Genomic DNA, 57,671 nt, shown 5'->3' on the forward strand with positions numbered 1-57,671 from the left:
AGTCGTCCGATGCGGTACCCTGCCTTCGCTGCATGGCCCGGTCAAGCAGGCGCCGGTTTCCCGAACACACAAGGCGGTTCAGTTCCTCAAGCGCCGCGAAACAAACGCATTGTTCCTCAATTCCAGGCACCTGGTCTGTTTCCGCCGCCGTGCCCCCCCAGGTCTGCAGCAGCAGTTCCAGTTGAATCTGTAAGGCACACCCCTTCAGCAGCGGGACGTTGTCCAGGTACCCGGATTCCACGGACACAGACTGGCCGGCAACCAGGAACTGACTCAGCATGCGATCGAACGTGCCGATAAACGCGGCCCGGCAAGCTGTCAGAAACAGATCGCTGGACGTCAGGAATTGGCGAATATCGGTGTCCATCGATATGGAGCGTCGTTCGGAGAGTTCTGGCGGGGGAAACGCAGGCAGTGAATAGCAAGTCCGGCACCTGACGGCGAGCAGCGTATCTGCTTCCATCTTTTCAGCGGATCGCATGGTGACACAACCTTTTCCACCCCATAAACCCCGATTTTCGGTGTTGCCATTCGTCCACAGTTGCCACGTGATTGATTTCCGCATCTTGTATCTGAGAGAATCGCAACGATTCGTTAACAGCCCGTCAGCGGAGTGTTGAAAATGAGAGTCGGGAGCTGTCGGCATCATCAGCGACGCTGAAGAAACCGGCGGACATGGAATGCCCGGCAACCATTTCAGCCAACCATTCGACGATTGCTTTCCGATGAAAACTCTTCGACAGGAAACATGGTGCAGGCATGAAATCCAGCAAACGTCCAATCGCGATCGGTGTCGTTCTTGCCAGTTTTGCCGCGTCAACAGTGGTCAGCGCTGACAACGTCCGGATTACTCCTGACGTCGTTTACGGACACAAGGTCGGCCTCGCCCTGACCTTTGACACGTATACTCCCGAGAAAGCCAACGGAGCGGCCGTCATCTTCGTCGTCAGCGGAGGCTGGTATTCCAGTTGGAGGCCGCCGGAACAGTTCCAGCCGTTGTTTCAGCCTCTGCTGGACAAGGGATTCACCGTTTTCGCGGTTCGCCACGGGAGCAGCCCGAAGTTTTCGATCCCGGAAGCCGTCGAAGATGTTCGGCGCAGTGTCCGCTACATCCGGCTCAACGCGGAGCAGCTCAGCATCGACCCGCAGCGCATCGGCGTGTTTGGGATGAGTGCCGGAGGTCACCTGTCGCTCATGCTGGGAACGGCGTCCGATGAAGGCGATGCCAACTCCGATGATCCCGTATTGAAGGTCAGCGACCGAGTTCAGGCCGTCGTGGCGTTCGTCGCGCCAACCGACCTGACGATCATGACTCACGATGCTCCGAATCACCTGCCGGCATACGAGCGCTTTCCTGCGCTGGATCTGGACGCCGAGGGAGCCAAAGCGGCATCGCCGCTACTGCATGTCACTCCGGACGACGCGCCCACGCTGCTGCTTGCCGGCGACGCGGACGATCTGGTGCCGGTTGAACACAGCCGCAGGATTCACAAGGCCTTCAAAGAACAGAAAGTCGCCGACAAGCTTGTCGAAATCCCCGGAGCCGGCCACGGTTTCAAGCCGGAAGAAATGGCGACCGCCACGTCAGAAATGGTGAGTTGGTTCGAAACACACCTGGCGGCGAAGCCACAGTAACTCACTGCAATCGGACGCCGATGGCGGGCTTCGGCTGGCGGATCGCAAGCGGAATTCTCGCTTAGTAGGCATCCCGTCGACATTGCGCGTTCGGTTAAACAGTGTTGATGCCGTCCATTTCGAAAGACTGTCATACGCTGCACGCCTGAGGCGATTCCCGCCACAGATCACGATGCCGCTGAGTTCCGAGGTTCAATGGCGAGCATTCCCGAAGGCTGGCGGTGGAACGAACGCCTGAGTCCGTTCGGTTCGTTCGAGAGGACGTCCATCGCACGAAAATCCGGAGTCGCCAGATGAAGTTTCGCTGTCCGAACTGCAGCCATCCGATTCGCGTCGGCGAAGAAGATGACTTCGCGCTGCGCGAACCACTCGATGCCATCGAATGCCCATCATGCCACAGCCGCTTCAGTCTGTCGGAAGACATGGACTCGACGGTCGCTATGCCGGAAGGCCAGATGGTCGCGCATTTCCGGATCTTGTCGCTGCTGGGCGAAGGAGCATTCGGAACCGTCTACAAGGCCTTTGACGAAGAACTGAAACGTATCGTCGCAATCAAGGTGCCTCGCCAGGGACGTGTAACGAAGGACACATCCCGGACGTTTCTGCGGGAAGCTCAGGCCGCTGCTGCCGTTCACCATCCGAATGCCGTTTCCGTCTATGAAGTCGGAGTCCACGAAGATCAGTACTACATTGCCACTCAATACATCGATGGCATTTCGCTGTCTGATTACCTGAAGTCGCACTCGCTCTCGACAGAAGACTGCGTTCGGCTGATGATCAAGCTGTTGCGAGGACTGCAGGTCTTTCACGAAAAGCACCTGGTACACCGCGATCTGAAGCCCGGCAACATCCTGCTGGATTCGCAGAACGAACCGCACATCGCTGACTTCGGCCTTGCGCGCAGCTTCGAACCGACCGAACTCACTGTCACGCACAGCGGCCAGATCGTCGGCACGCTGCATTACATGTCCCCCGAACAGGCTCGCGGCGAACAGCGGTCGATCGACAACCACAGCGATCTTTATTCGATGGGAGTCATCCTGTACCAGTTGCTGACCGGCACGCGACCGTTCCAGGCTACCAGCCAGCAGACTCTGCTGTTCGCAATCCTTCACGATGACCCGCCGTCTCCGCGCAAAGTGAACCCGAAGATCCCGCGAGATCTGGAAACCATTTGCCTGAAAGCGATGGAAAAGGACGTTCATCGCCGCTATTCGTCCGCCAGCGATATGGCCCACAGCCTGGAGTTGTTCCTCCAGGGCAAACCCATCCCCGACAAACCCGTCAGCCGCACGGAGAAGGTCGTCAAATGGATCAAACGCAACCGAGCGCTGTCCGCAGCGACGGGTGTGGCGCTGACCGCTGTCATTGCCGCCCTGATCGCAATTCTCATTCCGGCAGAGCAGCCCCCAACCGATTCGGTACCTGTCATTCTTGCCACGGATCCGCCGGCGACTGAGATCCTCTTTGAACGTTATGACGACGCACTTCGGGTACCACACAGTTCTGAGTTTCGTCAGACGACTGCAGACAGCCAGCCTGTTTTCCTGCTTCCGGGTCTGTATAAGGTGAGGGCGTCTGCAAATGATGGTCGCTTCCACGAAGTCTGGAGAACCGTGCCGCAACCAACCGACGAACGACCGGCGGACTCCCGATTTCCACATCTCTATTATTCCTGGAATGACAGGAAACAGGCGGTTCTGCCGCCATTTCACCTATTTCGAGACGATGAGATTCCAACAGCGATGGTTCGGATCCCTGGCGGCGAATTTGTCATGGGTTACCAGGTAACTGGTGATATTGCCGGAAGGCACAAACACCCAGTCAGCGGCTTTCTTGTAGCCCGTGACGAGGTTACGTATGGCGACTTTCGGAAAGTGATGAGTCAGCCGATTCCGTGGGCCGACGACAGCCGAACATGGCTGCAGTCGTTCGAATCGCAATATGGCGACCGGTCACCGATCGCCGACGGACGGCCAGTCACCGGTTACCCGATAGATGTCGCCATTCTGTTTTGCGAATTGACCGGCTGCCGCCTGCCGACACACGTCGAATACGAATTTCTGGCCACGCAACGTGGTCAGGCGGATTTCCCGACCGGGGAATCCGCGGCTGTATCTTCGATCGAAGTTTGGGAGATCCTGGACGTCGCAGACCCGACGCAGGATGTCTCACCGGAAGGAGTTCGAAATCTCTATTTCAGCGTGGCCGAGTACACAGACAGCGTAGCCATGGCGTACATGGCTCTCTATCCCGCCCTGTTCGAAGATCCGCAGGTGGCGTCGTTTCCACCGGACCTACGTGATCTGTCAATGCGGATGAAAGAGATTCGCGGCGCGCCAACAGGTTGGGCACTGCAGCTACCTGCCCAGTCTTCAGAATTCAACGTCCGAGAGCGGTCAAGCTTGCTTCTGCTCCCCCAGGCAGACATGGATGCTGAAACATCATTGGGGCGAATCGGATGGCGCTCGTATCGCTCGGCGATCAAGTAGCGGCATTCCGAATATCGCATCCCTGCCGATTCGCGGCCCTTTCCGGACATACCTGGAGTTGGGGATGGTTTTCGCCCCCATACCCCACGCTGCAGATCTGGCGGGGATCGCGTTTCAGAAATCCACCTGCACTACGATCTCCAGACCGCCAACACGCGGCGACCGGCATTGCCGCACCAGAACTTTTCGAACCACTATTTCAGGCCGACGACGTGAAACGACTTCACGCGAGAGACCTGGTCGGCGTCCACGACCCTGTAGTCAACAAAACCCTCCTGCTGACTCTTCATTCCGAGACCGCGATTGAGCACGTAAAGCCGTGCGTCGTTGTCATACTCGTCCGGTACATCTGCAAGGCGGATTCCGACGTACCGAATCCGCTGCAGGTCATTGTCTTGTGCTTCGATTTCAATTGTCGCGGGAAGCACAACCTTATAGAGCGCAAAATACCGCATTCCGAACTGTGATGTGCGAACGTTGCTCACGAACTCCGCAGTCGTATCATCGAGATGTATGGTCCAGTCATCAGTGGTCTGTGCAGCCATCCCGGTACGCCGTATCTCGTACTGCTCCAGGGTTTCGTTGACAACAAAACGTCGATGAATTGATCGGTTTCCCGGATGGCTTTCACTAACAAGATTCTGGTGGGGCAGCGTGCCTGCTCCCGTCTTCAGCGGATGAACGCCGGAAAGAGTTTCGCAGACATTTGAACTATTGCATTTGCAAACCGGCGTCGCACAGGTCGTCCACGCGATCCAGGAATAGATCATTCCGCAGGGCCTAACCTGAAAGCAGCAGATAGTCCCCGTCGTCGTAGGAATCTCAGCGATCTTGATGATGGGACACTCGAAACTGGAGGGGATCGCAGTTGTCACGATCGATGCCACGCCACACATCGGCATAAAGGCCGACTTTGGAATCACGCAGCCAGGGGGACGGCAGCAGGTCTGCCCAACGTGCTGCGAACATCCTGCTGGGCCAATCGTCCGGAAATCGGACGGCAGCGAGCCGCAGCGTGCCGGACCGTACTGGCCAAAGCTGGAACTGTCCGCTGCTCCTGCCAGCATCGCCACGACTGTCGCCAAAATTAGACTCTGAGAAGTCATTGTAGGACCCTTATCCGTCTGTATTGCCGGATGAACGCAGCAGGCAATCGCTTCTATGCCTGGAGCGTCAACTGCGTGTTTTCACCCATCGTTCATCAGCGGGATACTCTGGGCAAGCAGCAAAAGATGCGAAATGCGAGAATATCAAACAAATCCGGGCCAAGTGTTGCCCGTTCACTCGTACGTCCTTGCGCTTTGCGTTCTCACTTACGCGGCAAACTGTCGGAAAAAGTGCCGATGAATCTTGTCCGGTGGTGGTCGAGACGCAAGAAATCGACGGTCGCACCTGGCGCACGTTCAATCCGAACGCAAATTGCTGACAGCCCGACAGTCGTCAGCACCACCTGCGGCGGCGAGTTCCGGCAGGAAGGTGGTTCTTCCAGCGCGGGTTGCGGACGGGTTCGATGGCTGGTCAGTGCCCGGCGACTTTGGCGGCGCGGGCCTGGAACCAGGCGGCGGTCTGGGCGAGGCCTTTGGAGATGTCGACGGTTGGGCCGAGAAGTTCGACCAGCCGGTCGTTGTTGAGCAGCGATCGCTCGATGTCTCCCGGGCGGCGGTCGCTCGGGCGAACTTCGACGGACTTGCCGAGTTCCTTTTGAAGCACGTCGGCCAGAAGGCGGGTTGTCGTTTCCTGTCCGGTCCCGATGTTCAAAATCGGATCGGAAACACGGTTCTCGCAGGCCGCGATGTTGGCTCCTGCCACATCGTCGATGTACACGTAGTCGCGGACGCAGCCCGCGTCGCCGGCTGTTCGGCGGGCGTTCACCTGTATGCCTTCTCCGGCGATGATGCGATTGCAGAAGATGGCCACCACACCGGCTTCTCCGTGAGGATCCTGGCGCGGACCGTACACGTTGGCATATCGCAGGATCGTGTGTTGCAGTCCGTGCTCGACACGGAAGCATTCCAGGTACTTTTCGACGGCCAGCTTACTGCAGGCATACGGGCTGATTGGCACGGGAACTGTCTCAACGGCGGCACGGGTTCCATCCGGCACTTCGCCGTAGATCGCTCCGCCGGTACTGGCGAACACGATTCGTTCCACGCCCGCCGCGACGCAGGCGGACATGACGTTGATCGAGCCGATGATGTTGATTTCGGCGTCAAGCTGAGGTTCGCGAACGCTGACGGCGACGCTGGCCTGTGCCGCCTGGTGACTGACAAGAGTCGGCCGAAATTTCGAAAACGCAGCGTCGACACCGGCTTTGTTGCGAATATCAACTTCAAAGAACTCAGCCTGCGACGGCACGTTTTCGCGTCGTCCCGATGACAGGTCATCCAGTATTCCGACGGTCCATCCCTTAGCCAGAGCCTTATCGGCGATGTGACTGCCGATGAATCCCGCGCCGCCGGTAATCAAGAGTCTCACGTGTTTCTGTCCTGTGTGCTGATTTCACTCGGTTGAGGAAGGAACGGCGATCATTGTCGCGCCACCGCAGTTCTCGGGAGGCGCCCCGCCGGACCCTGCGGCTGTGCAAATTGAACTCGGGCGTGATTTCACCGCAGCCCCCGTCAGGATTCATGATTCGGGCGGTGCACCACGCGGTTTTTTCATCTCGCTCGCCGCAACGCGACGGATTATGGCGGGGATACCGGTTCTGTCGACCCTGCAGCACACTACCGCGAATTGATTGGGTCAACATCGACGGCCATTTCGACGCCATCGGTCAGTTTCAGGGTGTTTTCGACCCGCATCCACAGTGAACGCACGTCTTCTAAGGTCGCCGCCGTGATCTGCAGATGGAACCGATAGTTGCCTCGCAGACGTGTGATCGGGGCGGGAGCCGCTCCCAGCACGCGCGCTACGAAGCCGGATTCGGCGATGGCGGCCCGCAGCTTGTCGGCCACGGCTCGCGCCGTTTCGCTGACGACGGACTCCACGGGGCCTCGGAAAATGACGCGAGCCATACTGCTGAACGGCGGAGCACCCATTTCCTTTCGTTCCTGAAGTTCATGGGAAGCGAACCCCAGGTAGTCGTGCTGTGCGGCGAACCGGATCGATGGATCGTCGGGCGACGTTGTCTGGACCAGCACACGTCCTCCGCGAGCACTGCGCCCCGTACGTCCCGCCACCTGAGCAATCAACTGAAAGGTGCGTTCGGCGGCTCGCATGTCCGGCTGATTCAACATGCTGTCGGCGTCCACCACGCCGACCAGTGTGACGTTGGGGAAGTCGAGACCCTTGGCAATCATCTGAGTTCCCAGAAGAATCCGGACTTCACCGCGACGGAAGCGTTCCAGTGCGTCGTCGTGACTGCCCTGTTTCTTCATGGAGTCACTGTCCATTCGCACGACGGTCGCCTTTGGAAAAGACTGCCGGACTTCTTCTTCCAGCTTTTGAGTCCCTGTGCCGAAATACCGGATCGCGGGCCCTTCACAGACGGGACACTTTTCGGGCGGAGGCACGCTGTAGTCGCAACTGTGACAGACAGCCAGTTGTCGGTCGCGATGCCACGTCAGCGTGATGTCGCAGTCCGGGCACTTGACTCCCTGTCCGCACGTGCGACACCAGACGGTGGGGGAGTAGCCCCGCAGATTCAAGAACAGAATGACCTGCCCCTGGTCTTTCAGCGCTTTGTCGATCGCCAGGAAGAGTGCCCGGCCGAGCGACGATCCTCGGCTGATTCGCGGGTCGCTGCGGGTATCCACGATCACAACCGGAGGCAATGGGCGTTCCGCAACGCGATCCGGCATGGACAACAGCACGTCCTGTCCGCGGGCAGCACGCAGCCATGATTCCAGCGTCGGTGTCGCCGACCCCAGCAGCAACGGCACTCCTTCCTGCTGACACCGGTAGCGAGCCACCTCGCGCGCGTGGTACCTGGGCACGTTGTCCTGCTTAAACGTTGGTTCGTGCTCTTCGTCGATCACGATCAGTCCCAACTGCGGCGTCGGTGCAAAGACAGCGCTGCGTGCTCCCACAACCACGTCTACGGTGCCGCGAGCAATCTGTTGCCACTGCCAGTGCCGTTCCGAGTCCGACATGTGACTGTGCAGCACGGCGACGGACCGGAACCTGCTTCGAAAACGCCGAATCGTCTGTGGCGTCAGGCTGATTTCCGGAACCAGGACGATCGCCTGGCGGCCATACTCCACAACTTCGCGAATGGCCCGAATATAGACTTCCGTCTTGCCGCTTCCCGTGACGCCATGCAACAGCAGCGTGTGATGATTCGAAGATCGCATTTCCTGAAGAATGCGGTCCAGGCACGACTGCTGCTGCCGGCTGAGTGACAGATCGGATTCGGATTCCTGCTGCGCCGTCGGTTCACCGACGATTTCGGAACGAACGCGAATCGCTGTGATGACGCCGCGCTTTCGCAGTGCATTGACCGGGCCGGGACCGCAGCCGGCCGCTTCACACAAATCGGCGGCGGCTACGGGACTGGCTGCATTTCTCAGAACATCGACGACGGCCTGCTGCTTTGCCGGCAGCGTTGAACCGGCCAGCGTCAACTCCGCCGATTTCGACAGAATGAAACTCTGAACGATCCGTGTCCCGCTTTTCCGCCTCACTCCGGCCGGCACGACGCTTTCCAGCACCTGACCCCAGCCGCACAGATAGCGATCAGCGATCCAGCGAGTCAACTCCAGCATCAGGTCGTCCAGCAGCGGTTCCGTGTCAAGAACCTCCTGAACATCCTTCAGACGCCTGCTCGTGTTGTCGGCCTGTCGAAGTCCCACGCAGTACCCGACGACATTTCGATTGCCCCGACCAAGAGGCGCCTTCACCCGCATTCCCGGCTTCAGCCGCGTTCGCAGCGTTTCCGGAACGGAGTAGGTGTACGGCTTTTCGAGCGGCAGATTGAAAACAACATCCGCCAGCAACAGGTCATCGGCCGCCGCCCGTTCCCAGTCGGGCAGATCGGCGAAGTCGAAAAGGTTCTGCTGTCCGGTCAATGCGCGAACCTGCTTTCGGCAACCTCAGGTGCTGCGTCGATCCGAGCACACGTTACGGACTTCGCGACAGCACCTGGCGAAACATCCAAACACAGCCACGGACCGGTTGCGAACACAGCCCACAACGCTCGGCAGGCACGATGCTCGATCGCCCGCAGTAGCTTCCAGGAAACTCTTTGGCTGGTCACGGCTGAATCTTCTGCCGTTCGTTTCCGGAATCGCAGTGCGACTGCGGAACACTTGTCGAGTGCGCGCTTCATCAGTGCAGCCGCCAGTTCGGTAGTCCTCGCCGCATTGCCTCTGTCGTCTCCCGGGGATCGAACTCGTCCGGATCGAACTTACCGGACCATTCCAGCATCTGTTCATGGGCTGCGTGTCCAGGATCGGTAATCGCTTCAAGGAAGTCGGTGTAGCCCCAGACGCCGCCGACATCTTCCGGCGGGCAGTTTCTCGCGCCGTCGACGCAGAGTGGATATTGACCACCGTTCGCGGGCTCCACGTAACCCTCGAACAGCAGCTCGTGTCTCCAGTCGTCGCCGAAGTCGTATTCGTACAGGAATCGAAATCGCTTTCCGTCCTTCGGCACGATTTCATTGATCATCGTGTCGGTCGAATCAATGCAGCAGAAGTCCTCGAAACCGTCGTCGAGAAGTCCGGGATCGCCGTAGCGTTCCCCCTGGATCTCGAACTGATGCAGATGGCTGTTGGTCCAGCCCATGGCCGACTGGATGTATTGGTGCAGTTTGTCCAGCGTGCAGTTCCCGACCTGAATCCGCCGCCAAATCGGGGGCCGCGATTCCAGCAGTGTGATCTTGAACTGGTACAGCCGCTCGGACGCGCTGCCTGGAACCTGTCGCCCCTTCGTTTGCTCGGAACCGAGTTCTGCCAACTGCAACCCACCGAGAGCGTCGGCTACCTTTTTCTGCACCGCCAGGACGCGCTTCGTGTACGGACTGGGGGCGACCAGAGCAGCCTTCCCCAGTTCGTCGAACATGTCGTCGAGTTCGTTTCTTGTAAGCCTGATGACCTGCGTGCCTTCGGGAGCTGCCTTCAGCCGATCCCGGACCTTGCGGTTTAGCCGAGTCCAGGAGACCAGAGCATCCCGCTGGTGAGCCGTAACCCGAATCGGGTACTGCGGCTCCGGGGCGTCACTTCGTCGAGATTTGCGTGGCATGGTGAGTCCGTTGCTGTTGCCATCATGGTCAAGGGCAATGGCCGAATTCTACCGCCTTCCCGCAACCGCCGGTAGTACAGGGTCGTGGGGCCGTGACCACGTCCGGGACAAGAAAAGGCACTGACATCAATGGTGTCGGAGTGATGCCCCGTCGACCACAAGCGAAACGAGGCGTTGTTCGCACCCACAAAGAATTGCGTCGCCGCGCTGCAGAGGCCGCTCGGGCTTCTGCTGTCGATCCGGTCGATCACGCCACCAGCCAGGGTTGCGTCGGTCCGCGGTGACTGAGACGCATTTGCAGCACCACTCCGAATTCCCGGACAACCCGGGAAAGACTACGCCCGGCAGGTTTCCTATCTGCATCACCCATAGTCGATTCGCATTGCCTTTCCGCTGTAGGTGCAGACTCAAATACGACTTGCTGAGTCAACGGGTGAATCACCGGCGTGACCGCATTGAATCAACGGTGGTTTCGACTCGTCCGGGCGTCCCAGGTCACAACGCGGATCCTGATCGCACGGATCAAAGCAAAATCACAAAAAACTCCGCCGCAGATGCATTCAGATGACTTGTGTTGCAGCACGCGTGCGCGGACGGAAACAATCTGTGTCATCTGAGAAATCTGAGGACAACTCTCCGAGCCACGTCGCGGAGTGCATGTCGCGGAGTCCACGGCCTGACCAACGCTGCGGCTAGGTGTTTGTCCGGGAAGTGGTGTTTGAGTGGTTGGGTTTTGGGGTGGAGTTTTTGATTTTTTTGAATCTCTCGTCCGACTGCAGAAGATGTCGGCGGACGGTGCGGAAAATGGGCGGGACACGCAGGCTCGGAGTGGTGATGGCAAGCGCGGAATCCGCGCAGACGGCTGCGCCACAGCCTGTTCAGCCGACTGCCGCTGCGTAACGCTTCTGAACAACTTCAGCAAGTTGTGAGTCAGGCACACCAGCGTCCATTCTCCCTTCATCTTCGCGAGGCCTCGCAGGAGGAATTTGCGAAACCCCTGAACGTGTTTGATCTGACCAAACACCGGTTCAATGATCACCTTCCGCCGGGCATATTCCCTGCGGCCCTTCTTTGTCCGGTTCCGGCGAGCCATCTTTTCCTTCGCCGTCAGGTTCTGCGGCGGCCGGCCTTTCGGCGAATCGGGAACCGCTTCGTTGTGCTTCTGACGACCGGTCGCGATGAACACATCATCAATGCGGTCATTGGCGTCCAGAGCGTTCATGTTGTCTTCGCTGAAATAACCCGTGTCGGCGGTGAACGCACCAACGTTCTCTTCGACGCCAGCGGCCTCCAGATTCTCGAGGGCCTGATCGGTCATCGGCATGGTCTGACGAACGTCGTTCGCCTGATCGGTCACGTCGGCGGCAACAATGATCTGCTGCTCGTTGGCCACCGCCTGAGCGTTGCCGCATTGGTCAAACCCTTGTTCGAAGTCTTCATGATCTTCGATTCCGGGTCCGTGAAATTGCGTTGCGCTTTCGGATCTGGAACCGCTTCGTCCGGGTTGGTGCGATGGCTGCGGCCTTCGGCTTCCATCCGGTCAACATGGTCCCGGGCCTTCTGTCGAGCCTCTTCTTCCAAAGCGGTCATGCCTCAGGCATGCTACGCAAACCGTGCTTCCAGAATCTTCGCCAGCCGGCTTTCGCGACGCTTCAGTTCGTCGGGAATCTCATCGCCCGCCAGATCGCCGAACTGATCATCGTCGTCGGCATCCGCTTCACCGGCCCGAGCCAGCAGAGCATCGATTTCCTGCTACAGGCGTTCTGCTTCCGGCCCCATCCGGTCGTAGCTCATCGCCTTGTGCCGCGAAGCGTTCGCGTTGATCTTGTGCCGTCCAGCGACAACCGCCCGACCTTCAGCAGACCGGCTTCGCGGCACAGAATCAGCACCTGCAGAAACAGCGGCTGCAGGTGTTGCAGATGCCGGGCCCGAAATTCGGCAATCCGGCGAAAGTCGGGAATGTCTTCGCCCACGATGACTCGAAAGGCCGCGTCGGTCGCACACCGCTGCATGATCTTCCGCGACGAAAACACCCCCTGACTGTAGGCATACAGCAACAGCACCAGCATCATCCGCGGATGCGGCGTTTCGGCTTGCCCGGCAAGGCGGCGGCTGGCCACCGTTGCCGGTGTCGTAATCGTCAACGATCGGCGAGACATCGATCTGAGCGGTGACATCCAGCAGAAAATAAACCAGATGATCTTCGGGCAGCCAGTCCCGAGGCGACGGCGGAAACAGCCAGCTCGCATCCGGCTGCCATTCGCGAAACTTACGACTCATCCGTGAAACTCAGCAAAATCTCAGACGAAAAAAGAATGTCCTGTCAACACAAGTCGTAATACTCTCTCTCAAAAAAAACCAGGTCAAACCAGGTATCCGGACAGCCTCCTAGGCTCAGATTCGATGAGGGCGAACAGCCAGCGCCGTGCCGCTCATGCAGCGTCCAGCCATTGGCCGGCGTGTTCAAACTGGGCATCGAGTTCCGCGTGCTGCTCCGTCGCGGTCACGACGTCGTCGACTTTCGCTTCGCCGTGATCTTCCCGTCGAATTTCATCGGGTCGCGCGGACGCGTCGGAAGACGCAACCTTCCTGTGTATCGAGACTCGAACGTCAGCTTCGCCGGACCCCGTCGCGGGGATTTCCAGCGCTGCGAACATTCCGGCGTCTGCGTCGTCCGAATCGTGGTCAACCGCCACGACAATGGTGAAGTCCAGGCTGCGGCTCCAACTGCCGAATGTGTCACTGCTGATCGCCCGGATCCAGACTCGGTATTCGCCAGCCGGCAGTGGAGTCGCCGGAGTGAACGATGCTTCTGTTACGTTTTCGTCGTAGATCACTTTCGTTGTCGACGTCGTCAGGTTGTTGACCTGAATCACATAGCGGACGGCTCCGGGAACCGCGGTCCAGGTGATCGCGGGAGTCGTGTCGGACGTTGAATCGCCCGGCGTCAGCAGTGTCACGCGAGCGTTCGTGTTGAACGCAACCGGCAAACTCCACGGGCCGGGCGCCCCGGACGAATCGACTCCGCGTACCGCCCACGTGAATTCGCCGGATCGCTCGATCGTGAGTGTGAAGGATGTGCCTGTTTGCCCGGTGATGAAATGCACGCTGTTGCCGTCGTGCAGAAAGATGTCGTAAGAAACAGCCTCGCTCGCGGCCTGCCAGGTAAACTCCGGAGTCGTGTCGAAACCCGGACCGACAGGGCCGATCGGAAGAGCACTCAAGACGGATTCCGGGCGTTCGACGGTGAACGAAACGGCTCCGCCCCAGACACGACTTCCGTCGGCAAGTGTTGTGCGAATCCAGACCTTGTAATCGCCGTCTTCGAGAATCGGAGACGCATACCAGCCAGCCGTAAGACCGGTTCGGTTCAGGAAGGCTCCCGGCGTCCCGATCTTGTGGAGGTAGATTTCGTACGACTGTGCTCCGGGAACTTCCGGCCAGGTGATTTCCGGATCACCGCTGGTGACACATGCCGGAATTGTGACTTTTGTTCGGCCGCCGGTACTGAATTCAGCGGCTTCGCTCCACGCTCCGAATTTTCCATTCGCCGTCGCGGGCTTCAGCCACCAGCGATAGTCGCCGCCGACAAGATCCGTGGCGGGCGTGAATGATGTTCCGGTCAATCCGGATTCGTTGATGACCACACCGCCCGGCCCGCGGACGAACAGATGATAAGACGCGGCTCCGTTGATTGCCGACCACTCAAACCGCGGCCGCGCATCGAGTGTCGCTCCCGTCGGACCAATCGGCTGTGGTCCAATGTGGTATTCCGCGCGCCGCGACCACGGTCCCTGCAAGCCTCCGACCAGAATGGCTCGCACCCACAATTCATGCCGGCCAAATGACAGTCCTGTCGACGGCGTGAACGACTCGGTGCTGACGATCTCATCAATCGGACTGCCGCCGATGGTCGTGTTGCGAATGTAAACGCGGTAGACGGCCGCTCCGCCGATCGCATTCCACGTCACGGTCGGCGTGTCCGTCGTGCCGTGCAACGGAAGATCATGGATCACCGGAGCCAGCGAAATGCTGAACAGGACGTGGCTCCAGGCCGAAGCGACTCCGTTGGCATCGAACGCCTGAATCCAGGTGCGATACTGACCGGGTTCCAGAGCGGTTGAGGCGGTGAACGCAGTGCCGCTGATGGTTTCATCGATCACCGGGTTGCTGTCGCCTCCAAGGAGCTGGACGTACAGGCGGTATGACGTCGCCGTGTGAACCGCGGTCCAGGTGAACGTCGGCAACGTTGATCCGACTGTTCCTGACGGCCCCGTGACCGTCGGAGCAGCGGGGCGAGCGACATCGTCGTCCGTCACGCCAACGGTGTCCGTGCCGTCGGTGTGACCCGCGCCGCTGGCGGTGATCGTGATGGTTTGCGTGCCATCGACTTCGTCGTCATCAGCGGCATCAATGTTGAACGGATCGGACGTGGTCTGGCCAGCGGCAATCGTCACAGTTGCGACGACGGTGGCTTCGGTCGTGTCGCTGCTGAGCAGGTTGACGGTCAGCGCGCTGGTCGTGTCTGAATTGCGAGTGACGGTAGCTGTCGTCGCGGCCGTTCCGCCGGCTTCGCTGATGGAATCATCGGCAATCGTCAACGTAAGCGCGGCAATATCGTCGTCCGTCACGTCAACGGTGTCCGCGCCGTCAATGTGCCCGGCGGCGCTGGCGATGATCGTGATCGTTTGCGTTCCATCCACAACGAGATCGTCCACCGCGCTGATGTCGAATGCCGCGGACGTCGTTTCACCGGCGGCGATCGTAACGGATCCGATCACTGTCGCTTCGGTCGTATCGTTGCTGACCAGTGTTACCGTCACGGCTGCGGTCGTGTCGCCGGTGCGAGAAACCGTGGCCGTCGTCGCGGCGGTTCCGCCGGCTTCACTGAAGGAATCGTCGACGATGCTGACTGCCAGCGCCGGCGGCACGGAAACGTCCGTTCGCAGCAGGTATTCGCCGCTGCCCGACGTGGCTTTCATGCGGACAACGTACTTTCCCGTTTCGGCTGCGGTGAATGTGACTTCGGCGGCGACTCCGCCAGCGGAATTCTGATCGCTGATCAACGACGTGCTGTCCGGGGCGAAGACTTCCAGTTCCGGATCAAGCGTATTGACGGGCGAAAACTCCGCTTCCTGAGCGAAGTCGGTGGTCAGTGTGACGACCGCGCCGGCCGTGAGTTCGATTTCGAAAAAGTCATCGGCATCTGATGCAGCGTCCAGATACCCGAGTGCACTGTCGTTCGGAACGATGGTTCGCAGACTGTCGTTGACGCGGTCGTTGTTGGGTTCCGTGTCGAACGTCAGCCCGTAACTCACGAGCAGCGTGTACGCGACGTCGTCAAACGGCGCGGTGATGCGAGCGGTGTAGACTCCATCCGCCGGAACTTCGAAGCTCAGAATGCCCAGATCAAAGTTGATCGCGCTGGTACCGCCGACAGGAGTTGCTGTTCCGGTTGCCAGCACGGTCGTGCCGTCCGGAGCAATCAGTTCCAGCGTCTGGTCTTCGAAGTGCTGACCTTCGAAGCCCGTCACGATCACATCGATATTGTGACCGACGTGGCCGGTCAGATCGACGCTGAATTCATCGACATCGTTTGGCCCCGCTTCCGGAAACGTGACTCCCACTGCCGCCCAGCGACCAGCGCTGGCGCCGCCGTTGAACGCAGCGTCAATCGGTTGCGGAGGAGCCGAGGGCGATTGATCGGCTTCGAATTCCGCGTTCAAAATCAGCACCAGTTCGATGTCCGTCGCGGTGTTGCTGGTGACTCGGATCGTGTACGTGCCATCATTCACAATCTGCTGCAACGGCATCGTCACGAAACCTTCGGCAGCTCCCGTGATCACTCCGGAAACGCCCATCAGTTCCATCGTGAACGCGGCGGTCGGGCTGTTGCTGTCGACAAAGCCGACCAGTGTCTGAGAATCATTGACATCGACGACGAATTCCACGGTTTCGCCCGCTGCAATGGCCACCTCCGTCCCGCTGACCGAAACCAGGCTGCCGAGCGGTTCGATCCGTTCAAACGGTGACGCGTCGATCGTGCGGTAGGTTTCCACTTCCGAGGTATTCAGCCAGACCCGGCTGGGACTTCCGGCGTTGGACACGAATGCATCAATTCTGCCGTCACCGTCCACATCACCTACGGCGACTCCGACGGAGTGCGAATTGCCGAGTTGCTGTCCGTTGTCAGCAAACGTGCCTTCGATTCCTCCCTGCCGACCGCCCTGATTCACATAGACGCGATTTCGTCCGTCATCCTGGGTTTCCAGTGTGTCCTTGACGTTGGCCACGAACACATCGATATCACCGTCACCGTCAAAGTCCGCCGCGGCGACTCGAGCCTGATCCTGATTGTCGTTGTAGATCAGAACGGGAGAACCGAACACGCCTGCCGTTCCTCCCTGAGCGCCACCGAGGTTGACGAAATACCGATTAGGATCACGGACGCCGTCAAGTTCTTCTCCCGGAGGAAACTCGCGCGCGCCGGTCACGAAGGCGTCCAGGTCTCCATCGCTGTCGAAGTCTTCAAGGACGACTCCGAAGCTGTGCGACGCTCCCAGAGATTGTCCGCTGTCAATGAAAGTGCCATCGCCCTGATTCAGCAGCAGCTTTTCGTCGCCCGCATGACCCGCCGAATTCACACCCTGAGACACGAACACATCAAGATCGCCGTCTCCGTCGACGTCACCCAGAGCGACACCGAACGCGGAGATCGTGTCCCATGCGGTGGTCGCCGAATTCACAAACGTTCCGGTGTGTAGTCCCTGATTGACCCAGACTTCACCGCCGGGAGTGCCGCCATCGCTGAAGTTCGCAACCACGGCGTCAAGATCACCGTCACCGTCGACATCACCGATCGCCAGATCAATCGACAGGCCGTCGCCCAGAGTCTGGCCGCTATCGGTAAACGTGCCGCTGCCATCGTTCAGCCACAGTTGATTCGCCCCGAAGTTGCCGACGAATGCATCCAGGTCGCCATCGTTATCGAAGTCGGCGAGCTTCACCTGACCACCGATTGCGTTCCCGAGCGTCTGGCCACTGTCAGTAAAGATGCCGCCGTTGTTCAGATAGATTCGATCCGGCTCACCCGTGTCCGGACCTTCGCCGTCCAGTGCATGATTCCGATTCACCACATACGCATCCAGATCACCGTCTCCGTCGAGATCTCCCAGAGCAACGCCGATCGCTTCGTAGCTCGCGCTATTCCCGAGGTTGCCGATCAGTTGGCCGCTGTCGACGAACGTGACTGCAGTATTCAGTGGCCCCTGCGGAACTCCTTCCGTCAGAAACGTGACCACGTGATCAGCGTTGTTGCTTTCCACAACGGCCGCCGCCGAGCCGCTATGAATGTCCAGCGGTCGCCAGAACGTGGTGCTGCCGGCGAGATTGTCTTCGATCACAATCGCGCTGGTGCCGTCGACATCGTGTTGAATCGGAGTCACCAGGTGAATCTCGCCTCCCGTGCGACCAGTGATGAACGCACTGCGGCCGGTGGAATTCACGACCGTGGCGGAGATGGTCACATCGCCGTCGCCGCCTTCGATGGAAATCGCCGACGTGACGGGATCGCCGTTCTGATTTAGTGCCAAAGATGATGCCGCTTTCGATGACCAGATGTCACCGCTGACGTTGTCCAGCAGAATGCCGTCTTCGCGGGCTGGCAATCGACAACACGGTGACGGAATGTGGCCGGGCCGCCTGCGCCATCCGAAAGTGTGGTGTCGGTGATGTCGAGTGCTCGACCGTTTTCCGCCTGCAGCATCGCGTTGTTGCCGTAGATGAAGTGATTGCCGCCGACGTTGACTCGTTCCGGAATTGTTGGCGACGAAGGATGCTTCGGTGAGCTCGCGACGGAAAGTCGGTCGAAGCTGAAGGTCGATCCCGGATTGTTTTCCAGCACGACGCCCTGACCCGCACTGAAATCGAAGAAGATGCCTCGCACTCGATGATTCACCACGTCCGCCACCGCGATGTCTCCCCCACGGAGCGACCGCGACGGAAATCGGTTCGTTGTATTGCGTGTTTTCAACCGGCGAATTGTCACCGGCAAAGTCTGGCGAGCCATTGCCGGCAATCGTTTCGACAAATTGGGCGACGGGGTCGTGGCCGACAATGCGATGGTTGTTGTAATCGGTGATCAGAATCACGCCGTCCGGATGCACGGCCAGTCCGCGAGGATCATCCAGAGCGAAACTGACGCGGATCATCGCTTGCGTTGCCCGTGTTACCGGCTGCCCCAGTGCCGATTTCGGTAAACAGCGTGTCGTCGTCCCAGTCAACGACGGCCATCCGGTTGTTGCCCGAATCAGCGATGCCCAGTTCACCACTGGCGATGAAGATGATGCCTCATGGTAAATTCAGTTTGGCCTGAGAAGGCGGAGTGTCTTCCGGACTGATGCCCGCTTTCCGGTGCCGACGGCAGTGGTGATGATTCCCGTGTCGCCATCGATGCGACGAATGCGGTGGTTTTCGTGATCCGAAACGAACAGACTGCCGTCATTTGCAAACGCCAGATCGACGGGGAAATTCAGCAACGCGTCCGTGGCCGGGCCGTTGTCGCCTCCGAATCCACCCGTTCCGGTGCCAGCCACAGTCGTGATGATTCCGGTGACTGCATCAATGCGACGGACGCGATGATTGCCCGCATCGGCAATGAACACGTTGCCATCGTCGTCGACGACCACCGCCAGCGGTCCGTTCAATTCGTGCACTGGTGGCCGATCCTCCGTCTCCGCTGAATCCGGCCGAACCCGTGCCCGCGATGGTTGTGATCTCTTCTGTAATCGGGTCCATTCGCCGCACCACGTTTTCTGCGAAGTCGGTGATGAACATATTGCCGTGTCGGTCGAACGTCACATCCGACGGCAGGTTCAGAGCAGCTTCAGAAGCATCGCCGCCGTCTCCACTGCGACCGGGCGTGCCGTTGCCCACCCATGTTTCGGTGATCAGATTGTCGCCCATGATCATCAGTTTGCCAAAGTCGAACGTCGTGCCGGGCGAATCAGAAACATCGACGGCCAGGTTCGTGATGCCGATGTGATTTCCGTGCTGTTGATGTGAATTCCGTGGCCGGACACGTCATCAAACAGAATGCCTCTGCCGGTCGCCCCGAACGAATTCACCTGATCCAAATACCAGCCGTCCGGCGCTGGTGCTGGTATGCTCGACGCTCAGAGCAAACCCGCCCACCGCTCGAAACATCGCGCTGAGCCGGAACGGCATCGCTGCGGCATCTCGATGCTGCCGCTGTTGACGGCGGTATTCCGTGATGCCGTCAACGACGTCGATCAGAAAGAGTCGCCGTCAAAAAACCAAAGGTCGCCGGGATTGTTCTGTCAGTTGAACCGAATATCACCGTCTATCGATCCACAAAGTCGTGGACGGTTCAAACACAACTCGGCTCGTCGCCCGACGAATTGGTGGTGTTGGTGACGTTCAGCAGTCCGCCGCCGCGTTTGCGACAACGTGTTGGATCGGTGCCGGTCCAGACTGCAGAGTCACGTTGTCGCCGTCAACGAAGTGAATCGCGGTGCCCGACGTCGAACTGTCGGACAGTTGTTGCCGGATAACTGAAAGTTGTGCAGATCGAGATGCACGTAAACTGAGTTGGACGAATTGCCCACGACGACTCCGTCGTACACTATGATTGCCCGCGCCGAAGGAATCATGTGCATCGATGCCAGCAGATCGACGCTGCCACCACGCCATCGACTTCCAAACCCAGCACGGCCTCGCTTGGTGCCGCTGCTCCGGGATTGATGTCGAAACCGGCCAGAAAATTCTACGATGTTGCCGCTGCACTGTCAGCTGCAGCACGGAGCCTGGTGATCGCCGCTGAATTTGTTATTGCCCGTTGACTTGTCCGTGGTAGTTATCGGGCAGGCCCACGCTGAATGACGAAACTTCAGAGGTGCCCGATATTCGAAAGCCAGCCATTCTCGCCCACCATCGGACGCAAACGGATTCACGCGACGTGGACGAGATTCTGATCGCTTCCAGCAGAAAGAACCGTCGCTGGCGATGTCATAGGTCGTAGAAACCGTCTGGCCGATGATAAAAATCAGGTCGCCACGGCGAATCCGGACGTCGCTGGCGGATCATTCAGCGGAGCCAGCGACTGAAACGGGGCTTCTGCCAGTGATCCCATCGCCACCGGCCGCGTTCGCAGTCCTGATTGACAAACCAGAACGCGTCGCCAACATCGATGGCCACGATGAACCTGTTTCACCGTCTGAGCGTGTCGATGCGTAAAACGATCGGTTCCGAAGAATCCGGTTGTCGGCGTGTAGCCGAAGGAAAGCTCCATCCGCCGTTACCGTGACATCGCCGACACGTTTCCGATGGTGGCCGAATCATCCACAGACGGTGACGGTCACTCCGCCCGCAACTCCTGCCAGAATTCCATTGGCCGCCGGAACATCAATCGCAACGTTGCCGTTGGCAGAATTTGGTAGCTCAGCATCGGATGCAGTCCTGATTCAGCCACACGCGGCTGAATCCGCCATTCAGATCGGCCGTGACCGCATCGATGGTTCCGTTGCCGTCGATGTCGCCCAGAGCGACCCCCAGAGCATCTCCTGGCGACAGCGTCTGTCCGTTGTCGGAAAACTCACCGACGTTGCCTCCCTGAGCTCCTCCCTGATTGATGAACACGTACGTCCCAGGTACACGGCAGAATCCACGGAGGCGGTCACAAACACATCGATGATCACCGTCACCATCGAAGATCGCTGGTGGCCACTCGGTGAGCACTGCGGCCGAGCCCGATGCTGTCCGCTGTCCACGAACGCGCCTTCCGTGCCGTTCTGAACGCCGCCCTGATTCACATAAGGACACGATCACCCTGTTCGTCGTTGTCGCCGATGTAAACGTCCAGATCACCGTCGCCGTCGAAGTCCGCCAGAGCCACTCCGAAGGCTCCCATGTTGCCAACGTTCCCGGATTCCGTGAACGTCCCGCCGTGCCATCGTTCAGAAAGATACGATTCGTACCGGAACGGGTCGCCGGGTGCATCGTTGTTGCTGAATTCGGTCACCACCGCGTCGATCGTGCCGTTGCCATCGATGTCACCCAGAGCAATCTCCGTCGTGGATCCGCTTCCCCACAACCCGGAACCGGTGTCGGTATACTGCAGCGCGCAACGCTCTGAGCAATCCAGACTTCGCCGCCTGTATTCAGACCATCGATCAGGATCGGCATTGGTCACGGCGATATCGGGCAGAGCATCTCCGTTCAGATTGCCGATGGCGACTCCGATCGAAAACCCATTCCCCAGAGACAACCCGCTATCCGCGAAGTTGCCATTTCCATCGTTCAGCCAGACGGTGTTCGGCCCGATGTTCCCAACGAACGCGTCCAGATCGCCGTCACTATCAAGATCAGCCAGTTCGACAGACGACGCTGATTCCGCTGCCCAGAGCCTGCCCGGAATCCGTGAAGTTGCCGTTTCCGTCGTTCAGATACACTCGATTGGGAGCCCCCGTCCAGTCGGCTGGGGTTTCGTCAGCGTTAAGATTCAGCTGAGCCAGAAAGGCGTCCAGGTCACCATCGCCGTCGACATCACCCAGAGCCACATCGACTGCGGGCGGTCCGTCCAAAAACGCCCCACCCAAAAACTGCCCCACACCCGCCGTCAGCAGACAGCGATCTTCAAAGATTTCCGTTGGAGTCCCACAACCTGACCTGCGGCGTCGACGTTTTGCTTCGAAGCTGCTGAGTTGTGGTCCGGTCAGCAGAACGTTGCTGCGTGCGCGCGATGCGACTTTCTTCAGCCAGTGGCGAATAGGCATGATCAGGCCCTGTGATCTTGAGATCGAATGGAAACGCCGCATGAATTGCATTCAGCGGCGGACTTGCGGATCAGGAATCGGGCGGGCGAATCTCAGGGTGCAGATCAAGCGGCTCAGACGAACCGCGACTCTTTGGAAAATTGCACGAACCCGCTGGATGACCCAACGTGCTGTTCAACGAAGGAGTGGCACGGACTCGCGGCCCGTCGCTGATTCCTTTGACGGAAAAGGACTCGAACCTGTCCTGACCCATCGCACGGAACAGCTTCCCGGTGAGTGCGCAGTGCCTGCAATGCCCGGCGATTCCTGCTTGTGTGGCACGAAATCCGGCCCGGCTGAACGGAAAGCGCGAGACCGTAGAGGTTGGCGCGAAAACAGGTCAAGAAGGGAATTGTGCATTCCGCCGTGCGACTTCGATGCGGCGATCAGCATCTGTGCTGAACCGGCGGATTTCGCGCCCGATGCCCCACTGCGGAGGCGATTTTGTGAACAGAAACCCACCATATGGAAGTTGGGGCATCGGTCCCGGACGTCGGCGGAAATGCAAAGGCGACGAGGGGAAAGCAGCTCATTGTTTTTCGTCATTGTTTTCTCGGCCGACCCCGAGACCGCAGTGTGTGGCCGAGCTGAAGACGGGCGACGGACTGGCTGATCCAGGATTCACTGCCAAAAGGCGACCCTTCACCACGCTGCGGCGAATTGCTTGCACCGCAGCCTCCGTCTGAGGGCGATCCACCGGCGCCCGCCAGTGGCGGGGCCGCGGAACGCGGCCACGCACTTAGCTGAACGATCGGACAATGATTGTGGCATCGTGGCTGCTTATCGTGCAGCCCGAGTTCCGGTAAGATTCCTGTCCGGAGCGCCTCAGGCCTCCCGCCAAGTACGATCAGACCGATGCAAGTTATTGCCAATTCAGCGTCAGTCTCGATTGGCCGTCCCGAACGGGATGCTTCGTGTCCGCCGGAATGCTCCGTGTCTTCAGGTGATAACGGAAGCCGCGTTTGTTCGAGTCCGCAACAGCCGCTGCACCAGCAGCAAACGCGCGGCCGTTTCGATGATTCGGTGACGCCTTGGTGATTTGCAGCAAGACTGTCATGGCAGAATAATCCGTCTCAGGTTCCGAGGTTCCCCACTTTCATCGAGCCATGTATGCGCCCGTTGCTGAGGATCATCTGGTTCTTGTCAGGATCTGCCTTCGTCGCGAGTTCGGCGGCGCAGCAGGCAGAACCGGTTGAGTCGGTGCGCATCGAACGCGGGGAGCTGTCGGTTGAGTTTCGAGACAACTCACAGTCACCAGCCGTTCTGAGCGGCATCGATAAACTAGTCAATACGACTCACGCGGCCGACTACGATGCTTTCGATCCCGATACGGGCGGTGCCTCGGCGGGGTTGAACTTCGAGCACATTATCTCGGGGCATCGGAATCCCTACAACAAGTTTACTCCGCGGCATGGTCCGTACACGCTCCGGGCGCTGGCTGATGGCAGAACTGTCGTGCTCACGCGACGTGCCGAAGACAGCCCGTGGAAGGTTGCCAGCTCGCTGACATACACCGTCCGTGAGCCGTACTACATCGACTTTGAATTCCGCTGCACGCCTCACGATGCCTCCCTGTTCGAACCACACGGCTACGCCATATTCTTCTTCGCCAATTACATGAACGATGTCGAAGACGCGGCGCTGCACTTTCGTGGGCACACGTCAACGGACACGGAAGAAGACTGGATCACCGCTGACGCGCCGCCGGGGCCTCCTGACTGGAATGGAGGAGGAAATTATCGTGCCCTCGACGCCGGGCGTCTGCAGTATGACGACGACGTGGAATTCCGCCTGAATACCTGGTCGTATGACAGGCCGCGTATTGCCAGGCCCTTCTATTACGGCCGCGCTGCGAACGGAATGACGCAGATTCTGATGTTCGATCGCCTCAGTTCCGAACGTGATCAGATTCGCTTCAGCCTGTATAAATTCAAGCTGCCGAAGCACCCTCGACCGGCGTGGGATTTTCAGTATGTGATCAACAAGGTTGAGACCGGTGCGGACTACGGTTTTCGCGGCCGACTGGTGTGGAAAAAGTTCTTGAGCCGCCGAAGACTGCCTGAACGAGTACGAGCGATGGGCCGCCGCTTTCAGGACCAACCAGCCGCAGCAGCCGGCGGAACGGGTTCAGCGACTGAAGCAGCTTCGCCACCGTGTTTGCGCAGGGTGATGTTGTTATTGAAGTGAACGCAAACCGGACAAAGATCGAGGACGAAGACCTGTCGCTCGTCTCCGGCTTCACACAGATGACCGACCTGTCTCTGGAAGAAACGGCAACAGGCGACACGGGGCTCGCTCATTTACCCAAACTGCAGAAGCTTGAATGGCTCAATCTGTATCGAACACGGATCGGCGATGAGGGTCTGAAACATATCAGGCTGCTCCGAAATCTCCGGCATTTGCCCGTCGGTGAGACGCACGTGACGGACGCCGGACTGGCACATCTGAGCGACATGGAGCAACTCCTGTATCTTGGCCTGCGCGGAAATCACATCACGGACGATGGCGTCAAACATCTGCGAAAGCTCGTCAAGCTTACAGGACTGCATCTCGGCGGTACCAAAGTGACTGACGCGGGAGTGACGCACCTCCTGGGCATGACCAGCCTTGAGAAACTATGGCTGGATGAGACGTCGGTTACGGACAAGGCAATTCCGATACTTGGCAAGCTCACATCTTTGCGGGATCTTCACATCGCCGGGACAAATATCACGGCCGAAGGATTCAGGCGACTGACGGCACTGCTGCCAGAATGTCACATCGAGAATGGACCGTGAGGACGGCATGAGTGTCGTGTTGTCGTTTCTATCCGCTGCGGCACTGACAAATCTGCATTTCTGGCGTGTGTCTGCGAGTGCCGCCTGACCTCGCTGTGCCAGGCGACGTGCGTCAGTCGCTGCATTGATGCAGTCCTGCTCTTTGCGTCAGTCACAGTGCCATTGTCGTCGTTATCCGGCATCCCGGGGCAGCGGCAGCTCCACAACATCGCCCGTCGCAGCGGAGCGATAGCCGGCGAGGAGTATCTCCGTGGCCGTTGCGGCCACGTCCGCGGAAACATCACTCGGACGACCTGACTCGATGCAGTCCAGGAACCAGCCTGCATCACTATTCTGTTCCGCATCGGGCGGTGTGATCCACGCCTGCCTGGTTTCGCCACGAATCGATCCGGCTTTGGTGCTCCTCCCCACATGCCCATCGGATCCTCCGGGTCCCGTTCGGGGGCATTCCATGGGACAGAGTCGGCCCAGACCGAAACTCGGGGGCGATCGAAATCCACGATCGTGGTCCGTTTCGTTCCCACCAGACACGTTCGATTCAGTCCGCCGGCCGGATACGACCGCCAGCCGGTGCGGCCTGCGGAGATGGTGGCAACCACTCCACCGTCCAGTTCCAGCAGCATCTGGCCGAAGTCTTCCATGTTGTTCGTCTGATGTTCGCGAAAGAAGTAGTTTCCTGTCGTGGCGCAGACGCGTCGCACTGCTTTGTCCTGCAGACAGAGCAGTGACACCAGCGAATAGACTCCCACATTGGACAACTCGCGCTTCGAATCCATCAGTTCGTACCGCTCGGGAATCAATGTTTCCTGACGCACTTTCCCGAGCGATGCAGTTCCCGCTGTTCCTTTTGCGAAGCACAGATCGGCATGAACGGCCGTCAAATCGCCCAGGCGATCCGGCAGAATTTCGCGCTGCATTCGACTCATGACATCACCGTGCAAAGCTCCACATATGGCTGACAACGCCGGCGGCACGGACGGCGTCTCGAATGGCATCTGCTTCTTCGAGTGTCGCGGCAAGTGGTTTGTCCAGGTAGAGATGTTTTCCGGCCTGGGCCGCCTGAACGATGATCCTGCCTCGCCGTATCGGTTCTGCACAAATACTGACGATATGCACGTCATCACGACGGAGCGCCTGCTGCAGGTCCGGGAGAACCGGAATGCTGAGGCGGTCGGCCAGCTGATGATTGAGTCGCCGTCGACGCGGAGTGATGTTGTCTTCGTCGGTCACTCCGATCAGTCGACATCGGGGATCTTTTGCCAGACTGTCGGCATACTGGGGTTGATGCGTGTGATCTCCGGCAACCAGCAACACACCCCAGGGCGGCCTTTGCGCCTGCAGCTTCGATGCGGCGATCGCAGGCTGTTGCCCCGCATCCGACGGATTCAGCTTTCGCCTTCCGGAGGCGGTTGGCCTCCGTCCGTCAAAACGAATCGACTGGCCCGAACGAAGCGACGCCTGCAAATGTTCGAAAATTAGTGTCTCCACATCGGAGAGATTCGGTTCCGGCTCATCGTCGTCCGTCCCGAATCCACAATCGTGCTCCCACGACAGAATTCCGCGGTCTCCCCAGACAATCAACTCGAGCATCGGCTGCGCGGAGATGCAGCAACCCACCGAAACCAAAGCAGACTGGCCGGCTGCAAAGCAGATCAGAGTGCTGATGTGTCCTGTTTCCACCGCGCCGAACGCCGTCAATCGTTCGGGACGACTGTCGAACCATTCTCCCACGGCGTTAAGGATGCGCGCGGTCAGCCTTTCGATCCGACCATGATCGGCGCCCAGTTGTGCCGTCACACGAACGGCCACAGGCCGTCCCGCCTGCCCCGTCTCCAGAGCCGCCAGAACGGTCTGTGACGCAACTTGAAACGCATTCACAATTCCGCACTCCTCGACGGTTACTGATTTCGTACGTCCCGCCGGGAAGACTGCTGTCGGTCGCACGTGTGACTCACTCGGAAAACGGTAACGGGAAACCCGCTCCGGATCGAGCGAGAGTCTCGGAGTGTCCGAAGGATCGCCGTCTTTCCGGGTCGACATAAGGTTTCCCCGGAATCGATCCATGCGGCGAATGACAAAGTCCCGGGGTTCTGTGTTCACCATCGTCAATTCATCGATTACAGTGGCGTTCCCTCCTGCGAACGATTTTCGCACGATCCTCCTTCCTGATTGCTGAGCGGTGCCGAGTCATGGGGCGAATCCGGCCAACAGTTCTCACGGCCCTGATTGTGCTGATGAGTTTCCCGGTGATCGCGTTCGGTGATGCACCATCATTTGAAACGGCTGTTCGCCCGATCCTGAAAGCTCACTGCTGGCAGTGTCATGGTGAAGAAGAGGAAATGCAGGGCGGACTGGACGCGCGCCTGGTGCGATTTCTTCTGGAGGGCGGCGAATCAGGGCCTGCTGTTGTGCCGGGCGACCACAAGGCGAGTTTGATGTTCCAGCGCATGGCGTCGGGAGAAATGCCGCCCGGTGAGAAGAAAGTATCGACGGAGGAGCTCGATCAGGTCGCTGGATGGATCGATTCCGGTGCGTCCACGCTGCGTCCGGAACCGGAGGCGCTTGCAACCGGAGATACATTTACTGAGGAAGAGCGAAATCACTGGTCGTTTCAGCCGATCGCGAAGCAAGTCATTCCGGATGTCGCACGTTCGGAACTCGTGCGAACTCCCATCGATTCGTTTCTGTTGGCGAAACTCGAAGACCGGAATCTGAGTTTCAGCCCGGAAGCGGACCGTGAAACTTTGCTGCGACGAATCTACTTTGATCTGATCGGTTTGCCACCGTCGATTGAGGCAGTGAACACGTTCGTTGCCGACGAGTCCCCCGAAGCCTGGACGAACGTCGTCGACGAATTGCTGAATTCCCCGGCCTACGGTGAACGCTGGGCTCGGCACTGGCTGGACGTCGCTGGCTACGCTGACAGCGATGGCTATACGACCAGAGACACCGAACGCAAGTGGGCATGGAAGTATCGCGACTATGTGATTCGTTCGCTGAACGCAGACAAACCGTGGGATCAGTTTCTGATTGAACAGCTTGCGGGTGATGAGCTGTTGACGCCGCCGTATCAGGATCTGACGCCGGAGCAGGCCGATCGACTGATCGCCACCGGCTTCCTGCGAATGTGTCCGGATGGCACCGCTGATGGAAGCGTGGATCAGAACACTGCCCGTAACGACGTGATGGCGGAAGCAATCAAGGTCGCATCGACTTCGCTGTTGGGGCTCACCGTCGGTTGTGCACAGTGTCATGCTCATCGCTACGACCCGATAAGCCAGGCTGACTACTATCGACTGCGAGCGATCTTTGAGCCGGCGTATGACGTACAGCACTGGCGTGTTCCGAACGGACGCCTCGTGTCACTCTGGTCTGCGGAAACTCGTGCCGTTGCCGCTGCCGCTGATGCAGAGCTGGCCGACGTGGAAAAACAACGCACCGAAGAACTCGACAGCATTGTCAGTGAAACGTTCGAACGCGAACTGCTGAAACTTCCTGCCGAACAACAGCCATTGGCTCGCGCGGCGCGGGAGACCGCTTCCGAAAATCGGACGCCGGAACAGAATCAACTGATCAAAGAGTATCCGTTTCTCAACGTCGATCGCGGTTCCGTGTATCTGTATCTGCCCGATCGCCTGACCGGATTCAAAAAGAAATGGGACGCCCTGATCGAAGAAACAAAAAAGAAGCGACCCGCCGATGACAATGTGATGTGTCTGAACGAAGTGCCCGGCCAGGTTCCCGTCACAAATCTGTTTTCGCGCGGCGACTTTCGGCAGCCCCGACAGGAGATTGCGCCGGGTGAGTTGTCTGTGCTGAATGCGAACGGAACGACGTTGCCGGTCAACGCAGAGGACATTCCTACGACGGGACGCCGTCTCAGATACGCTCAGCATTTGACCAGCGGCGAACATCCACTGGTGGCGCGCGTGCTGGTGAATCGATTCTGGCTGCATCATTTCGGACAGGGACTCGTTTCGACCCCGGGAGATTTCGGGATCAGGGGCGAGCGGCCTTCGCATCCGGAACTGCTCGACTGGCTGGCCCGCGACTTCATGGACAACGGCTGGACGCTCAAGCGTCTGCACCGCATGATCGTGACATCCACGGCGTATCGACAGTCATCCGTGCGGCGAGCGGAACTGGATGCTGTCGACGGCGACAACCGATTGCTGGGACGAATGAATGTCCGGCGACTTGAAGCGGAAGTCTTGCGCGATGCTGTGCTCGCGGTGAGCGGCAGGCTGGTCGAAGCGTCATTCGGGCCCCCTGTTCCGGTGAGTCCTGATGACGTTGGACAGATTGTGATAGCGGTGGATACTCGCGATTCGGCGGGTCGCCCGACCGGCAAGGTTGAGTCCCTTGGTACCGCGGAATTCCGTCGCAGCATTTACGTACAGGTTCGGCGGTCGATGCCTCTGGGGATTCTGGAGCCGTTTGACCTGCCGGGAATGACCCCCAACTGTGAAAAGCGCAATGCCTCGACCAATGCGCCGCAATCACTGTTGATGATGAACAATCCGTTCATCGTTCAGCAGGCGGAGTTGCTCGCGAATCGAATTCGCGAATCCGTCGGCGCCGATCCGGTGGCTCAGGCAACGCTGGCGTGGCGGCTCGTGTTCAGCAAGACACCGCAAGAGAGTGACGTTCTGGCGGCCGTTGAGTTTCTGACACCACCGGAATCGACGGCAGTCGATCAGTCGGCGTCGCTGAATCATTTTTGCCATGCGTTGTTGAGTTCGAATGGGTTCCTCTATGTTGACTAGCACACGACGGCACTGGTTTGGGCAGCAGGCTTTGGGGCTCAGCAGCCTCGCGTTCGCCTGGTTGAGACAGCAGGAACTGCATGCCTCCCCGCCAAAGCCGCAACTGGAACCATTGACGTTTGATCTGACGCCGAAACCGCCCGCTGCGCAGGCTCAGGCGACGGCCATGATTTCGATGTTCATGCAGGGCGGTCCGAGCCACATCGATCTGTTCGACCCGAAACCGGAACTCAACCGGCGACACCTGCAGTCGTTTACGGGCGAGATTAAATACGACAACGCCGGTGAAGCCAGCAGCAAACTCTTCGGTTGTCCGTGGCGATTTCGAAAACACGGCGAATGCGGCATGGATCTGAGCGAACTCGTGCCGCATCTGGGTTCGGTCGCCGATGACATTTGTCTGATCCGATCGATGCATACCGGAGTCAACAATCACGGAGAATCCATCAACGCCCTGAATACCGGCCGACAACAGGCGGGAAGACCATCCCTGGGTGCATGGATGTCGTACGGTCTTGGCAGCGATCGCGCCAGTCTGCCGGCGTTCATGGTGCTCACCGATCCGTCCGGGCTTCCTGTACTTGGCGTCGAAAACTGGCAGAACGGATGGCTGCCTTCCATTTATCAGGGCACCGTCGTTCGTTCTCAGGAACCGCGCATTCTGAATCTGAATGCCCCGGCGTCTTTCAGCGCTGCCGACCAGAAGCGGATGCTGAGTTATCTGCGACGCGTTAATGAGGCTCATCTTGAACGGCATCCGGGAGAACACGATCTTTCCGCGCGGATGCAGAGCTATGAACTGGCGGCTGGTATGCAGGTGGCGGCCAGCGAGGCGATGGATATTTCCGGCGAGTCCGAGTCGACTCACAAACTCTACGGGATCGACAACAAGGTGACGCAGGAATACGGAACTCGCTGCCTGATCGCCCGTCGGCTTGTGGAACGCGGCGTTCGCTTTGTGCAGCTGCATACGGGCAACCAGACCTGGGATCACCATGGCGGTATCGTCCAAGCGCTGCCAAATGTTTGCGCCCGAACTGATCAACCGGCGGCGGCGCTCGTGCAGGATCTGAAACAGCGCGGCCTTCTCGATTCAACGCTGGTTCACTGGGGCGGCGAAATGGGCCGTCTTCCGGTCATTCAGAACGAAAAGAACATCGGACGTGATCACAATACTTACGGCTTCAGCATGTGGCTGGCCGGCGGCGGAATCAGAGGCGGGTGCATCCACGGCGAGACGGATGAACTGGGCCATCAAGCTGTCACGGATGTCGTGAACCACTTCGACTATCACGCGACTCTGATGCATCTGTTTGGGCTGAACAACGATCGTCTTTCGATTCGTCGCCCGACGGGTGTTGGCAGTCTGCTCGATGACCAGCCTGGTCAGATTGTTGCTGGAATCCTGAAACGTCCACCGGAAGATGCCGTCGGCTAAGAAAACTGCCCGACCGCCGCGACTTGGTAGTGCGGCAGATGAGAATTTACCCGCCGGGGGCTAACCCCGGTTCTCTGCGAACACAACTGCGGCTAACGCCCTGCGGCTAAGTTGGACACCGGTATCTTATTTGCGATGGTCCTTGGGCGGTTGGCGAGATCGGGCAAGAGATCGGCTACGACCTTGCACTGAGCGCTTTGGCGAAGATGACCGTTGCCGACGCCGGTGTGATGAACTGCTGATAAACAGACGCCTGTCCGTCGTCTTCCATAAATTTGCGGATCGTACTGAGTGCCCGATCGATGAAACGGCTGTCTTCCGTGATGCCCTTGCCGAAGGTCACACACGAATAGAGCGACGCCGTGTTGCTCAGCAGCACGTACTGGGTGCGGTCGGCAAAAGACAGATGACACGACCAGTCAGCATACGAATTGTCATTCCGCCCGGTTCCACAGTGAACGCAAGGTGGAAATTTCCATCCGAATCGTCACGGCACTGACTTTCCGGCCTCGCTTGCCCGGCTGCTTCGATCGTTGCGTCACGTAGCGCTGAAGTTCAGACGTACGAATCGTGCGAGGTACTGTGCGTTCGCCAGGGATGCGGCAGCCGTGCCGCATATGAACACCGATGACCTTGAGCGTCGTGTCTTCGAGTGACCCGTCAGGCGTCTCCTGCTGATATTCCCTGAACAGGTCCTTCAGGCGAATCGTCGATGCGATCTGTGGCTTCTGCTTCAGGTTGCCGTCGGACATCAGGTACGTCGGAATGTCGACATCATCCGGAAGCTCAAGCCGACCGGCCCCGATGAGCCGGATATTCTCTTCGACGTGGCAAGCGGCGGCATCCGCCTTGCGATTGTGTTTTGTCTTAAGCGAACGCTTGTATCGCTTTCCGCCAAAGCGAAACGCGATGTGATAATTGCCGCTGCGATCCTGCTGAATCGAAGCCATTGATGAGTCTCCTCAGACCTTCGATGAAGGATAGAGATGACTCAGCAAGCGTCGTAGCCATGCAGATTCAACGGTCTTGCAACGCTTTGCCAACCTTTCGTGTGACAATGCAACGGTGTCGCACCGGGAATTCAACCAGTGTCACTGAAATGTCACTGATTCCATTTCTTACAAAAAAAGAGTTGGAATCAGTACTGTTGCAACTCTTTTCGCAGTCCGCACTGAAGTCCATCTGAAGTCCGGAAAACAGACTACGCCCGGTAGGATTCGAACCTACGACCTACCGCTTAGAAGGCGGTTGCTCTATCCAGCTGAGCTACGGGCGCTTGTGTTGATTTTGATGGCGGAAGTATCCGTGCCAGACCGTGACCGTTCAAGGGCTGTGCGTGCGGCTGGCGTCGTTCGCGGCTTTCACAGCAACGACGGGAAAGCATGGCACGCCCGGAAGTCAGACCTTTTCCGGAGGACAGACACTCGGACATCCGCAAAGGTTCCTTCGCCGTCGAATGAGCGCGGGGCCGTGGATGTGGTTCCCTTTATTCGTCGGTGACGCATCCTTCCGACGCTGACTTGACGTTTTTGATGTACTTGAACAGCGTGCCGCGATTGGCCTTGAACGGCGGAGCGGTCCATGCAGCCCGGCGTTTTTTCATTTCATCCTCGGAGACGTCCACATTGATTTCGTTTGCTTCGGCGTCGATGGTGATCGTGTCGCCGTTTTGAATCAGCGCGACCGGACCTCCGACCTGTGCTTCTGGAGTGATGTGGCCAACAATGAAGCCGTGAGAACCGCCGCTGAAGCGACCGTCGGTCATCAGCGCCACATCGCTGCCCAGTCCGGCGCCCATGATCGCGGAAGTGGGAGTCAGCATTTCCGGCATTCCGGGTCCTCCCTGCGGTCCTTCGTATCGAATGATGACGACGTCGCCTTTGGTGATCTCGCCGTTTTCCAGCCCCTTCAGCATGTCTTCTTCAGAATCGTAAACGCGGGCGGTGCCGGAGAACTTCACGCCTTCCTTTCCCGTGATTTTGGCGACGGCACCGTCGGGGGCCACGTTGCCTCGCAGGATTCGCAGGTGTCCCGTCTTCTTGATCGGGTTTTCCAGGGGACGAATGATGTCCTGACCTTGCTTCAGACCGGGCACGTCAGCGAGGTTTTCCGCAAGCGTCTTTCCGGTGACGGTCAGGCAGTCGCCCTTCAGAAGTCCGTTTTCCAGCAGGTATTTCAGGACGGCCGGAGTGCCGCCGACGGCGTGCAGGTCTTCCATCACATAGCGGCCGCTGGGTTTCAGGTCCGCGATGAACGGAATGCGGTCGCTGACCTTCTGGAAGTCGTCGATGGTCAGCGGAACGTCCACTGCGCGAGCCATCGCGATCAGATGCAGAACGGCGTTGGTGGAACCGCCCAGGGCCATGACGGTCACCATCGCGTTTTCGAAGGCATCACGCGTCATGATGTCGCGCGGCTTGATGTCGCGTTCCAGCAGGATGCGAATGGCCTTGCCGGCATTCAGACACTCCTGCAGCTTGTCCGGATCTTCAGCGGGGATTGACGAACTGTACGGCAGGCTCATGCCCATCGCTTCGATCGCGGATGCCATCGTGTTGGCCGTGTACATGCCGCCGCAGGCTCCGGCGCCGGGGCAGCTTTTGCGAACGATCTGTTCGCGTTCGTCGTCGGAAATGGACTTCGCCAGATATTCGCCGTACGACTGAAATGCGGAAACGATGTCAAGCTTCTCGCCCTTCGCGCCGCAGCCGGCTCGAATGGTGCCGCCGTAGATCATGATGGACGGGCGGTTGAGCCGACCCATCGCGATCAGGCATCCGGGCATATTCTTGTCGCAGCCGGGCAGCGAAATGTTGGCGTCGTACCACTGGCCTCCCATGACGGTTTCGATGGAATCGGCGATCAGATCCCGCGACTGCAGGGAATAGCTCATTCCCTCGGTTCCCATGGAAATGCCGTCGCTGACACCGATGGTGTTGAATCTCATGCCGACCATCCCGGCCGCGTCGACGCCTTCCTTCACCTTCGCCGCCAGATCCAGCAGGTGCATGTTGCAACTGTTGCCTTCGTACCAGACGCTGGCAATGCCGACCTGCGGCTTGTTCATGTCTTCGGCGGTCAGCCCCGTGGCGTAGAGCATTGCCTGAGATGCTCCCTGAGATCGTGGCTGCGTGATTCGGCTGCTGAATTTGTTGAGCATGGCTTACTGTGTGCTTCGGATCGTGAGTGAAGTGTCGGTGAACAGGAAAGTCGCGCGAGGTAAGTGCGTCGCGCTGATTTTTTGATTGACAACTGCGGCGAGGGAACCGTGCCGCAGTCAGTCGGGCGACGCAGAATAGCAATGCGGTCGAGGGTTCTCGACCGATTGCCGGTGGTTTCCTGCGATGCCGTGCGTCTCCTGCAGATTGACGGGCCGGGAGAATCCACCGGCACAGCGAATGGTCGCACGGAGCATCCCGGCGTGTCGCGGGTTCCTTGCAGTCCTGCGGCCGAACGTGTCTACTCACACGATCCGCCTCAATTCCCGAAAAGTCCGACGCTCCTTGAATTCAGGATTCCGCGCCATGACGATGCCTCGATGCCTGTCCTGCCGCCTGCTGTTGCCCGCACTGTGTTTCGCTGCGTTGAACGCTGCGGCAACGCTGACCGCCTCTGACCCGCCGGAGGGCATGAAGCGGGTTTTTCACGCGGATTTCGAAGACGGTGGTGCAAAACAGTTTCAACCGACCGACGATACCGCCTGGACGGTCATCGAACAGGACGGTAATCACGTGTATTCACTCACGAAGAAGAACAGTGATTTCGAGCCGCCGGTGAGGTCGCCGTTCAATCGGTCGCTGGTAAAGGATGTCAAGGTCGGCAGCTTTGTCATGGACGTGAAGCTGCAGTCCACGATCCCCGACTACGGCCATCGCGACTTGTGCCTGTTCTTCGGGTATCAGGACGATTCACACCTCTACTATGTGCATTTGGGCAAGGAAACCGATGATCACGCGAATCAGATCTTCATCGTCAACGACGCTCCGCGCGTGAAGATTTCGACAAAGACAACGGCGGGCACTCCCTGGAATGATGACTGGCATCACGCGCGAATTGATCGTGACGTTGAATCCGGCAGCATCAAGGTCTATTTCGACGACATGGAGACTCCGGTCATGACCGCCAAGGACAGAACGTTCGGCACGGGCCGGTTCGGCGTCGGTTCCTTCGACGATACCGGTAACTTTGACGAGATCGCTGTCTACGTTCCCGCGGACGAATAGAGTGCGAGCCGTCGAACTTAACCAGCAGCGGATCACGTTTCGCAGCGACTACCGGAATCGCGCGTCGCGTGATGATCTGATCGAAGTCCGTGTCACGACAGCGGGCATTTGCGAAACCGATCTGCAGCTTGCCCGCGGCTACATGGGTTTCAGCGGAGTGCCCGGCCACGAATTCGTCGGCGTTGCTTCCAGGGGACGCTTTGCCCGTCGGCGCGTTGTCGGTGAGATCAACTGCGCGTGCGGGACGTGTGACACCTGCAAGGCCGGACGACGCCGGCATTGCCCGCATCGCACCGTAATCGGCATTCTGAATCATGATGGAGCGTTCGCGGATTCAGTGCTGGTTCCGGAAGAAAACCTTCACGTTGTGCCGGACGGGCTCAGCGACCGGCAGGCAGTGTTTGCCGAACCTGTGGCTGCAGCGTGCCGGATTCTGGAACAGGTGTCGATGTCCCCGCAGGACAGCGTTGTGATTCTCGGCGACGGGCGACTGGGAAATCTGTGTGCTCAGGTTCTGAAGCCGATCGGCTGCCGTCTGACTGTCGTCGGCAAGCATAGTTGGAAGCTTCAGCGGTTGCGGGACCTCGACATCAATGGCTGCCTGCTCGACCAGCACATTCCTGAACAGTCGGCGGACTACGTTGTCGATTGCACAGGTTCGCCACGCGGCTTCGAAACGGCGTTAAGGACCGTGCGGCCGTGCGGAACAGTCATTCTGAAGACAACTGTGGCGGCTCAACAGGAACTGCATCTGGCTCCGATCGTGATTGATGAAGTCACGGTTCTGGGATCCCGCTGCGGTCCGTTCGCGCCGGCGTTGGAAATGCTGGCGGAAGGACGAGTGCAGGTGGAACCACTGATTTCCGCTGCGTACCCGCTGGAAGACGCATCGGCCGCTTTCGAACATGCTCAGTGGCCGGATACGCTGAAAGTCCTGTTCGATGTGGCGTAGTCGCAACTTCGCGGGGTGTCTTTGTCAGTTTGTAACCGGTCGCGGACGACGGGCCGGATGACTTCGGCGCTGGATTGATTTCGACACTTTCGACGTTTTCGCGTGGCGAGCCGTCGGCTCTTCGAGCATCGCATGGGCTATCGAAACCTCGAACAATGCGTCCGCGATCTGGAGCGTCACGGGCACCTGATTCGGCTGAAGAATCCGGTCGACGCTAACCTGGAGGCCGCCGAAATTCATCGTCGAGTTTACGCCGCGGGCGGACCGGCGATTTTGTTCGAGAACGTTGCCGGCTGCCGGTTTCCGATGGTCAGCAACCTGTTTGGAACGATGCAGCGGGCTCGCTTCATCTTCCGCGACGCGCTGCACGGCGTCGAAATGCTGATCGCAGCGAAGAAGGATCCGATCGCTCCGCTGAGGAAGCCGCTTCAACTGCCGGGGATGCTTCGCACACTTCTTTCCATGCGGCCGGCGAAGCGGTCGAGCGGGCCGGTGCTGGAATGCGAAACGACCATTGACCAGTTGCCGCAGGTGAAATGCTGGCCGGACGACGGCGGCGCGTTCATCACCTTGCCCGAAGTCTACACCGAACATCCGGACCGGCCGGGCTACATGCAATCGAATCTGGGCATGTATCGAGTTCAGCTATCCGGCAACCAGTACTCACCGAACAGGCAGGTCGGGCTGCACTATCAGATTCACCGCAGCATTGGATTCCATCACGCGGCGGCGAAGTCGGCGGGCCGGCCGCTGAAGGTGAACATCTTCGTCGGCGGTCCGCCATCGATGGCTGTTGCGGCCGTGATGCCTCTGCCCGACGGTATCCCCGAAGTCGCCTTTGCCGGAGCACTCTCGCGCCGGGCGATCCGGATGGTTCGCCAAAAGAATGCGCCGATGCTCTGCGCGGAAGCGGACTTCTGCATCACGGGAACGATTGCCGACGAGGAACTTCCTGAAGGACCGTTCGGCGATCATCTGGGATACTACAGCCTGATTCACGACTTCCCCGTGCTGAATGTGGAGCGTGTCTATCATCGGAAGAACGCCATCTGGCCGTTTACCGTCGTGGGCCGCCCTCCGCAGGAAGACACGGTATTCGGCGAACTGATTCACGAACTGACCGGTCCGGCAATTCCGACGGTGCTGCCGGGAATCCACGCCGTACATGCGGTCGACGCGGCCGGAGTCCACCCGCTGCTGCTGGCGATTGGAAGCGAACGCTATGTTCCTTACGCGGCAGAACGGCGGCCTCAGGAATTGCTGACGAATGCCAATGCGATTCTGGGACAGGGGCAGTTGTCTCTGGCGAAGTACCTGTGGATCGCCGCTTACGAAGACAATCCGTCGCTGGACATCAACGACGTCGCGGGTTTCCTTCGGCACATCCTGCAGCGAGTCGACTGGAGGCGCGACCTGCATTTTCAGACTCGCACAACGATCGACACGCTGGACTATTCGGGAAGCGGCCTGAACGAAGGATCAAAACTGGTCATCGCGGCGGCAGGGCCGGTTCGCCGGGAGCTGCCGACCGAATGGCCTGGCGACGTGTCACTTCCCGCTGGATTTCGCAGCCCGAAGATCTGCCTGCCCGGTATCGCGGCGATCGAATCTCCGGGATGGACGGTCGGTCCTCACGAAACCGACCCGGCGCCGGAACGGTTTTGCGAATCGTTCTCCCTCCATGATCCGATCAACCGATATCCGCTGCTGGTGCTGGTCGATAACAGTACTTTCACGGCCGAATCGCTGCGAAATCTGCTGTGGGTGACGTTCACGCGATCGAACCCGGCGTCCGACATCTTTGGCATCGGTTCGTTTGTCGAAAACAAGCACTGGGGCTGCCGCGGCAGTCTGGTGATTGATGCCCGGCTGAAGGCACACCTGGCGCCCCCGCTGGATGTTGATCGCAGGACGGCGGCGAAAGTGGACTCGATGTTTGCGGCGGGAGGTCCTCTTCACGGCATCGCATGAAGCGCGTAGACTTGAGTGCCGACAAACTTCTGAAGCCGCTTTTATCGTCGGAGTCCTGCCATGTCATTGCCTTCCGTGGAGCTTCTGGAGTCCCGCCACACGTTTCCGTGCGTTTTTACGTTCAAGGTGATCGGTGTGACGGCGGACAACTTTGCCGCGCGAGTGATCGCGGCGGTTCGTGACGAACTTCGGATGGAGGTCGATCCGCCGTTTTCCATGCGGGAGGCTCGCAACGGCAACCACATTTCCGTCACTCTGGAACCACACTGCAAGTCGCCTCAGCAGGTGCTTGCCGTGTATTGCCGGCTGACGGGCATGAACGGCCTGGTCATGCTGCTGTGAATCGCGAACCTGGATTGCCGACCCGTCGTTTCGGGACTTCATGGCAATTTGGAATCCACCGGCTGTGCGGCGATGAAGCGAACTTCGCCGGGACCTGGCGGCGTCACGTGGCGGCGAATTCCGTGGAACTCAACGTCAGCATTCGTTCCGGCTTTCCGGAAGCTCTGGTCGAAGGCGGTCGTCCCTGAGCCAGGTTCAGCGGCGGCAGCGAAGGAGTCGCCAGTGAACATTCCCGGATGCGTTCCGCCAGTTCAATCACGGTTTGAGGCCGCTGGTCGCGGGGCTTCTGCAGGCACGCCATGATGACATCTTCGAATTCGGGGGAGATTCCGGTTCGAACTCGTTCGGATGGCCGAACCGGCATTTCCGTCAGTTGCCGCTGAAACACGGTGCTGATCTTTCCGTCGCAGTCATGAAACAGCCTCTGGCCGGTCAGCAGAAAATGGCCAACGGCGCCCAGAGCGTAGATGTCGATTCGCTGATCCACGAGTCCGGGTGATTCGATGGCTTCCGGAGCCATATACATGGGCGTGCCACAGAATCCCTTTGACGTCAGTTCCGCCGATCCGACTTCGTCGATCATGGCCGCCAGTCCGAAGTCCAGAACCTTGATCGTGTCACCGGCGATACTGTTTCTTCGCAGCATCATGTTGTCGGGTTTGATGTCGCGATGAATCAGGTTCAGTGCGTGAGCCTCGGCCAGAGAATCGCAAGCCTGCAGCAGGAACCGCATCACATAGCCTTCGGGCAGTGGACCGCACTGATGAACGAGCTGTGACAGAGTCAGGCCGTCGACATACTCCATGGCGTAGAAAAAGAAACCTTCCGGTGTCATCCCGTAGTCATAGATCGTGATTGTGTGAGGTGAAGTGAGCTGACTGGTGAGCTGCACTTCCGTCTCGAATCGGTGAACCGCGGCGTCATCCAGCCGTCGCGTGTCCAGCAGCTTGATGGCGGCGGGGCGCAGCAGCATTGCGTGGCGAGCCTTATAGACGACTCCCATGCCTCCCTTGCCGATTTCTTCTTCCAGCGTGTAACGCCCGATGTTTCGCTCAATCAGCATCGACGCGAACCGTTCTTCGACAAGTCCGGCCGACAGAATCGACGACAGGCGAGGATAGAGTTCCGTGCGCTTGGCGGAATCGTTTTCGTCACGCAGATATTCATCCACGTGCGAAGCGATCTCCAGCAGATTGCAGGCCGGGCAGCATTCCTGCAGTCGAATCAGGCGCGCGGCGGCGGCTGTCGACTGGTTGAACTGTTCGGGAAGCAGCGACGCCGCAGCCACGGCCAGCAGTTCGGGACGTGTGGATTCGATTGACGTCTCTTCGGCGCTTTCGTCCTGCACCGCATTGTCGTCGGCGTCGTCGTTTTCGGACGTGTCATAGGCCGCGAACGCCGCGTCGAAATCATGGTGCCTGGCAACGCTGACAATCAGTTCCGCGGGAAAATTCCAGCGGGCCATCAGTGCGGCCGCCATCACGGCGTGATCCCAGCCAAACACCTTGCGTTCGAATTCGACGACACTTTCCAGTTCGCTTCGAGGTTGTGCGTATTCGGTGTGCCAGATTTCCGTCAGCACCGGCAGCAGAACATCCTGCAGCATCGAAGCCAGCGGTACCAGGTCGGTGTCGCAGCCCAGACATCTCGCCACGCACCGGGAAAACGCCGCACGCTCGGAGTTTTCGATGCTGAACTGTTTCATGCACAGCAGGCGGGACTTTGCGGAATTGAATGCCTGCTGAAACGACAGCGACAGCACGGCGGTCTTCAGCCGACGCAGTCCGAGTAATGTGATGGCATGCTGAACCGACTTGACCTGACCCGGAGCACCCACGGTGGCGGAGTTGGCAAACTTCAGCAGCATCGACGTCAGCGTTCCGTCGGAGGCTATCAGCCTGGCGACACTGGAAACGGGTACGTTCGGATCGCTGGTCAGTTCGGAAAAACGCTGCATGACCTGCGGAATCACCGGAAGCCGGGCCGCAACCTTCGGCTCGATTTCCGGTAATTCCGGACGCAGGTTCTCAAGCAATGTGGACCATTGCGGCGTTGAAGCAGCGATCATGTTTCCGTTGCCTGGGTGTTTTCACTCGACGATCCACCGGCGCAGGCGGCACCGCTGAATCACGAACGAAGGTTCCGTCAGGATTGCTTTCGAACGCCCCGAATGGGAGTTGCCCGGCCATCCGAAGCCGCTTCGCATTCTGATCGATTCCGGAAGTCGGCTGTGTCGATGCGAATGATCGGGACGATTGCATCGCGCCGACCTACACCGGTCGCTGAATCTCCCAGACGTCGATCAGGGCTTCGCCGCGAAAGACATGCAGCCGGCGATGCAGCAGAATCGTCAGGTCGGAATAACCCACAGTCACGCTGACGGTGTCGCCGATGCGAAGATCTCGCGCCGGTCCGGACACCTCAACAACGGCGTGTTCCGCGCTGAGTCGCTGAATGGTGGCGTCCGGCAGATTCCGCATTGCGGGAAGGCACAGGTCCGGATTCAGCACTTTTCGGCCGCAGTTCAGGACCGCCTGGTTCAGAGACGGGCGCGAGACAACGTCGGCGGTCACCCACATTGCCGACTCCAGATCCGATGCCCGGCAGTTCCTGGTGTAGAACAAATCGCCGAAGATCCCGCCGCCGGCCTGAAGTTCCGTGACGGCCGGATGATCTGACGTTGTCTGGAATGAGCCGGTTCCTCCTGCGCTGAGAATGTCGCACGGGATGTCGTGTCGCCGGATCAGATCGCGGCTGTGCTGCAATACATTCATCCCTTCGAAGATCAGTCGGCGCTTTTCGTCCGCGTCCGCAAGCTGCAGCAGGTGGCCTTCATAACCCATCACGCCGACGACACGGACCCCCGGCAACTTGTCTGCTGCCGCCGCCAGTTCCGCGGCATCATGTCCGGGGCGGACTCCCGTGCGATGCATGCCGATGTCGATATCGACCAGGACCTGAAACTCCTGACCACATTCTCCGGCAAGCTCCGACAGCAACTCGGCGTGAACGAAGTGGTCAATTGTCAGCAGCAGTTCGGTCGACGTATTGATGTTCGGCAACCGTTTCAGCTGCATCGGATTCGCCACCAGATGCGCCAGCAGGACGGACGGTACTCCGGCACGGGCCATGACCTCGGCTTCCGCGACAGACGCTGCCGTGACGCCGATCGCACCGAATTCCATCAGAGTCGAGGCGATCTGCGGCAGACAGTGACTCTTGACGTGCGGTCGCCACTGCTTGCCGGACCGGGAAATGTGCTCCGCCATGACTCTGGCGTTGCGTTCCATGATGTCGAGATCAAGGCACAGCATTGTTGTTGATATCCACGATGATTACTGATCGGCCGCCAGCCGCCTGGCAAGCTCTTCGGCACGCTGCTGCCGTTCCTTTCCGCCCCAATCGGGATGCAGCAAATCGACAACCGCCAGTCGCCGCGTCGCTTCGGCTGCGTTTCCATTTTCGAATTCCAGCAACGCCGACTGCAGCGAAGCTTCAAGCCAGATGTCGCTGCCCTGTTCACTGGCATTCAACACATGCTGCCAGAATCGGTGACCGGTGCCATCGCTGTCAGCAGGTTTCGCTGATGTCCTGCCGAAGGCCGCCGCAATGCACTGAAGCTGCTGCGGCGAGAGTTTCAGCGCCAGCAGCCGTCCGGTCAGGTCGTCTCGCAGCTTTGTGTTTCCGGTCAATTCAGCGGCCCGCGAGGATAGCGAGTGCAATTCCACAAGTCGATCGGCGGTGAGGTCATCAGTGCCGGAGACCAGCGTCGAAGCGATCAGCTTTTCGATTGTGTCGGCGAGCCAGATATCACCAGCCTGAACCCGGGTGCCGTCGGCATAGACCGCATGAAGATACCGCAGCGCCTGTTGCTGCCACGGGAGATCACTGGTCAGCAGCCGCCGCTGAATATCCTTCAGTTGTGCGGCATTGGCCGTTGTTCGCGCGACGGCCAGCAGCGTCAGCAGATCGATCCGGCGGAATAGCGCAGGTCGGTTCAGGTCCTCAGTGTGTGAGTCATCGGTCTGCAGGTCATCTCGGATCGAATTCGCTTTGCCGCGATCGCATTCCAGTCCGGCGTCGCTTCCGACTGACTGGGAGTCCGCAGCTGAAGTTGAAGAGTGATGAGCCTGATCGCTGCGAGTTCAGCCATCGTGCCCGTTGCCTCTCCGACTCGAAACGTTCGGCAAGCAGTTGAAAGCGGCTCGTGAGTTCTTCAGTCGTCGCGAGTCGCTGACTGAGGACTGGTGGGAGCGGCCAGCAGGAACTCTCCCGCCTGTCGCAGTTGCAGCTGACTTGTCGCCGAAGGTTCCTGCTCGCAGATTTCGATGGCAATTTTTGCCGCCGCCGGGGCTCGTCCTGCTGCACCAGGCTGATGAGCCACTGTCGGGCTCGCGTCGCTGTCGGCTGCAGGGCGAACCGGTCCACGTGCTGTTCCAGAGCGGTTCGATACGCCAGAGTGTCTGGTGTTCCGGAGCCGGTATTTTCTGACGCTGACTGCCAGATTTTCCCATGGCGAAGACGCTCAACAGGTCGGCAGCAACCGCTTCGGATTCCTGGCTGATCGAGGAGAACGCGTCCGTCGCCGCCTGAAGCCGCGTCGGCAGCGGACAGTTCCGTTGCCGGATCGAAGTTCTCCGCTGCCAGCTGCAGTGCAGCGACCACCTAAGCGGAGCGTCGGCCGGCAGGCGTCGGAGAATTGATTCCAGCACTTCAGACGCCGAAGCGGTGTCGCCGGACTGGTGCAGACGATCCGCTCGCTCGACCTGGTCCGCCAGTTCGGCGCCGACGGTTTCCACGAGTCCGAACCGGGCCGCGACGCGTTCGGCTGCTTCGTGATAGACGCCTCGCGTTTGTTGCAGGGTCGCATTCTGCTGTTCCGCGAAATCCGCCGCCTGCTGTTTCAGATTTGCGTCATCGAGCCTGCGGACGATCTCATACAGCGCAGTCGGCACTCCAGTTTCAGATAGACAAATTCCTGCAGTACCAGCGGATCCGCGGAGTTCAGGTTGACGTCAACATTGATCGCCTCCGAGGCTGCCGCGCCTGCGGCAGGCCGCGAATTCGCAGTGTGTCCTGCGAACGCGATGAATGTTCGGCGCGTGAAAGCTCAGACTGCGGATCCGAAGTGCAAACACTGCGGCATCGTTGGCGGCCAGAGCCAGATCAGCCTGCAGCCAGCGAACGTCCGCTTTCAGTTGATCCGTGCCGGCGGATCGAAGCAGAACGTTCAGCAGGTTTTCAGCGGCTTCCCGATCCCGTTTCCGCGGCGGCTTGTTTTCTGATCCCCGCATGAGCCTGCAGCGTACGAAACCGCATCACGTGCAACTCCGCCAGCAGCAGTCGGGCGCTTGCCGCGAATGTCACGCACGGCTTCCGAATCCAGGTTCCGTCGCACTGTTTCCAACTGCGTCATCAGTGCGTCGGCCAATTCGATACCCTTGTCGATCGTCGCCAGCGACGGCTGATCAGCTTTGTGCGGTTCTGAATCATGATTCGTCGACGAGACCAGATGGCCGGCTCGATCGATCACCGCCGAGGTTTCCGCGATCAGCTTCAGCGATGAGACCTGATCCAGTCGCAGCAGCAGTTCCGTTTCCGGACTTACAACCGCGGACTCCAGAAATAACGTGATCGTTTCCACGGATTGCGCCAGCAGGCTCTGTCGGTTCGCTGCCGAGGCAAACCACGCGTGGCGGCGATAAACGTCGCACAGCTTGAGATGCCAGAATGCCTGCCGTTCAGCATCTGATTGCGCGGCGATCTGCTGGCGACAGTGCTGTTCCGCGGTCTCAAACAGCAATCGCCGCGAGATCTGATCGACAAACCTGGCCTCCATCCGGTCAGCTCGGTCGCGAGCCACCGGCTGCGCGGCGAGGGGCGACGGCAGCAGCGACGCTGTCAGCAGCACCATACGAAGCAGTTTGGCGGAAGGAGACGACATGCCAAAAGTCTAGTTGAATTCCATCAGGTTTCTGCAAGGATTCCGCCCGATGCCGCGTCACTCCACGCGTCGTTCAACAATTGGTTGGTCATTCCGGGAGGTCTGTTGATGCCGTCAAAAACGGTTTTGAGTGTCGGTCAGTGTCGACCGGACAATGCTGCGATTACGCATTTCCTGACGTCGAATTTCGATGTGCGGATTCTTCGCGCGGATCTTGCGGATGAAGCCCTGCAGCAGTTGTCAGAAAACCATGTCGATCTTGTTCTGATCAACCGCAAGCTGGACGCCGACTACAGCGACGGGATGCTGATTCTGGAAGCGATCAAGTCGAATCCGGCGATCGCCGGTGTGCCCGTCATGCTGGTTTCGAATTTCCCCGAATGGCAGGAAAAGGCGGTTTCGGCCGGCGGCATCTACGGATTCGGGAAATCGGAATTGCGTTCCGCCGACGCCATCAGCCGAGTGGCGGAAGCTTTGGGTCTGAAACCGGAGACTGCCGAAGCGTGATGCGACGACGGACAACAGCCGATTGGCTCCGTCGCTGGAGTGCGGTCTCCTCTCGCCGGATCGCGCTACGATCTTCTCGTTCCACGGGCTTCAGCCCTGGAACGCTATGCCCGAAAGGCTCCGCCTTCGTTTCCGCAGCCGCGCGACAGCGAATGACGCGACCTAGGGTTCCGGAGCCGGCTTTCGTCGTTTTCGTTCAAAGCGGATGGTGCAGCCGCGAGCACCCGTCTTCTGCACGGCAGGAGTTTTCCCGGCCAGCGCCGCACTGACAGCGTCCTCAACGTAGCGCTGAGAAACCCTGGCGGCGTCCGTGCTGTCGTCGAGTGCTCCTTTGTAGACAATTTCGCGGCGGGAATTCAGCACGAAGAATTCCGGCGTGTAAATCGCACCGTAGGATCTGGCGACGTCCTGTGATTCGTCCCACAGGTAGGGAAAGTTGAATTTCTTTTCCTTTGCACGCTGCTGCATCTGGTCCAGCCGATCATCCGGAATGACGTTGCTGTTGATGGCGATCAGTTGCGCGCGATTGCCGTCGTCGGCAAATTTCTTTTGCAGGGCGATCAGGCGATCTTCGTAGTCGACCGCGTACGGACAGGAGTTGCACGTGAAGCACACGACGACGATGTCCCTGTCCGCCAGATCGTTCAGCGAGTGCGGCTTTTCGTCGACTCCGGCCAGATCGGACCATTCCGGAGCCTTGTCGCCGATTTCCGGAGACGACGCTGATTGCGCCGCGGCAGTCAACTCGATGAACGTGACCAGTGCGGCAACGGTCAGGCATACGGCAGAATTTCGGACTATTCGTTTCATGGCTCAGCGGAACCTTTTCAGTTTGCGCGTTGCCCTATGCGCCGACGCGCGCCTTCAGGCTGTTTTCTCCGAGTCGTGCACAGAAATCGCCGAAGCACTCGCCGTTGTGGCGATCGCTTCGATAAATCTCCAGCAGCGGCGTCAGCGTCTTCACGATTTCATCCTGCGGGACCAGGTCCTGGTAGATGAATGAAAGCCGCGTGCCTTCCGGGTTTCCACCAACGAAGACGGTGTACTTGCCTGCCGTCTTTCCGACCAGACCGATGTCCGACGTGTAAGGACGGCCGCAGCCGTTCGGGCAACCCGTCATGTGGACGGCGATCTTCTGAGATTCGAGACCGAGCTTCGATATCTGCAATTCCAGTTCATCAATGATCTGCGGCAGAACACGTTCGGATTCCGTAATCGCCAGACCGCAGGTGGGAAACGCCGGGCAGGCAATGCTGTATCGGCGGGCCAGAGAAAGCTGATCGGTTCGCTTGATGCCATGCTCCGACATCAGGCGTTCGATTTCCTTCCGATCGCGGGGTTCGATATCGCACAGGATGACACTCTGGATCGCCGTCAGCCGGCTGTCCATCCTGAAGCGGTTCAGGATCGCTCGCAGCCCGGTCTTGATGCGCAGGTCGCCGTCGTCCTTAATCCGTCCGTTTTCGATGTTGATTCCCAGAAACAGTTTGCCGTCGCCCTGCTCGTGCCAGCCCATGTGATCGTCGACGCCGGTGACGTCGGCCGGATGCGGTGCCGGCAGAGAGCCGCCAAAGTACTCTTCCACGGTGCTGCGAAACCTGTCGAGGCCCCAGTCCGCGATCACGTACTTCATTCGGGCGATCTTGCGATCCTCGCGATTCCCGTGGTCACGCTGGACTTTCACAATGGCTTCCGCGACGGGAATCACCTGCTCCGGCGTGACAAATGCCAGACGCTTCGCGAGAGCCGGGAAGGTCTTTTCAGCGCTGGGAGTTGTTCCCATCCCGCCGCCGACAAGGACGTTGTAGCCGACGATCCTGCCATTCTCGACAACGGCCAGAAAGCCAAGGTCCTGCGTATAAAGGTCGACGCAGTTGTCGTCGGGTGTGGCGACGGCCATCTTGAATTTCCGGGGCAGATAGCGTTCGCCATAGATCGGTTCGTCAACCGGACGAAAGTCAGTGACGTTTGCCTTTGTGCCTTCGTCGTCAGTCAGCCAGATTTCGTAGTAGCCGGTTGTCCGCGGCCGGAAGTGTTCGGCAAGCTGCTGCGAAAGCTGCTGGATCTGATTGTGAACGGAGTTGTTCTTTTCGGGAGCCGGGCAGCACATGACGTTGCGGTTGACGTCACCGCAGGCGGCCAGCGTTGTCAGTTTGCTGTCATTGATCGCCCGGATGGTCTGCTTCAGGTTGCCTTTCAGAACACCATGAAGCTGAAGCCCCTGCCGCGTGGTAATTCGCAGGGTGCCATTGCCGAGCACGTCGCACAGATCCAGCTCCGCCAGAAACTGATCGGCCGTGACGCGACCTCCGGGGATGCTGGTGCGGACCATGCAGGAGTAGGCTTTCTCCCGGCGGGATCCGTCGGGGTTCTTTGCCTTCCGCAGATCCCGGTCATCCTGCATGTAACTTCCGTGGTGCTTCAAAAGCGCGCCGGCATCGCCGCTGAAGCTCGGTTCGTCGTTCCGGAGCTCTTGAGCGATCGTACCGCGAAGCTGCCGGCTGTTTTTCTTGAGAAGTTCCGCCGCACTGAGTTGAGTAGTTTCAGACATGAACCTGGGTTTCTGGCCGTCCCGATGTGAATGGAGTGACGCGCCGAACGCGGTCGGCGCTGTGGTCGATGAGTATAGGCCGGTCCAAAACTGTTGGATAGGCTGCTCGTCGTTCCGTCGCACGCGGGAAACGGCGATTCCCGCGCGCGAAACCGAATGACTTCGAAGCCGATCTGCCGGCGCGTCAATCGCGCTTCCGGTTTGTCCGACCATGAGCGCAGGAGTGCGGTTCTGCCGATTGCGAAGTCCGTACCGGTAACTTTTGCAGGGGCGCAGCCGGCACAGATCGCCCCTGTTGCCGGATCGTCAGAAATTCTCCAATGCAATCCAACGGTGTCGGTTCCATTCGCACTTGCGGATCAAGCCTCGTCCGCAGCAAGTCGAATAACAGCAGGGGGCGAGGTACGTCTGGTTGCTTGTTCGATTCGGGAAAATGGCGGAGTCGTTTGGATGCGACATTTCTGTGGCCATGCTGTTCTTCGGCAAATTCTGCTGGTTGTGTGTGTCGTAGCCAATTCAGGCCTGTGCAGCGCTCAGTCCGGGAAAGTGCCCAACGAACTGAAGTCGGATGTCGAGGAACCGAAGATTCACCTGCCGGAATTCGGGCAGGATTCGCCGTTCCACACCGTGTCGCGGTCCACGCCTGTATCAGACGATCCTGTTCTGAAGGTAGTGCAGGAAGCTGTTGACGCGACCCGACGCCGGCTGTTGTCGACGGATCAGCACACGCCGTGGCAGATCATGCACGGACTGCTGGCGCTGCGGCAGGATCTGAGAATTCGCAAGGACGGCGAAGTGATCTCCGGACTTGACTGGGTCTGCACCGGCCCCACGTTCGACAACGTTCGCTGGTTTGAAAAGACGCGTCACGGCGGGCGTGCTCAACCCTACAGCCGCCCCTATGCGTTTGAAGGTCACGCCAATCAGTTTCTTGCAATTCTGTCGATGTCGGGCCTGTCGCTGGACCACGAATTTCAGACCGATGACGGCCCGATCACCATGAAGGACATGCTGCGCAATGCGCAGATGACGATGAACACGAAGGACGAAGTCACCTGGTCCCTGTGGGCTCTGAGTCGGTACCTGCCGCCGGATGCCGAGTGGCTGAACGAAAACGGCGAACCGTGGAGCATCGAGCGGATGGTGAAAATCCAGACCGATGCGCCGCTGAAGGGTGCTCCCTGCGGAGGAACTCACGGCCTGTTCGCTCTTGCTCACGCCCGCAACGTCTACCTGCGTCACGGAAAGCCGCTGCGAGGCGTGTGGCTGGAGGGTGAATACAAAATTCGCACCTACATCAACACGGCCAGAATGCAGCAGAATTCCAACGGCAGCCTGTCATCCAACTACTTCCGCGGCCGCGAGTATGATCAGGACTTCAATAAGCGAATGGCCAGCGCCGGACATGTTCTGGAATTTCTGATGATTGCGCTTCCGCAGGAAGAACTGCAGGAACAATGGGTGCGGCGAGCCATTCACGCAACGGCCTCAGATCTGCTGAATAATCGCAAAGCTCACGTGAAGTGTTCTCCGCTGTATCACTCCGCGAACGGGCTGAGCATCTATCTGGATCGCATGAAACTGACAGACAAACCCGATCAGTTGGCTGCCGGTAAGGAAGAAAAGAAGACGGCCAAAGCGGACACACCGTCCGGCAGCGGGCCATCGGTTCCCGCGACTCGTATTTCCAATCCGAAGGCGGTGCTTGAGGATCTCGATGTGCCGCCGGAATCCGACGACGCCGACGAGTTGTCCGCAGAACAGCCGTCAGCGGACGACACATCGTCGGATGAGGCTGCCGAGCGGGCCGCTGAAGATCAGGCGAAGTGGCGAGCCACACTGGAATCGCGACGCACACCGATCGTGCTGCCGGAAGAGCTGGAGGCCGACGCGGAATCCGGCATTCTGCTGCCGGTGCCGGACGACGCCGGGATTTAGTGCCTTGTCAGCAATTGATTGGTGAGTCTTGTGGCACTCGCTGCGTCAGTGGTTTCCGCAGCGCAGACGCAGTGACACATCCGGCGACACACATCCAAACACGCTGGCCAGGGCACCAGGGCTCATGCATGCATGAATGAACGGCCGGCAGCGGGGAACGGCTCGTGCCGCCCCGGGCAGTTCTCCTGTCCGATTTCAGTGCGGCCAGACTGCGATAAACCCGTCTTCACCCGACGTCACGATGTCTCCGTTGACGGAAACGTCCAGTGAATCGACGGGACGCGAATGCGGCGCTCGATTGGCGATGCGAAGTTCGATCGATGAACTTCCGCGATACGGTTCCGCGCCGGAGCCCGGGTCGGTGTAGATCCATTCGAACACGCGTCCGTCGGCGCCTCCCGTCAGCAGTGTTTCGCTGGCCGGGCCAAATGCGATCGCGGACACTCCCTGAATCTGGTCGTCGCCGCCCCGGCCGACTGTGTGACCTCCCTGCAAAACGGCAACGGTGCGGCTGGTTTCGGGACCGCCGGTTTCGTACTGGAAGATAATCGCGACGGATGTCACGTCGCCGTCTTCGTCGATGACAATGCCGCCGGCGGCAAAACGACTTCCGTCCGACGAAAAGGCGACCGTATTGAACACAACGTGACCGTCGATATCGGGGACGATCGGAACCGACTGCGCCTCGTTGCCGGAGATCTTCCACAGCCCCAGATGTCCGCGCTGGACTCCCAGCAGATGACTGCCGTCCGGAGAAATGGCGACCGAGTTCCCGCCGTATGCGTCGTGCTCCGTTTTGTCCGCATCGGCATTGAGTGTGACGGGAGGAATGGTGATGGCTGCTTCCGAAGGAGGCGGCGTGTGCGGTTTCCAGTTCCAGAGTCTGATATCGCCGACCGCGCCCACGGATGCGATACGGTAGTCGTCCTTTGCCGGACTGAAGGCGACTCCGTCGATTCGACCCATGTGCGGGTTCAGGATGCGGAACACGGTACCGGCGTGGTTCGGGCTTTCTTCATCGGCGTCGAACACGCGGAGCGATTCGCTGGCCGTCGCCAGGTATTTCCGATCGAAGGAAAAGCTGACGCCCAGAACGGCGGCGTGCGCTCGAAATTCCGCAAGGTGGCGACCGGATTCCAGGTCCCAAAGATGCGCCGCGCGTCCGTCGAACGTGGCAATTCGCTTCGGGGGATTCTCACCGGGCACGAATGCCGCCTGAATTGCCGGAGCGTTGAACTGAACCCGGTCACGCTCGCTAAGAGTCTGGTTCGGGTCAGCTACCGACTGCCGCAGGCGATTCAGCACTTTCCACGAATCGGCGTCGTAAACATAGATTTCGGTGGCTGCGGTGGTTGCTGTTTCCTTTTGGTTGCTGACGAACAGCAGTCGCGTGCCGTCCGGCGACCATGAAACGCCCTGTTCAAATGCACGGCCGCGCTCGTTGGCGGCGATCGTTGTGGACCGCAGTTCCTTAACCGGCAGATCGCTGAACGTCGACCAGATCGTCACGCGAAACAGATACGTTTCCTTTCCGGATTCTCCGCCGGAAATCTGTTTTAGCGCCGTGGTCGCGAAACGGCGGCGATCCGGAGCCATTCGAAGACTCAGGACGAAGTCGTCATTGTCCGGCTCGTCTTCGACCTTACGTCGCTCGAAGGTTTGTTCCGACTGCCGAATTTCCTCCCCGCTGATTTTCCATCGCCGCACGTGTCCATCGTACCCGGCGCTGATGAGTTCATCTTCGGCGATGAACGCGATCCCGGAAACACCATCCTTGTTGTGAGTTCCCTGAGCCCGCGCGATCACGGAACTGTCGCCGGCGTTCCAGACGACCATCCGGCCGCGACGTCCGGCGGTGACGATGCGTTCGCCGGACGGGGAGATTGCGACCGCTGTGATTTCGTCTTCCGGGTGCTCGCCGATGAATTCGACATCGGGCCGCGGCGTCGGAGAGCTTTCGATGGTGTCTAGTTTCCAAAGCAGCGCGACATGGGCTGTGGAACTTGTGCCCGTTGCGGAATCCGGCGTCTCGCGCACTCCCGCGGCAAGCACCAGTTTTCCATCATCGGACACCGCGATTTCGCTCTGCGAGTTCTCCGGAAGCAGTCGTGAAACTTCACGGCCGATGCCGTCTTCGTCGTCCTTTGAATCCCAGACCGAAATCGATCCCGACCAGTCAGACGTCAGCAGCCGGCGACCATCCGGCGGAAGCACGCGCAGCGACTGCAGGTTCGGGATGTGACCTTCCAGAAACACGTTCTTGTCGGGGTCAAAGAACAGCGATCCGCGTCCTCCCATCGCCATCGTGCCCGTCTTTCGTCCGGCGGTGTCGTAGACATGCGCCGCGCGATCGTTGGCTCCGACGACAATCCGATTGCCGTCACGACTGAAGCGGGCAGAATACGCGGCGATGAAATTCGGACTGCCGTCAGAGCTGCCGATGCGAAACGGCTGCCGCGGCTGCTGAACGGCCGCCGCCAGGGCATGTGTGCTGACGGGAATCGCACGGTGCACGCGTTTTTGTGTTCGGCTGACGGTCCGGTGGCCGGGCCTCCGCACGTCAGGACATTCCGCTTCGTTCCACTGAGTGACGGTGCCGGTTGCGAAAACGTCGTCCAGCGATCTGAACAGCTTCGCATACTCACCATACGTCGAAATCGTCCAGTGTCGCACGGAATGACCGTCGTCGCCCACGGAGCACACCTGGTCGCTGGAATTCCCCGCGAATGAAACGTACCGCACGGCTCCGGAATGTCCCGCCAGCAAACTGCCGTACTTTCCCGCGATGTTCCAAAGCCCCGGGACTTCTGACGGGACGAACCGGCCGTTCTGCAGGTCGCGGACCTGGATGTAGTTGCGAGTAAAACCGGTGACGAGGCGTTGATTGTCGCGGGAAAACGCCGCGCTGGAAACTTCAAACGGGCCGAATTCCAGCACCGCGGCGTCACGATTGTCGAGCTCATGCGGCGCCACAAACGGGAATTTGTTCGCCTCTGCGCCCTCCCGGCGCGGCAGGATCATCAGGCGATTCGGACCGATCAAAGCCAGCGCCAGCAGACTGCTGTCAGGCGAAAGAAACATCGCCTGCGGCGTGGATTCGTTGCCGCGCAGTCCCTCCAGCCCCGGAGCCGATCCCGCGCGCACCAGGATTGGCGGATTGGCATCGAAATCCAGCGGCACCGAAAAAATGCCTTCCGTAGCGGTGTTCGCAATCAGCGCCGATTCGTCAGACATCAGCACGACGCTCTTCACCGAAAAGTTCGTACGACCATTGCCATTGCCGGCCAGCGGTCCGGCAAACACCTGTTCCGGCTGCGGCCCGTCGACATTCAGGATCCGGATCGTGGCTTCCGGGTCGTCGCCGACGAAATACAGTCGCTGTCCCGAAGCGGAAAACAGGGCATGCGCGTAAGTGATGTTCGCACCCGTTGGCGACTCAGGCAGCGCGATCCGGCGCGGCTGATCGGTCGAAAGATCCCAGAGTTCGTTCAGCCTGTTGCGTCCGCCGATGGCCAGTTTCGTCCCGTCGGCTGTCAGAGCGATAGCTCCGATCCGGTCTCCGGCGGTGATCTCCGCAGGACGAGTTTCCGAACCGGAATCCTCGGACCCGGTTCTCAGAATCGTCACCGTGGTTGTTGTGGCAAGCGCTGTGACTCGGCCACTTGCGCTGACGGTGCTGAAGCGAACCTTCTGCACATTCGTGGCCTGAGCCGTCTGCTGCTTGTCCTGTTCAATCTGGTCTCGCCAGCGCTTCAGGAAACGTCGCCGTTCTTCGCTGTGGCTCTTATCCTCCAGCGCTTCGTCGATGGCCTGGATGGCTTCGCCGAACAGTCCGAGATCGCGGCTGGTTTTGACCGTCTTGTTCAGCGCATCCCAGTTGGCCTGAGCAGCAAGCTTCTCCGCGTTCTGGCGTTTTTCGTCGGCCTCAGCCACTTCCTTGCGGAGCGATTCCGCCTGTTCCAGCAGAGGCTTCACGGCGTCTTCCGCCTTCTTCTTTTCTGCTTCCGCTTCCCTGCGGCGCGCTTCGGATTCCTGTTGCTGAGCTTTCGCGGCGTCGGCCAGAGCGACGGCAGCTTCCTTTGCTTCTTCGGCGGTTGCAGCCCGAGCAACCGCTTCATTCGCGGCCTTCACTTTTTCCGCGAGTTCGCGTTCGACTTCCAGTTTGCGGTTTTCCGCGGCCTGAGCGAGTTCTTCGGCGGCCTTTTTCTTTTCTTCCGCAACCGCCATTGCGTTGTCAGCGTCCTTCAGCCGCTCGTCTTTGGCGATGAGTTCTTCGTTGGCCTTCTGAAGATTGCTGGTCGCCTCCTGAGCCACCAGCATCTGCTGCGTGCTGACGAACACGCCGGCGATCGCGGCGACAAACAGCACGGCCCAGGTCGTTTTGACAAGCGTCCGGAAGCGACGCGTCTTCCTCAGCCGGCTGCGCAAATCGTCGAACCGGGAGTCACCGTTTTCGCCGACAATCTGCAATCCCAGGTCGATGTCGCCCTTCTTGTGAGCCAGTGCAGCGTAGGCTCGCCGAGCCCGAATGTCGCCGTCCTGCGCGCGGCGGTTGTTCGGCCATTTTCGAAGCGCTTCGTCGTACAGCGCGACGGCGTGCTGGTATTCGCTGTAACCGGCGTTTGCGGGATTTTCTTCAGCGGAATGCATCAGCTCTTCCGCGCGGCCGGTGATGCGATATTCGCGAATTGCCTCCTGAAATTCCTCAACCGTGGCGAAACGGTCGGCGGGACTGGTGGACATGGCCCGCAGAGCAATGTTCATCAGTTCGCCGGGATTCGAAATGCGCTTTTCGATCTTGTTGTTGACGACGGCCCAGATCACGGCGCTCAGTTGTTCGGCGGCATCCGTCATGCTCCAGAATTCGCGCAACAGGTGCGGCGGAAATCCTTCCACGACCTCAAACAGGATGGCTCCCAGCACGTAGATGTCGCTATGCGGTCCGATGACGGAAATGTCGTCGTCGGCCAGTTCCGGCGCCATGTAGACGGGTGTTCCCGCGCCGCCTCGAAAATCCACGACGACGCTGTCCTTGCGAGGAAACGCGTCAGTGGTGATCGCCAGACCCCAGTCCAGCACGATGACTTCGCCGTAGTCACCCACGACCACGTTTTCCGGCTTCAGATCGCGGTTGATCACACCGCGTGAATGAGCGTACGCGACGGCGTCGCAGAGCTTCATGAAGATTTCAAGATTCTCTTCCAGCGAGCGTTCGCGGATGGTCTTGTTCCACGCCGTGCCCTGCACCTGTTTCATGGAATAGAACAGCTTGCCATCGCCGGTGCAGCCCAGGTCGTGGATCGGGACGATGTTGGGATGCACCAGATTGGCTGTCACAACGGCTTCCGAAACGAACATCGCCTGATCGTGATCAACATGCGGTGAATCGGGCTTCAGCGTTTTGACCGCCAGGTCGCGATTCAAAGACGTCTGCCGAGCTCGATAGACAACACCCATGTTGCCAGCGCCCAGCCGGTTCAGGATTTCGTACTCCGGAGAATCCCTGTCCCAGGTCAGCGCCGACTGCAGGCCGGTGACGTTGGCTCGATCTTTGGGAATCTCGTTGATCACGCCTGAGATTTCCCCGGAGACACCTCGCTGATGAATGCGAAGGTTCCAGGTGCTTTTTCCCGCTTTGGCTTTCGGAACTGCCGCATTTGAACGCTGAGTTCGCACGACAGGATCCTTCACCGTGACCAGCGTCTTTCCGGAACCGGTATCGAACTGCGGATTGTCGGGAGTTTCGCGGTGAAGCTGAGCGATTGTGCTGATCGGTGTCTGTTCCGCCCGATGCGTCTTGAAAATCGTGCCCTGATCTTCAAACACGGGCAGCGCGTCCAGGCTGTCGCCGGGCGCGGTAAATGGAGAGGCGAAACGTGTTCCGAACGCTGAGCCTCCCGCATCAGCAACCGTTTCCGGGCCGGCCACGATTCTTTCCGGAACCAGAGTCCCGCCGGCACCTTGTTCCGCCGACGGCGGTTTCGCGCCGGAGTCGTCCGCTGAATTGCCAAACGAAGGCGCCAGTGTGCCGAACACTGGTGCCCGCGGTGTCTCGTCACTGTCGTCCCGGTTGCGGCCGTTTTTCATCGCACTGTGCTCTCTGCTGCCTCGTAACGATTCTCCGTATTTCACACGGCAAACTCTTTGCCGAGTCGGCGTCGGCTGATTCTCTCAGAGACCGCCGCAATCCCGCCACCCTGATCTGCAGAATTCCAGAGCCGCTTCGTCCGGCATCGAATCACGCGAATGCCGGCCCCGCGCAAAAGAACGGGAAGTGACGAAGGGATCTCCGTCGCTTCCCTGAGTGTTTCCCCGCGAAGCGTAGAACTGCGTCCGGACGATTCGCTTCAATCAGAGGCCGCAGCGTCGTTTCAGACGATCCACGAGAGATCCGCGCTTCTTTGGTCCGGTGGTTCCCGTCCTTCCGGAAAGAACTCCCGAGACCAGCAGTCCCGCCACGGCTGACTGGGCCACGCGTGACTCGCCCGATGTCGGAACGTCGACGTGCTCCGTGGCCGGCAGATCCAGCGCCGCCCGCTGCGGCGCATCGGCCGGAACGTCCGCCTGTTTGACGTCGGCCGGACCGGCACCGGGCAGGACTCCGTCATCCGGCCGCGAATCGAGTGACACGTCGTCGCCGGAATCATCGGCGGCATTCTCTTCGGGCGCTGGCGCTTCGTCCGTGTCGTCGGTCGGCATGGGAATCAGCTTGATTTCCGGGAAGACATCCGGAAGTTCTTCGGTCGCCGGAGTCGGTTCGCGGTTGAACACGTCGAACTTCAGCACGGGGCGTTCGATCGTGACGGTCTGGCCGTTTTCGTTGACCTTGGTCGTAATCAGCCACAGTTCGTAACCGGTCCCGTTGTCAATTCGCGGTTCCTGTCGGACGAATTCTCGCAGTCGCTTGGGCTGCATCAGGTTCTCGCCGAATTCCTCCGCGATGCGTTCGATGACCGGTTCGTCTCGATCTTCCTGCCGGAGCTGGTAGAAGTCTTCCGACTGAGTGCTGTAACCACCGTTGGCGAATTCCGCGGCTTGGACAGCCATCACAAACAACGGCTGTTCAGGAGCCACAGGCGGCGCTGCGGCCGGCGCTGGTGCCGGTTTCGGCGGTTCCGGTTCCGGTTCTATGGGCAGCAGAATTCCCGTCGGCAGCGAAAATACAGCCCGGCCGTTCTCGAAGCCCTGCGTGGTGGCCAGATTGTTGTCCGACGTTTCCGACAGGATTCCCTCCGCGACATTGTTCGTCACGGAATTCTGTGTGATTTGCTGTCCCTGAACGGAGATCGAAGGATCGAAGGAAACGCTGAATTGAATCGGAATCTGAACGACGCCCGTGTTCAGAAATCCGACCGCATCAAAAATTGTCGAATACAGGTGTCCGACTTCACGGATCATGCCGCCCTGGTCAACCAGGATGTTTTCCTGAAGCGCGTCCGAAGTGAGTGTGTTAAGGAATGTCGACAGACCCTGTGCCGTTGCAATGTCAGCGGCAGACACGTCGCCGTCTTCCGGGTCCATGAAGTCGACCGACAGCAACAGATTCTCTTCGCCAGCGACACCAATGATGACCCGAAAGCTGTTCAGCACCGACAGCTCCGAGATTGGTTCGTTGTCGAATACCGGGGGGATCGGGTTCGGGATCTGAACGAAAAACGCAGTCCCCGGAACGAATCCCTGAGGCCGCGGAGCAAACATCATGGCGACTCCGCCGTCGGTGCGGATCGTCACATCATCTCCCAGCGTCACGCTTCCGTCGGCAATGTTGTTTCCACTTCCGTCGAGAGTCGTGATCGCCGGGTTGTCCGCCACGATTCTGACGCCTTCATTCGCGGCATTGACTCCCGTCAGTGAACCGGCGAGGACATCGTCTGTGCTGATCGTGACAACATGCTGCATGTTTACGCGGTCATCAAAGCCGATCAGAACTCGGGTACCCGTCAGTGTGATGATCTCGTCCGTTGTCGTTCCGGTGATCTCCGACGTGACGTCGCCGAGAATTCGCAGGATCCGGGTGGCCGTCACCGAAATGTCACCGCCTTCCGCCGTGACCGTTCGCGTTGCTTCCGTTGTCAGATCCCGGCCCGCCTGAAGGTCGATTGACGCGTTGACGGCGGAGACGCT

Annotated in this window: 40 protein-coding genes, 1 tRNA gene and 1 pseudogene (2 of these 42 only partly in view); 14 read left to right on the forward strand and 28 right to left on the reverse strand. The window is 59.3% G+C overall.

What is annotated here, in order from left to right:
• Nucleotides 1-481, reverse strand: partial view of a hypothetical protein gene (locus R3C19_01975; protein MEZ6059108.1) — the 5' portion only. The gene continues 299 nt to the left of window position 1, outside the view; 481 of the gene's 780 nt are visible here — the first part of the coding sequence; it begins with the start codon at nucleotides 479-481; its stop codon lies beyond the left edge, outside the window.
• A gap of 278 nt (nucleotides 482-759) precedes the next feature.
• On the opposite strand from R3C19_01975, the gene R3C19_01980 reads away from it, so the two are divergent.
• A complete protein-coding gene (locus tag R3C19_01980) occupies nucleotides 760-1,635 on the forward strand; it encodes a prolyl oligopeptidase family serine peptidase (protein MEZ6059109.1) in 876 nt (291 codons plus the stop codon).
• 293 nt (nucleotides 1,636-1,928) lie between these two features.
• Nucleotides 1,929-4,127, forward strand: coding sequence for a bifunctional serine/threonine-protein kinase/formylglycine-generating enzyme family protein (locus tag R3C19_01985; GenBank protein MEZ6059110.1), 2,199 nt, complete (start codon nucleotides 1,929-1,931; stop codon nucleotides 4,125-4,127).
• 194 nt (nucleotides 4,128-4,321) lie between these two features.
• Here R3C19_01985 and R3C19_01990 read toward each other — a convergent pair whose 3' ends face one another.
• The 12 genes and pseudogenes from R3C19_01990 to R3C19_02045 form a co-directional block, all read right to left on the reverse strand.
• Nucleotides 4,322-4,672 (reverse strand): hypothetical protein, encoded by a 351-nt coding sequence (locus tag R3C19_01990; GenBank protein MEZ6059111.1) that lies wholly within the window; start codon nucleotides 4,670-4,672, stop codon nucleotides 4,322-4,324.
• A gap of 973 nt (nucleotides 4,673-5,645) precedes the next feature.
• Nucleotides 5,646-6,602, reverse strand: a complete 957-nt coding sequence (locus R3C19_01995) for an NAD-dependent epimerase/dehydratase family protein (protein MEZ6059112.1) — start codon at nucleotides 6,600-6,602, stop codon at nucleotides 5,646-5,648.
• 248 nt (nucleotides 6,603-6,850) lie between these two features.
• Nucleotides 6,851-9,133, reverse strand: coding sequence for a primosomal protein N' (gene priA / locus R3C19_02000; GenBank protein MEZ6059113.1), 2,283 nt, complete (start codon nucleotides 9,131-9,133; stop codon nucleotides 6,851-6,853).
• Nucleotides 9,134-9,392: 259 nt separating this feature from the next.
• Nucleotides 9,393-10,307 (reverse strand): plasmid pRiA4b ORF-3 family protein, encoded by a 915-nt coding sequence (locus R3C19_02005; GenBank protein ID MEZ6059114.1) that lies wholly within the window; start codon nucleotides 10,305-10,307, stop codon nucleotides 9,393-9,395.
• A gap of 907 nt (nucleotides 10,308-11,214) precedes the next feature.
• Nucleotides 11,215-12,587: pseudogene (locus R3C19_02010) on the reverse strand (transposase).
• 152 nt (nucleotides 12,588-12,739) lie between these two features.
• Nucleotides 12,740-17,974, reverse strand: a complete 5,235-nt coding sequence (locus tag R3C19_02015; protein ID MEZ6059115.1) for an FG-GAP-like repeat-containing protein — start codon at nucleotides 17,972-17,974, stop codon at nucleotides 12,740-12,742.
• Complete coding sequence (locus tag R3C19_02020) at nucleotides 17,890-18,375, reverse strand: hypothetical protein (protein ID MEZ6059116.1); 486 nt, start codon at nucleotides 18,373-18,375, stop codon at nucleotides 17,890-17,892. Before R3C19_02020 ends, R3C19_02015 begins: the two co-directional genes overlap by 85 nt.
• 292 nt (nucleotides 18,376-18,667) lie before the next feature.
• Nucleotides 18,668-19,021, reverse strand: coding sequence for a hypothetical protein (locus R3C19_02025; protein ID MEZ6059117.1), 354 nt, complete (start codon nucleotides 19,019-19,021; stop codon nucleotides 18,668-18,670).
• A gap of 1,349 nt (nucleotides 19,022-20,370) precedes the next feature.
• A complete protein-coding gene (locus R3C19_02030; GenBank protein ID MEZ6059118.1) occupies nucleotides 20,371-20,616 on the reverse strand; it encodes a hypothetical protein in 246 nt (81 codons plus the stop codon).
• Between the two features lie 149 nt (nucleotides 20,617-20,765).
• A complete protein-coding gene (locus tag R3C19_02035; GenBank protein MEZ6059119.1) occupies nucleotides 20,766-20,963 on the reverse strand; it encodes a hypothetical protein in 198 nt (65 codons plus the stop codon).
• A gap of 169 nt (nucleotides 20,964-21,132) precedes the next feature.
• A complete protein-coding gene (locus tag R3C19_02040; protein MEZ6059120.1) occupies nucleotides 21,133-21,741 on the reverse strand; it encodes a VCBS repeat-containing protein in 609 nt (202 codons plus the stop codon).
• Complete coding sequence (locus tag R3C19_02045; GenBank protein MEZ6059121.1) at nucleotides 21,689-22,099, reverse strand: FG-GAP-like repeat-containing protein; 411 nt, start codon at nucleotides 22,097-22,099, stop codon at nucleotides 21,689-21,691. Before R3C19_02045 ends, R3C19_02040 begins: the two co-directional genes overlap by 53 nt.
• Before the next feature lie 1,179 nt (nucleotides 22,100-23,278).
• Here R3C19_02045 and R3C19_02050 point away from each other — a divergent pair.
• Together R3C19_02050 and R3C19_02055 are read left to right on the forward strand one after the other, a co-directional pair.
• Entirely contained in the window at nucleotides 23,279-24,325 is a 1,047-nt protein-coding gene (locus R3C19_02050; GenBank protein MEZ6059122.1) for a hypothetical protein, read from the forward strand.
• Nucleotides 24,292-24,915 carry a hypothetical protein gene (locus R3C19_02055; protein ID MEZ6059123.1) on the forward strand — a complete coding sequence of 208 codons (624 nt, stop codon included), beginning with the start codon at nucleotides 24,292-24,294 and terminating at the stop codon, nucleotides 24,913-24,915. The genes R3C19_02050 and R3C19_02055 overlap by 34 nt, the downstream gene beginning before the upstream one ends.
• Here the strand turns inward: R3C19_02055 and R3C19_02060 are convergent.
• Nucleotides 24,894-25,841 (reverse strand): hypothetical protein, encoded by a 948-nt coding sequence (locus tag R3C19_02060; protein MEZ6059124.1) that lies wholly within the window; start codon nucleotides 25,839-25,841, stop codon nucleotides 24,894-24,896. The genes R3C19_02055 and R3C19_02060 overlap by 22 nt on opposite strands.
• Nucleotides 25,842-25,845: 4 nt before the next feature.
• Complete coding sequence (locus R3C19_02065) at nucleotides 25,846-26,793, reverse strand: Gfo/Idh/MocA family oxidoreductase (protein ID MEZ6059125.1); 948 nt, start codon at nucleotides 26,791-26,793, stop codon at nucleotides 25,846-25,848.
• Nucleotides 26,794-27,104: 311 nt separating this feature from the next.
• Between R3C19_02065 and R3C19_02070 the strand changes: the two genes are divergently transcribed.
• Both R3C19_02070 and R3C19_02075 read left to right on the forward strand, forming a co-directional pair.
• Nucleotides 27,105-29,681, forward strand: coding sequence for a PSD1 and planctomycete cytochrome C domain-containing protein (locus R3C19_02070; GenBank protein MEZ6059126.1), 2,577 nt, complete (start codon nucleotides 27,105-27,107; stop codon nucleotides 29,679-29,681).
• Nucleotides 29,671-31,119, forward strand: a complete 1,449-nt coding sequence (locus R3C19_02075) for a DUF1501 domain-containing protein (protein MEZ6059127.1) — start codon at nucleotides 29,671-29,673, stop codon at nucleotides 31,117-31,119. The genes R3C19_02070 and R3C19_02075 overlap by 11 nt, the downstream gene beginning before the upstream one ends.
• 175 nt (nucleotides 31,120-31,294) lie before the next feature.
• Here the strand turns inward: R3C19_02075 and R3C19_02080 are convergent, their stop codons facing one another.
• From R3C19_02080 to ilvD, 4 genes are all read right to left on the reverse strand, one after another.
• Entirely contained in the window at nucleotides 31,295-31,498 is a 204-nt protein-coding gene (locus tag R3C19_02080; GenBank protein MEZ6059128.1) for a hypothetical protein, read from the reverse strand.
• 55 nt (nucleotides 31,499-31,553) lie between these two features.
• Nucleotides 31,554-32,069, reverse strand: coding sequence for a hypothetical protein (locus R3C19_02085; protein MEZ6059129.1), 516 nt, complete (start codon nucleotides 32,067-32,069; stop codon nucleotides 31,554-31,556).
• 252 nt (nucleotides 32,070-32,321) lie between these two features.
• Nucleotides 32,322-32,395, reverse strand: a tRNA-Arg gene (locus tag R3C19_02090).
• Between the two features lie 210 nt (nucleotides 32,396-32,605).
• A complete protein-coding gene (gene ilvD / locus R3C19_02095) occupies nucleotides 32,606-34,279 on the reverse strand; it encodes a dihydroxy-acid dehydratase (GenBank protein MEZ6059130.1) in 1,674 nt (557 codons plus the stop codon).
• Between the two features lie 364 nt (nucleotides 34,280-34,643).
• Between ilvD and R3C19_02100 the strand changes: the two genes are divergently transcribed.
• The 4 genes from R3C19_02100 (at nucleotide 34,644) to R3C19_02115 (ending at nucleotide 38,607) form a co-directional block, all read left to right on the forward strand.
• Nucleotides 34,644-35,342, forward strand: a complete 699-nt coding sequence (locus R3C19_02100; GenBank protein MEZ6059131.1) for a hypothetical protein — start codon at nucleotides 34,644-34,646, stop codon at nucleotides 35,340-35,342.
• Nucleotide 35,343: 1 nt separating this feature from the next.
• On the forward strand, nucleotides 35,344-36,294 hold the full coding sequence (locus tag R3C19_02105; GenBank protein MEZ6059132.1) for an alcohol dehydrogenase catalytic domain-containing protein: 951 nt from the start codon (nucleotides 35,344-35,346) through the stop codon (nucleotides 36,292-36,294).
• Nucleotides 36,295-36,426: 132 nt separating this feature from the next.
• Complete coding sequence (locus R3C19_02110; protein MEZ6059133.1) at nucleotides 36,427-38,265, forward strand: UbiD family decarboxylase; 1,839 nt, start codon at nucleotides 36,427-36,429, stop codon at nucleotides 38,263-38,265.
• 60 nt (nucleotides 38,266-38,325) lie between these two features.
• Nucleotides 38,326-38,607, forward strand: coding sequence for a DUF493 domain-containing protein (locus R3C19_02115; protein MEZ6059134.1), 282 nt, complete (start codon nucleotides 38,326-38,328; stop codon nucleotides 38,605-38,607).
• A 103-nt stretch (nucleotides 38,608-38,710) separates the two neighbouring features.
• Here the strand turns inward: R3C19_02115 and R3C19_02120 are convergent, their stop codons facing one another.
• From R3C19_02120 to R3C19_02130, 3 genes are all read right to left on the reverse strand, one after another.
• Nucleotides 38,711-40,675: an HDOD domain-containing protein gene (locus R3C19_02120; protein MEZ6059135.1), complete on the reverse strand. Its 1,965-nt coding sequence runs from the start codon at nucleotides 40,673-40,675 to the stop codon at nucleotides 38,711-38,713.
• 202 nt (nucleotides 40,676-40,877) lie between these two features.
• Complete coding sequence (locus tag R3C19_02125) at nucleotides 40,878-41,921, reverse strand: alanine racemase (GenBank protein ID MEZ6059136.1); 1,044 nt, start codon at nucleotides 41,919-41,921, stop codon at nucleotides 40,878-40,880.
• A 21-nt stretch (nucleotides 41,922-41,942) separates the two neighbouring features.
• Complete coding sequence (locus R3C19_02130; GenBank protein MEZ6059137.1) at nucleotides 41,943-42,299, reverse strand: hypothetical protein; 357 nt, start codon at nucleotides 42,297-42,299, stop codon at nucleotides 41,943-41,945.
• Between the two features lie 24 nt (nucleotides 42,300-42,323).
• Between R3C19_02130 and R3C19_02135 the strand changes: the two genes are divergently transcribed.
• Complete coding sequence (locus R3C19_02135; protein ID MEZ6059138.1) at nucleotides 42,324-42,593, forward strand: hypothetical protein; 270 nt, start codon at nucleotides 42,324-42,326, stop codon at nucleotides 42,591-42,593.
• A gap of 230 nt (nucleotides 42,594-42,823) precedes the next feature.
• Here R3C19_02135 and R3C19_02140 read toward each other — a convergent pair whose 3' ends face one another.
• Nucleotides 42,824-42,991 (reverse strand): hypothetical protein, encoded by a 168-nt coding sequence (locus tag R3C19_02140; protein MEZ6059139.1) that lies wholly within the window; start codon nucleotides 42,989-42,991, stop codon nucleotides 42,824-42,826.
• Nucleotides 42,992-43,349: 358 nt separating this feature from the next.
• On the opposite strand from R3C19_02140, the gene R3C19_02145 reads away from it, so the two are divergent.
• Nucleotides 43,350-43,577: a hypothetical protein gene (locus R3C19_02145; GenBank protein MEZ6059140.1), complete on the forward strand. Its 228-nt coding sequence runs from the start codon at nucleotides 43,350-43,352 to the stop codon at nucleotides 43,575-43,577.
• 260 nt (nucleotides 43,578-43,837) lie between these two features.
• Here the strand turns inward: R3C19_02145 and R3C19_02150 are convergent, their stop codons facing one another.
• Nucleotides 43,838-44,551 (reverse strand): hypothetical protein, encoded by a 714-nt coding sequence (locus tag R3C19_02150; GenBank protein MEZ6059141.1) that lies wholly within the window; start codon nucleotides 44,549-44,551, stop codon nucleotides 43,838-43,840.
• A 108-nt stretch (nucleotides 44,552-44,659) separates the two neighbouring features.
• On the opposite strand from R3C19_02150, the gene R3C19_02155 reads away from it, so the two are divergent.
• On the forward strand, nucleotides 44,660-45,058 hold the full coding sequence (locus R3C19_02155; GenBank protein MEZ6059142.1) for a hypothetical protein: 399 nt from the start codon (nucleotides 44,660-44,662) through the stop codon (nucleotides 45,056-45,058).
• 162 nt (nucleotides 45,059-45,220) lie between these two features.
• Here R3C19_02155 and R3C19_02160 read toward each other — a convergent pair whose 3' ends face one another.
• Nucleotides 45,221-45,868, reverse strand: a complete 648-nt coding sequence (locus R3C19_02160; protein ID MEZ6059143.1) for a thioredoxin family protein — start codon at nucleotides 45,866-45,868, stop codon at nucleotides 45,221-45,223.
• A 34-nt stretch (nucleotides 45,869-45,902) separates the two neighbouring features.
• Entirely contained in the window at nucleotides 45,903-47,609 is a 1,707-nt protein-coding gene (locus R3C19_02165) for an NADPH-dependent assimilatory sulfite reductase hemoprotein subunit (protein MEZ6059144.1), read from the reverse strand.
• A 546-nt stretch (nucleotides 47,610-48,155) separates the two neighbouring features.
• On the opposite strand from R3C19_02165, the gene R3C19_02170 reads away from it, so the two are divergent.
• Nucleotides 48,156-49,547: a hypothetical protein gene (locus tag R3C19_02170; GenBank protein ID MEZ6059145.1), complete on the forward strand. Its 1,392-nt coding sequence runs from the start codon at nucleotides 48,156-48,158 to the stop codon at nucleotides 49,545-49,547.
• 195 nt (nucleotides 49,548-49,742) lie between these two features.
• Here R3C19_02170 and R3C19_02175 read toward each other — a convergent pair whose 3' ends face one another.
• Together R3C19_02175 and R3C19_02180 are read right to left on the reverse strand one after the other, a co-directional pair.
• On the reverse strand, nucleotides 49,743-55,634 hold the full coding sequence (locus tag R3C19_02175) for a protein kinase (GenBank protein MEZ6059146.1): 5,892 nt from the start codon (nucleotides 55,632-55,634) through the stop codon (nucleotides 49,743-49,745).
• Between the two features lie 264 nt (nucleotides 55,635-55,898).
• On the reverse strand, nucleotides 55,899-57,671 hold the 3' portion of the coding sequence (locus R3C19_02180; protein MEZ6059147.1) for a hypothetical protein. Its footprint extends 6,783 nt past the window's final position; only the last 1,773 of its 8,556 coding nucleotides appear in the window; its start codon lies beyond the right edge, outside the window; the stop codon is at nucleotides 55,899-55,901.

The sequence above is a fragment of the Planctomycetaceae bacterium genome, from assembly GCA_041398785.1.
In the GTDB taxonomy this organism is placed as follows: Bacteria; Planctomycetota; Planctomycetia; order Planctomycetales; family Planctomycetaceae; genus JAWKUA01.

Excerpts from the sequence above, each read along its gene's own strand:
- R3C19_01980 (MEZ6059109.1), top strand. The coding sequence starts at position 760 with ATGAAATCCAGCAAACGTCCAATCGCGATCGGTGTCGTTCTTGCCAGT.
- R3C19_01985 (MEZ6059110.1), top strand. The coding sequence starts at position 1,929 with ATGAAGTTTCGCTGTCCGAACTGCAGCCATCCGATTCGCGTCGGCGAA.
- R3C19_01990 (MEZ6059111.1), bottom strand. The coding sequence starts at position 4,672 with ATGGCTGCACAGACCACTGATGACTGGACCATACATCTCGATGATACG.
- R3C19_02005 (MEZ6059114.1), bottom strand. The coding sequence starts at position 10,307 with ATGCCACGCAAATCTCGACGAAGTGACGCCCCGGAGCCGCAGTACCCG.
- R3C19_02020 (MEZ6059116.1), bottom strand. The coding sequence starts at position 18,375 with ATGGCTCGCCAGACTTTGCCGGTGACAATTCGCCGGTTGAAAACACGC.
- R3C19_02030 (MEZ6059118.1), bottom strand. The coding sequence starts at position 20,616 with ATGGAGCTTTCCTTCGGCTACACGCCGACAACCGGATTCTTCGGAACC.
- R3C19_02045 (MEZ6059121.1), bottom strand. The coding sequence starts at position 22,099 with ATGCCTATTCGCCACTGGCTGAAGAAAGTCGCATCGCGCGCACGCAGC.
- R3C19_02060 (MEZ6059124.1), bottom strand. The coding sequence starts at position 25,841 with ATGAGTCGAATGCAGCGCGAAATTCTGCCGGATCGCCTGGGCGATTTG.
- R3C19_02070 (MEZ6059126.1), top strand. The coding sequence starts at position 27,105 with ATGGGGCGAATCCGGCCAACAGTTCTCACGGCCCTGATTGTGCTGATG.
- R3C19_02075 (MEZ6059127.1), top strand. The coding sequence starts at position 29,671 with ATGTTGACTAGCACACGACGGCACTGGTTTGGGCAGCAGGCTTTGGGG.
- R3C19_02085 (MEZ6059129.1), bottom strand. The coding sequence starts at position 32,069 with ATGGCTTCGATTCAGCAGGATCGCAGCGGCAATTATCACATCGCGTTT.
- ilvD (MEZ6059130.1), bottom strand. The coding sequence starts at position 34,279 with ATGCTCAACAAATTCAGCAGCCGAATCACGCAGCCACGATCTCAGGGA.
- R3C19_02100 (MEZ6059131.1), top strand. The coding sequence starts at position 34,644 with ATGACGATGCCTCGATGCCTGTCCTGCCGCCTGCTGTTGCCCGCACTG.
- R3C19_02110 (MEZ6059133.1), top strand. The coding sequence starts at position 36,427 with ATGGGCTATCGAAACCTCGAACAATGCGTCCGCGATCTGGAGCGTCAC.
- R3C19_02115 (MEZ6059134.1), top strand. The coding sequence starts at position 38,326 with ATGTCATTGCCTTCCGTGGAGCTTCTGGAGTCCCGCCACACGTTTCCG.
- R3C19_02120 (MEZ6059135.1), bottom strand. The coding sequence starts at position 40,675 with ATGATCGCTGCTTCAACGCCGCAATGGTCCACATTGCTTGAGAACCTG.
- R3C19_02125 (MEZ6059136.1), bottom strand. The coding sequence starts at position 41,921 with ATGCTGTGCCTTGATCTCGACATCATGGAACGCAACGCCAGAGTCATG.
- R3C19_02150 (MEZ6059141.1), bottom strand. The coding sequence starts at position 44,551 with ATGTCGTCTCCTTCCGCCAAACTGCTTCGTATGGTGCTGCTGACAGCG.
- R3C19_02155 (MEZ6059142.1), top strand. The coding sequence starts at position 44,660 with ATGCCGTCAAAAACGGTTTTGAGTGTCGGTCAGTGTCGACCGGACAAT.
- R3C19_02160 (MEZ6059143.1), bottom strand. The coding sequence starts at position 45,868 with ATGAAACGAATAGTCCGAAATTCTGCCGTATGCCTGACCGTTGCCGCA.
- R3C19_02165 (MEZ6059144.1), bottom strand. The coding sequence starts at position 47,609 with ATGTCTGAAACTACTCAACTCAGTGCGGCGGAACTTCTCAAGAAAAAC.
- R3C19_02175 (MEZ6059146.1), bottom strand. The coding sequence starts at position 55,634 with ATGAAAAACGGCCGCAACCGGGACGACAGTGACGAGACACCGCGGGCA.